The following is a 55,586-nucleotide window of genomic DNA, read 5'->3' as shown; positions in this document are numbered from 1 at the left end:
CGGCGGGCCCAGTTCGGACGGTCGTTTCGTCACCTGGACCAGCTTGTTCTTCTCCAGCCGGAGCAGGATGGTGTAAACCGTCCCCTCGATGACGTCGGGGAAGCCGAGTTCGTGCAGTCGGCGCGTGATGGCGTAGCCGTAGGTCTCCTCGCTGCCGATGATTTCGAGCACGCACCCCTCAAGCGTGCCTTTCAGCATCTCCGTCAGGTCGTCCATCGTGAGGTCCTCTTCTCCTGCCTTCCCACTACTCGGTGGTGCTGAGTACTACTATACGGTACCACCGAGTAGTGGGGCAACGGCACGGGCGATATGCCGGAAACAGCGCGTGGTGCAGGCGCTTTGCAGAGAGGGCTCCTGGAACGCCTCAGAGCCGGTCGCGCTTGCGGAAGGCGAGGTAGAGACCGCGATGGTGGAGGTCCAGAATCCGATCGGCTGGTCCGCGCCAGGTTAGGGCACGTTCTGGCCGTAGACGTCCAGGGTGGTCGCCGGCTCGGTCCTGTCTACGGAGCGGGCTTGGCCGGCCCGTCGCAGAACACCTCCTGGACGAGCTCGTTCAGCAGCTTCTGGAAATCCTTGGCCGGGCCCCTGGTGGCGGAGTCCACCCAGGTCACCGAGCCGGTGAGGGTGGTTCTGCCGTCGGGCGAGCTGTACATCAGCGCCCCGTAGCCGTGCGGCGGGCTGCCGTTGTGCTGGTAGACGGTGCCGCAGCCCGGGCCCAGGTCCTGTACGTACAGCCCGAGGCCGTAGCCCATCTTCGGATGCGGCTTGCGCATCTCGGCCAGCAGTGCGGCGGGCAGGAGCCTGCCGTCGTTCAGCGCGGAGGAGAACGTGGCCAGATCCTGGGTGGTCGCGATCAGGTCACCGGCGCCGGCCAGCAGGGAGAGGTTCTGGCGGGAGATGTCGACCACCGTGTCCTCTTTCTGGTAGTAGCCGTGGGCGTGCGGCCCGGGGAGCCGTGTCCGGGTGCCCGCCGCCATGGTGCCCGACATGCCGAGCGGCCGTAGGATCCGTCGCTGCAGTTGTTCGGCGTAGGGGCGGCCGGTGACCTTTTCGATCAGCAGCAGGGCCAGCGTGTAGTTGGTGTTGGAGTAGTTGTGGTCCGTGCCCGGCTCGAAGCGCGGCGGCTTGGACAGCGCCAGCCGTACCAGCTCTTCCGGCTGGTAGCTACGGAATCGGTTGGGGAGCCACGCGTCGCCGGTCGCGGGGATCCCCGGCACGACCGTCCCGTCGTCGTAGTACTCGCCGGTGTAGTTGAACAGGCCGCTGGTGTGCTGCAGCAGCATCCGTACGGTGATCCGCCGGTCCAGCTCGTATTCGGGCAGGTAGCCGGCCACCGGGGCGTCCAGGGCGATCTCGCCGTCGGCCACCAGTTGCAGCACCAGGGTCGCGGTGAAGGGCTTGATGACACTGCCCGCCCAGAACGAGCCGTTGGTCGGCGGCTTGGCGCTCTGGCCCAGCTTGCGCACCCCGGCGCTGCCGGCCCATTCGCCCTGCTGGTCATGCACGCGCACCTGCACTCCGGTGAAACCGGCGTCGACGAACGCCTGGATGGCCTTCCGCAGTTCCGGGCGATCCTGACCGGCGGCGGAGGCCGCGGGGGTGGACGCTCCGGCCAGCAGCGTGGCCGCCAGAGCTGTGACCACCGCTAACGAGGATGGGGTTTTCATGGATTTCTCGTCTCTCTAGGGCGTCAGTCGTCGAGCGCCTGGTAGGTGGTGGTCCAGAAGTCGTGGATCAGTCGTGCCGGGTCCGGGACGGACAGTCCGACCTGGGTGAGCAGGATGCCGGTGAGCCGGTTGTGCGGGTCGGCGTAGGCGGTGGTGCCGGTGCCGCCGTCCCAGCCGAACTGGCCGATGGGGGCGTAGTCGCCGCGGTAGGTGCGGACCGCCATGCCGATGCCCCAGCCGCCCTGCTGGCCTTGGCCGAACGAGACGTGGATGCTGTCGCGGGCCAGGGCGGTGCGGGGGGCTTCCTGTTCGGGGGTGAGGCGGTTGGTGGTCATGAGTTCGACGGCGGCCTGGGACAGGATGCGCTTGCCCTGGTGGGTGCCGCCGTTGAGCAGCATGCGGAAGTAGGCGTGGTAGTCGTCCACGGTGGAGGCGACGTCGTTGGCGGCCGACTGGAACTCCCGGGGGCGGCTGTAGGTTCCGCCGTCGGCCTCGTCCCAGACGGTGAACTCGCCGGTCTCCGGGTTGGGGACGTAGGCGGGCGGCAGCCGGTCGATCTTGTCGGCGGGCACGTGCAGGCCGGTGTCGTGCATGCAGAGGGGGTCGAGGACGCGTTCGCGCAGGAACTCCTCGTACGGCCGGCCGGTCACCCGGGAGACGAGGACGCCCAGCACGTCGATGCTGATGTGGTACTGCCACTGCTCGCCGGGCTGGTACATCAGCGGCAGCGTGCCCAGGCGGCGCATCCACTCGTCGGGTCCGGGCACCGGTGCGCCGTGGCCGGTGATCTCCAGCTCGAAGACCTTGCCCATGATCGGGTAGCTCATCGCGGTCAGGTCCATGCCGAGCCCGAATGTGGAGGTGAGCAGGTCTCGTACGGTGATCGGCCGCCGGGCCGGGACGGTGTCGTCCAGCGGGCTGTCGGGCCGCCTCAGCACCTGCCGGTCGGCGAGTTCGGGCAGCCATTCCTGGACCGGGTCGTCCAGTCGCAGCCGGCACTCGTCCAGCAGGATCATGGCCGGGGCGACCGTGAGCGGCTTGGAGGTTGAGGCCATCCGGAAGATCGTGTCGCGGCCCATCGGCGCGCCGCCGTCGTGGCGCATCGTCCCGATCGCCTCGACGTGCGTCTGGCCGCCCCGGCTGACCAGGGCGACCAGCCCGGGGATCCTCCCGGACTCGACAGGCCGGGCCAGCACCTCACGCAGCCGGCGCAGCCCCGCCGCGGTGAAGCCGTCGTTGTGTCCCATCATGAAGCTCCTTCAGAGGCTGCGGGCGGTGATGCCGCCGTAGCCGGTGGTGGCGTGGATGTCGAGCCGGGCGGGGGCGTCGAATTCCTTCTGCATGGTGCCCACCCGTTGCTTTGAACGCGGGAAACGCTACGGTGCCGTGAGGGATACCTCAAGACAGTCGTTGCGTATCAGAAACGTTCTTCCAGCTAAAGGGCGAGATATTGTTGCAATGGTTTGCAAGGCAACGCAACGAGCGCCGTGGTGATCTTTGCAATGGATCGGGTGGCGGGCGCTATGTTGGGGGCATCAAGGAGCGCCAAGGAGGTCGCGATGCCGGGAGGCAGGCTCACCCAGCAGGAACGCCAGCAGATCGCGCTCGGGCTGGCCGACGGCCTGGCCTACGCGGAGATCGCCAGACGCCTCAATCGCCCGACCTCGACGATCACGCGTGAGGTGATACGGAACGGCGGCTTCACCGCCTACCGCGCCGACCTGGCCCACCGCGCCACCGAACGCCGCACCCACCGGCGTAGGAAGATCGCGCCTCCCTCCCCGCAGGCTCGCGGACGCGACGCCGAGGCCGTGCGCGACTACGAGGAGACGTACACCACCGTCCTCATGCGAGCGGGCATGCCCAAGATGATGGCCCGGGTGCTGGCCTGCCTCACCCTCACCGACACGGGCAGCCTCACCACCTCCGAACTCGTGCAGCGCCTCCAGGTCAGCCCGGCGTCCATCTCCAAGGCGATCGCGTTCCTTGACGATCAGGGCCTCGTCCGCCGGGAACGCGACGAACGCCGCCGCGACCGCTACGTCGTGGACGACGACGTCTGGTACCAATCGATGATGGCCAGCGCTCGCGGCACCGCCCAGCTCGTCGAGATCGCTCGGCAGGGCGTCGGCATCCTCGGTCCCGGCACCCCGGCCGCCGCCCGCCTGGAGAACATCGCCCGCTTCGTCGACTTCGTCTCCGAGAGCCTTGTCCGCGCCGCGGAACAGGCCCGCGAAATCCTCCACACCGAACACGGCACCGTCGAACCACCTTCAGATCGCGAATAGACCGCCGACCCGAGATCAGCCGGCCGGGGGATGGCCGCCGGGCGCGATCCATTCGGTCGGCTCGACGACGATGCCGCTGGGGTCGGTGAGTCGCATCAGCCGCTCACCCCTCCCCAACCGTGCGCCCTCGGCCTGCGGGCGCGCGTGTTCCCTGGCCGGATCGGTGACCGCGAACGCCACCACCGGCTGGGCAATCTGCGATCCCAGGTCATGGACGGGCAGATAGGCGATGCGGGGAAAGTACCAGGTCACGTGAACCGGGAAAAGGACAACGGCAGATCATCGCGGCCTTCCCCGAAGGCGGCGCCTACGGGGTCGCCAAGACCCATCTCGGCCGGCTGGCGGTACGAGGGCCGGCTCGCCCGCGCGCCATTGCCGAGCCTCGCGCCCGTGGAGTGCGCCGGCCCTGTCACTGATGCGGATCGGCGGGAACCGTCAGGAGGGAGCGCCAGCGGTCCGCCGACTCGATCTTGGCCAGCCGCTGCCCCACGGCGTTGTCGAGCCCGTAGGTCTCGACCGCCGTCATCGTGAGCCGCACCGTATCGAGTGTCTGCCGCCTGCCGGTCACGATCGAGTGATACCAGGCGTCGTCGTCGGCCACGTAGATGTCGCGACGCCATGGGCGACGTCGTGATCGACCAGGCGCAGGCGTTTCCGAGGGAGCTGGACAAGCTCCTCAAGGCGGTGTTCCGCGGCGGGCAGACCGCGCGCTGACGGGTGGGCGGAAACGTCGGCGGCCGTTCACATCCGGTGGCGGGAAGGCCCGGCCGCGACGTGCGGCCGGGCCCGGGGCTCAGCGCCCGCTCGCCGCGGAGGTGGTCAGGGGGACCGGCAACGGCAGCGGATAGTCGCCGGTGAAGCAGCCGTCGCAGGTGCGGCTGCCGCCGATCGCCCGCTTCATCGCCTCCAGCGACAGATAGCCGATCGAATCGGCCCCGATCAACTCGCCCACCTGTGGCACGGACCGGGTCCGCGCGGCCAGGTCATGCTTCGTGCTGATGTCGACGCCGAAGAAGCAGGGCCAGCGCAGCGGGCTGGAGGCGACCCGCAGGTGCACCTCCGCCGCACCCGCGCGGCGCAGCTTCGTCACGACGGCGCGGGCGGTGTTGGCGCGCACCACCGAGTCGTCGATCAGCACGACGCGGCGGCCTTCGACGGTCTCCGGGATGGCGTTCAGCTTCAGGTCCACCGCGTGCCGGCGTTCGCCGTCGGCCGGCATGATGAACGAGCGTCCCACGTAGGTGTTGCGGATCAGCGCCTCGGCGTAGGGGATGCCGCTGGCGGCGGCGTAGCCGAGGGCCGCGGGCCGGGCGGTGTCCGGCGTGGGCACGACGACGTCCGCGGCGGCCGGGGCGTCGAGCGCCAGGGCCGCCCCCATCGCCTGCCGCACCTGCTGGACGCGCCGGCCGTTGAGCAGCGAGTCGGGACGGGCGAAGTAGACGTACTCGAAGATGCAGGTGGACGGGGACGGCGGGGCGAACCGATGGCTGCGGATGCCGTGCCGGCCAATGGAGAGCAGCTCGCCGGGCTCGACCTCGCGCAGGAAGCCGGCGCCCGCCGCGTCCAGGGCGGTGGTCTCGGAGGCGGCGATCCAGCCCCCGCCGGGCAGGCGGCCCAGGCACAGGGGGCGGAAACCGTTCGGGTCGCGCGCCGCCAGCAGGCCGTCGGGCGTGGCCACCGCCAGGCTGAACGCCCCGGACACCCGGGGCAGCACGGCCCGCATCGCCGCGGCCGTGTCGCCGCCCTGCTCCGACAGCGCCTGCACGAGCACCGGGGTGTCCGCGTCCGCCTCGCCGGTGCGGTCGACGTGCCGGCGCCCGGCCAGGTCGTCCGCGTCGTCGACGGCGAGCAGGTTGCCGTTGTGCGCCAGCGCGAAGCGGTGGCCGGCGCGGGTCGTTCCGAGCAGGGGCTGGATGTTGCTCTCACCGGTGCCGCCGGCCGTCGCGTAGCGCACGTGGCCCACCGCGGCGGTCGCGTGCGCGGCGTTGAGCGCCGACTCGTCGAAGACGTCCTGGACCAGGCCGGTGCCCCGGTGCCGGAACAGGCGGCCGTCCACGGCCACCACCATGCCGGCGGAGTCCTGGCCGCGGTGCTGAAGTGCGAGCAACCCGTAGTAGGCGAGGCGGTCGAGCCGGTCCCCGGCCATCTCCGGCTGGTAGAGGGCTACGACGCCGCAGCGCTCCCGAACTTCGTCAAAACCCACAAGAGGCCCTTCTCTGTCAGTGGATGTGATGCATCCAGCCGTCGGGATCCGGTGCGATGCCGTGGTGCAGGTCGAGAAGGGCGGTCCGCAGCGCGCGGGTCACCGGTCCCGGCGTGCCGTCGCCGATCGTCCAGTCCCCGTCGCGGTCCCGGACCTGTCCGACCGGGGTGACGACCGCCGCGGTGCCGCAGGCGAACACCTCGGTGATGCCGCCGTCGAGGCACTCCTTGCGCCATTGCCGCAGGCCGACGCTCTCCTCGCGGGCGGTCATGCCGAGCCGGGCGGCGAGGGTGAGCAGCGTGTCGCGGGTGACGCCGGGCAGCAGCGTCCCGGACAGCCGGGGGGTCACCACCTCGGCGCGGGGGCCGTGGCCGCGTACGAAGAACAGGTTCATGCCGCCCATCTCCTCGACCCACTCGCCTTCCGTGGCGTCGAGCCAGATGACCTGCTGGCAGCCGGCGGCCTGCGCCTGCTGCTGGGCGTTGAACGCCGGCGCGTAGTTGCCGGCGATCTTCACGTCGCCGGTGCCGCCGGGGAAGGCCCGCGGGTGCTCGTGCGCGACCCAGACCGACACCGCGTCCACGTTGTCGCCGAAGAAGCCGCCGGTGACGAAAGCCATCAGCAGGAACCGGTAGGTCCGCGAGGGGCGCAGCATCAGGGTCCGTTCGTCGCCGTACATCAGCGGGCGCAGGTAGAGACTGTGCGACGGGTTGTCGGACAGCCAGCCCTCGTCGTGCCGTACGAGATCGTCGATGGCCGCGACGAACAGCTCGTCGGGCAGCTCCGGCATCGCCAGCCGGGCCGCCGAACGGCGGAACCGGCAGGCGTTGTCCCAGGGCCGGAAGACGGCCATCGACCCGTCCGGCTGGCGGTGGGCCTTGAGCCCTTCGAAGGCGACCTGCCCGTAGTGCAGTCCGACCGTGCCGGGGTGCATGGCGATGTCGGCCAGCGGGAGCAGGACGGGCCGGGTCCACTGCCGCTCGGGCGTCCATTCGAGGCTCACCATGTGGTCGGTGAACGCGTCGCCGTGCCCGGGATCGGTCACCGGCTTCGTACGGGTGGCGGTGTGCAGGGTACCTGCCATGGCGGTTCCTTCCGGTGGATCGAGCTCAGACCAGGGGGACGAAGAAGAACGTGTCGCGCCGGGTGATCAGGCCGTCGTCGTCGTAGCTGAAGAAGTCCGCGAAGCGGTGGCTCGCGGGCCGGTCGTCGCGCAGGGTGCCGGTGAACGAGCCGTGGACGGCGGCGGTGGCGCCGCCGACGACGATGCCGGTCAGCGTGTGCCGCCCCGAGCGGATCGGCCGGTCGTGCTCGTAGAAGTGGCGCAGCTGCTCGCGGCCGATCAGCGGGGCGAAGCCGGGCCGGTGGTAGCACAGGTCGTCGGCGAACAGATCGACCAGTTCGGTGACCTGGTCGCCGTCGATGAGCCGGTAGAAGTGGCGGATGCCGGCGGCGGTGGACACGGGGACCTCCTCGCATGGGGTGTGACGACGGTCAGACGCGCGACTGCGCCGCGTCCTGGAGGATCGGCCCGACGAGCGCGGCCATGCGCGGGCTGATCAGCTCGCCGTGCTCGCAGTCGAGACGGTGGACGTCGACGCGGCCGGTGGCGTAGGGCGCCCACGCCTGCCCGCCCGGCCAGCCGGCGGGCCGCCCGGCGGTGGCCTCGACGAACGTGATGTCGCCGTCGAAGACGGTGCCGCGATGGACCCGGGCGGCGTTGAGGTTGCCGGCGAACACGTCGAGCAGCCCGGCGATCTCCGTCTCGCCGAGGCGGGCCAGTGGGCTGTCGGAGCCGCGCACGATGCGGACGAATGCCGCCCGGTCCAGCGACGAGGGCGGGACGTCGGCGGCGAGCAGGCCGAGGTCGGCCAGCAGTTCGGCGAGCACGGACGGATCCTCGGCGTGCACCGGACCGCGCGGCGCGGCGACCTCGGCCGGGTAGCCGTCCAGCAGGGCCAGCAGCTCGACCTGCTCGCCGTGGCGCTGCAGGTCCACCGCCACGGCGTGGGCCACGACCGCGCCGAACGACCAGCCCGTCAGCCGGTACGGGCCGTGCGCCTGGACCGACCGGATCAGCTCGGTGTATTCCTCCACCATGGCAGGGATCGACCTGGCGGCACCCGGCTGCCCGAGACCCCTGGCCTGGAGCCCGTAGAACGGCCGGCCGGCGTCGAGATGGGGGACCAGCGCCGAGTAGCCCCAGCCGATTCCGGTCGCCGGGTGGATGCCGAACAGCGGAACGCCGTCACCGGCGGTGCGCAGCGGCAGCAGCATCGGGAAGGTGTTCCCGCCCTTCCCCTCGGCGGGGTTGTCGATGTGGTGGGCGATGCCGGTGACGGTGGGGTCGGCGAAGACGTGGCGGAGGGGGAGTTCGGTGCCGAAGACGGTGCGGATGCGGCTGACGAGTCGCATGATGAGGAGGGAGTGTCCGCCGAGGTCGAGGAAGTTGTCGGTGGTGCCGATGTTGGTGACGCCGAGGATGTCGGTGAAGAGTCCGGCGATGATTTCTTGGGTGGGGGTGGTGGTGGGTGTTCCGGTGCCGGTGATGGTGGGGCGGGGGAGTTGGTGGCGGTCGACTTTGCCGGTGGTGGTGAGGGGGAGGTGGGGGATGGCGGTGATGATGCTGGGGATGAGGTGTTCGGGGAGGGTGTGGGTGAGGTTGTTGCGGATGGTGGTGGTGTCGAGTTGGTGGTGGGGGGTGTGGGGTGGGGGGACGATGTAGCCGATGAGGCGTCGGGTGGTGGTGGTGTCGTCGGCGATGACGACGGCTTGGTTGACGGCGGGGTCTTTGACGAGGGCGGCTTCGATCTCGCCGGGTTCGACGCGGAAGCCGCGGATCTTGACCTGGTCGTCGGCGCGGCCGAGAAACTCCAGCACACCGTCGGCCCGCCAGCGCACCAGGTCGCCGGTGCGATACATCCGGGCGCCGGCGGCGAACGGGTTGGCGACGAACCGGGCGGCGGTCAGGCCCGGTTGCCCCAGATAGCCGCGGGCCAGCCCCAGCCCGGCCATGTAGAGCTCCCCGGTGACGCCCACGGGCACCGGACGCAGGCACCGATCCAGCACGTACGTCTGCTTGTTGCGCAGCGGACGGCCGACCGGCACCGGGCCGCCGGCCGTGTCACGCGGGCCGATGCGGTGGGTCGTGGTGAAGATCGTGCTCTCCACCGGGGAGTAGCCGTTGACCAGCAGCAGGTCCGGGCGCGCCCGGAGCAGCCGGTCCACGTGGGCCGGTGAGGCCGGCTCGCCGCCGGTGAGCACCTGGGCGACCGTGGCGAACATGTCGGGGTGCTGGTCGATCAGCAGGTTCAGCAGACTGGCCGACAGATGCAGCGTGGTGACCGCGTGCCGGGCCACCGCGTCGCGGATCGCCGCCGGATCGGGCCGCCCGCCGGGCTGGAGCACGCAGGTGCCGCCGAACAGCAGGGCGCCGAACAGCTCCAGGGCGAACGCGTCCCAGGACACCGGGGAGCACTGCAGCCACACCTCGCCCGGTCCCATCCGGGCGAACTCCTGGCCCTGCAGGGTGCCCACGATCGCCAGATGGGGCGTGGCCACCCCCTTGGGCACACCGGTGGAGCCGGAGGTGAACATCACGCACGCCAGGTCCTGGAGCCCGGCGGCCGGCGGCGGGTCCGACGACGGCCGGTCCGCGATCGCGGGCGCGTCGCGACGGAGGTCGACCGTCCGCACCGGCCCGGCCTCGGCGCGGTCGCGGCTGACGACCAGGCGGACCCCGGCGTCACGGATCACCGCGTCGCGCCGGGCCTCGGGCAGCGCCGGATCCAGCACGGTGTACCCGGCGCCGGCCTTGAGCACCGCCAGCACCGCCGTCACCAGGTCGGCGTCGCGCTCCAGCAGGACGCCCACCACGTCGCCGCGCCGGACCCCCTGCTCGTCCAGGTGCCGGGCCAGCCGGTTGGCCCGGGCGTTGAGCTCGCCGTAGGAGACGACGCCGTCGTCGACGTCGATCACCGCCACGGCCGCGGGGTTGGCGCGCGCCTGGGCCTCGAACAACTGCGGCACCGTGCGGGTCGGCAGCGTGCCGGTGGTGTCGTTCCACTCGTGCAGCACCCGGCGCCGCTCGTCGGCGGTCAGCAGGTCGAGCTGCCCGATCGGGACCCCGGCGTCGGCGACGATCGCCTCCAGGACGGTGACCAGGCGTGCCATCAGGGCACTGACGTCATCGGCGGCGAGCATGTCGGTGCGGAAGTGCAGCCGCAGCCCCACCTGGTCGCCGGGCTCGGCCACCAGCGACAGCGGGTAGTGCGTGGTGTCGCGGAACCCGACCTTCGCCCGGACGACGCCGCCGCCGGGCAGGTTCGCGGTGAGGTCGCCGTCCGGGAAGTTGTCGAAGACGATCGTGGTGTCGAACAGCGGGCCGGAGTGGCCGTTCCGCCGCTGGATCTCGGCCAGCCCCAGGTGGTCGTGCTCGTACAGGGCGAGGCGCTGCTCCTGGACGGCGGCCAGCAGGGTGCTCAGCGAGTCGGTGTGCCGCCAGGTCACCCGCACCGGCACGGTGTTGATCAGCATGCCCACCATGGCCTCGGAGCCGGGCAGATCGGCCGGCCGGCCACCGACGGTGGCGCCGAACACCACGTCGTCGCGGCCGGTCAGCTGTCCCAGCACGACTCCCCAGGCGGCCTGGAGCACGGTGTTGAGCGTGACGCCGTGTTCCCGGGCCCGTTGCCGCAGGCCGTCCGACAGATCGAGCGCCAGGGTCTCTACCACGTCATCGCGCTCACCGTCCCCGGACGGGCGTCCGCCGGAGCCGGCGAGCACGTCCTGGATCAGGGTCGCCTCGTCCAGCCCGGACAGCGTGCGCGCCCAGGCGTCCCGGGCGGCGTCGTGATCCTGACGTTCCAGCCAGCGCAGATAGTCGCGGTACGGCCGCACCGGCGGCAGGCCGTCCTCGCGCCCGCCGGCGGCCAGCACGTCCAGCAGCTCGCGCAGCAGCAGCGCCGTTGACCAGCCGTCGAGCAGCAGGTGGTGCACGGTCATCACCAGGCGATGCCGCCGGTGGCCGAACCGGATCAGGGCGAACCGCATCAGCGGCGGGCGGTCCAGGGCGAACCCCCGCGTCCACTCCTGTTCGGCCTGTGCGGTGGCCTCCTTCTTCGCCGTGCCCGGATCGGTGCCGGACAGGTCGATCTCGCGCCACCGCAGGGGCGCCTCGCGGTGGACCACCTGGACCGGGCTGCCGGAGCGGCGGGTGTGGAAGCCCGCCCGCAGGTTGCCGTGCCGCCGCGTCACCGACTCCGCGGCCCGCTGCAGGCTGGCGGCGTCCACGTCGCCGTCGAGGTCGACGGTGAACTGCGCCACGTACAGACTCGACGCCTCGCTCTCCAGCCGGGCGTGGAACAGCAGACCTTCCTGGAGCGGCGAGAGCGGCAGGATGTCCTCGATCGGTGAGGGCGTGCTGGTCGGCATGTCAGCCTCCTTCTGCCGGCCGCTGTCACGACCGGATGGCGTTGAGTTCCGCTTCGAGTTCCTCGATCTCCGCCGCGCTGACCGTGCGCAGCGTCAGGTCGCGCGACACCGCGGCATCGTCGGCGGCGTCGGCGGCGTCGGCGGCGAGCCGGGTCAGCCGGTGGAACCAGGTCTCGGCGAGGCGGGCGACCTCGGGCCGGGTCAGCACGCCGGCGGCCCAGGACCAGGTGGCGCGGAGCACCGGCCCGCCGGGGCCGTCCACCACCGCCGCGTTGACCTCGACGGCGTGCGCCATCGGCATGCCGGCGCCGAAGCAGTCCAGGCCCACGCCGAAGTCGGCGACGATCGTCCAGTCGCCGGTGCCACCGCCGTCGAAGCGGCCCAGATAGTTGAACCCGATCTCCGGCTCGGAGCCCGCGACGTGCTCGCCCGGCGCGCGCAGGTACCGGTGCACGCCGTACTCCAGGCCCTTGTCCGGAATGTCGCGCAGTTGCTCGCGTACCAGCCGGAGGGCCGCCAGCGGGTCGTCGTGGAATGTGCCCCCGGCCTTGAGCAGCCGGACCGGGAACAGGGTGGTGAACCAGCCGACGGTCCTGGACAGGTCGGTGCCGTCGCGGTCCTGCCGTCCGTGCCCCTCCACGTCCAGGACGACCGGCTCGTCCGGCGTGCCGTCGCGGTGGGCCCGCTCGCGCACCGCCAGGGCGAGGCCGGTGAGCAGCAGGTCGTTGATCGTGGGGGAGCCGGGGCCGGTGGCCGGGCTCACGAGCCGCTCGGTGGTGGCCGGGTCCAGGTCGAGCGTGAGCAGGTGGTCCGGTGACTCGTGGTCGGTGCGGGCGTCCAACGGCCGCCGCCCGAGGCGGGCGCGGCCGGGGTCCAGCGCCGACGACCAGTACGCCGCCGCCTCCGGCCGGGCGTCGGAGCGTGCCTCGCCGTTCAGCAGCCGCGCCCAGGTGCGGAACGTGGTCACCGCCGGGGCGGGCCGCCATCCGGGGCCGGCGTGCCAGGCCTCGCGCAGGTCGTTGAGGAGGACGCGCCACGAGACGCCGTCCACACACAGATGGTTGACGACCAGGCCGAGCACGGCCTGCCGGTCCGGTCCGGCGCTGAACAGGACGGCCTGGACCAGCCGTCCCTCGTCGAGGCTCAGGCGCCGCTGCGCGGCGGCCAGCTCCGCGCGGATCAGCTCGCCGGCGGCCGGACCGGTGCGGCCGTCCAGTGGCACCTCGGTGACGCACCGCCGGGCGTCCACGTCGTCCGGCGGGGGCACGACGAGCTCCCACCGCCCGTCGGCGGTGATCCGCCGGCGCACCCGGAGCATGTCGTGGACCTCCAGCAGCCGCCGCAGCGCGCCGGTCAGCCAGGCGGCGGTGACCTGCGCCGGGATCCGCAGCACCAGCCGCTGGCCGAACGCGTCGGCCGGCCCGCCCCGCTCGCGCAGCCAGTGCATGATCGGGGTCATGGGCACGGCGCCCCATCCGGCCTCGGGCGCTTCGGCGACGGTGGGCGCCGGGCGCGTCAGCGCGCGTTCGGCGAGCGCGGCGGCCGTACGGGCGCCCATGACGTCGCGGACGGCCACCGGCAGCCCGGCGCGGGTGATCCGCCCGGCGGCGTCGATGGCCTGGATGCTGTCGCCCCCGAGACGCAGGAAGCCCTCGTCGGGGCGGACCGACGGCAGGCCCAGGACCTCGGCGAAAATGCCGCACACCAGCCGCTCCGGCTCGGTGCGGGCGGCCCGGCCGCCGCCGGTCCGCCGCGGTTCGATCGCGGCCAGGGCGGCCCGGTCGAGCTTGCCGTTGGCGGTCACCGGCAACTCGTCCAGCGTGACGTAGCGGGCGGGCACCATGTGCGCCGGCAGCCGCGCGGCCAGGTACGCCTCCAGGTCGTCGTCCGCCACCGGCTCGGCGGCGACCAGGTACCCCACCAGGTGCCGGTGGCCTCCGGTGTTCTCGCGGACCAGCACCGCGGCCTGCTCGACCGCCGGGTGACCGGTCAGCACCGACTCGATCTCGCCGAGCTCGACCCGCTGTCCGCGCAGCTTGACCTGGTTGTCGACGCGGCCGGCGTACTCGAACGCGCCGTCGGGCCGGCGCCGGCCGAGATCGCCGGTCCGGTACATGCGCTCGCCTGGAGCGCCGAACGGGTCGGCCACGAAGCGGGTGGCGGTGAGCCCCGGCCGGCCCAGGTAGCCGCGGGCCAGCTGGACGCCGGTCAGGTACAACTCGCCGGTCTCGCCGTCGGCGACCGGGCGCAGCGCGCCGTCGAGCACACGCACGCCGGTGTTCCACACCGGCAGGCCGATCGGCACCGGGTCGTCCGGCATGCCCGGCGGGCAGGGCCACGCGGTCACGTCCACGGCGGCCTCGGTGGGGCCGTAGAGGTTGTGCAGCTCGGCGTCGTGCGCCCGGTGGAAGCGGTGGACCGTCTCTGCGGGAAGAGCCTCACCGCTGCACAACACCCGTCGTACGCTCGGCAGCGGCGTCCCGGGCTCGGCCCGCAGGAAGGCCGCGAGCATCGAGGGCACGAAGTGCAGGGTGGTGATCCGCTCGCGGCGCACGACCTCGGCCAGGTAGGCGGGGTCGCGGTGGCCGTCCGGGCGGGCCATGACCAGCGTCGCGCCGTGCAGCAGAGGCCAGAAGAACTCCCACACGGACACGTCGAACCCGGCCGGTGTCTTCTGCAGGACCCGGTCGTCGGGCCGCAGGTCGTACCGCGCCTGCATCCAGGCCAGGCGGTTGACGATGGCCCGGTGGGTGATCCCGACGCCTTTGGGGCGTCCGGTCGAGCCGGAGGTGTAGATGACGTACGCCAGGTTGCCGGGCCGGGCCTCGGGCAGCGCGGCCGGCGGCTCGCCGGTCGCGGCCGCGTCGTTCACATCTACGGTGACGACGCCCTCGAAGGCGTCGCCGGGCTCGGCGTCAGGCGTGACGGCGGCGACGGCTCCGGCGTCGGTCAGCATGAGACGGCGCCGCTGCGGCGGGTCGCCTGGGTCCAGCGGCAGATACGCGGCGCCGGCTTTGAGCACCGCGACGATCGCCACCACCAGGCCGGCGCCGCGGGGCACGGCGACGGCGACGACCCGCTCCGGGCCGGCCCCGGCGCGTCGCAGCCGCCGGGCCAGCCGGTCGGCGCGGGCGTCGAGCTCGGCGTAGCTGAGGCAGGCGTCCTCGGCGACCACCGCGCGGGCGTGCGGGGTCCGGGCGGCCTGCTCGCGCAGCAGCGTCACCAGGGTGCCGGCCGGTACGACCGGGGAGTCCTGGGTCATGGTGTCACCGCTCCCGGCCGGTGACGGCGTCCGGCCCGTCCATCTCGGCGATCAGGCCGGCCGGCCGCAGGTCCGTCCAGTTCTGCTCGACGTAGCGCAGGCAGGCGTCGCGGGTGTCGCCGCCGTGCGCCACCGACCAGCCGGCCGGCACGGCGGCCGTGACCGGCCACAGCGAGTGCTGGCGCTCGGCGTTGACCAGGACGAAGTATCGGTTGTCGTCGGACTCGAACGGATTGGTCACGGCGCTACTCCTTGCAGCTCAGGTGTGTGGTCGGCGGCGGAGCCGGCCGGGTTCCAGACGTCGTGCGGGCTCAGCGCGGCGGGCGCGTACTGGCCGAGGGCGCTGATCAGCATCCGCATCTCCAGCGCCAGGCATCGCACCAGCCGGATCAGCCCGGCCCGCGGGTCCTCGTCGGCGGCGAGCATGGCCGCGCGGCCCAGCCCGACGGCGGTGGCGCCCAGCGCCAGGCACTTCACCGCGCGGGTGCCCTCCCACATGCGGCCGGACACCAGCAGACCGGGCCGTCCCCGGCCCAGCCGGCGCAGGCACTCGTGCAGCGGCAGGCCGACGTGTCCGAGGAAGGCCGAGGGCGCCCAGCCGGTGCCGCCCTCCGCGCCGTCCACCGTGACGGCGTCGGCGCCGGCGGTCCGCGCGACGGTGGCGGCCTCGGCGACGTCGCGACCGGGGTGCAGTTTCACCCAGATCCGGACCCGGGGGAAGTTGTTGCGCATGAAGCGGATCTGCTGGGCCAGGATCTCGGCGGTGAACGTGCCCGGCGTGCCGCACCGCAACACCGAGGCCGAGCCGGAGCCGGGGTCGAGCAACTCCTCCAGGTCGTAGCGGTCGGCCAGCCGCCGCGCGGACGTCCGGTCCACCAGGGTCATGCCGCCGAGACCGGGCTTGGCGCCCTGGCCGAGCTTGAGCTCGAACGCCAGCCGGCCCGAGGCGAGCAGCCGCTGCGTGGACGGGTCGCCGTAGACGAGCTGCCAGACCTCGGCGTCGGCGTCCTCGGTGCTCTGCTGAACGACGACCCCGCCGCTCGTGTCGTCGGCCTCGGCGGAGTAGGCGCGCAGCCGGGCCAGCAGGGACCGGCCGGCCGGTCCGCCGTCGCGGCCGAGGCCGTTGACGGGCACGACGTTCTCGCCGATCACCATCGGCAGTCCCAGGGCCGCCGCCTGCCTGCTGACCGCCACGCCCAGCTCGTCGCCGGCGGCCCGGGTCGAGCCGAACGCGGAGACGTAGACCGGCAGCGGCGAGCGCAGGGCGCCGATCACGGTCGACAGGTCGACGTCGCGGTAGGTGGGTTCGCGGCCGAGTTCGATGAGCTTCTCCAGCCGGTTGGGCATGAACACCGGCGGCACCAGCCGGGCGGCCTCCAGCGGGTCGCCGTCAGTGGCGTCCTGAGGGCCGGACCGGGCGCCGAACAGGGCGCTTCCGTAGCCGCGGGCGTCGGGGAACAGGGCCGCGACGCCGTGGCGGGCCCGCAGGCGTACCGGCTGCTCGGCGAACCCGTGCGCGACGAGCCCGGTCACGGCGTCGCCGTCCCGGGCAGCTTCGGGTAGGCGCTGGCCTGCCAGACCGCGTCGAGCCCGGCGACGTAGCGGGTCAGTCGTTCGACGCCGAGGCCGAAGCCGGCGCTGGCCGGTATGCCGGCGCGCAGCAGGTCGAGGTACCACTGGTATTTGGCGGGGTTCTCGCCGGACTCGCGGATGCGGGCGATGATCCGCCGGTAGCCGGACTCGCGTTCGCTGCCGCTGGCCAGCTCGCCGTAGCCCTCCGGGGCGATCAGGTCGAAGTTGCGCAGCAGGCCGGGCTCGGTCTCGCTCTCCCGGTCGTAGAACCCCCGGCTCCCCTTCGGGTAGTCGACGATGAAGAACGGCCGGGCCGCCTTGGCGGACAACTTGGCCTCGCCCGGCCAGTCGATCTCGGCGTCCGCCTGCTGGGCGTGGCCGATGGCGTGCAACGTGCGCACCGCCTCGGCGTGCGTCACCCGGTCGAAGTCGCCGTCGCCGTAACCGGCGAACGCGCCGGTGTCGCGGCCGAGGGCCTCCAGGGCGTCGGGCCGCAGGTTCGCGGTGCCGCTCACGACGTACCGGAGGAGGTTCTGCGCCAGCTCGATGGCCTCGTCGCGGGAGGCGCCGGCCATCTCGACATCGATCTGGTGGAACTCCACCAGGTGCCGATCGGTGGCCGCGGTCTCCAGCGGTTCCAGCCGTACGCACGGCGAGATGAAGAAGATCTTGTCGAACATCAGCAGCGACGCCTGTTTGTACAGGATGGCGCTGGTCATGAGCTTGTACCGGGAACCGTAGAGGTCGACGTCGGCCGGTTTCGCGCCGCGTCCGCCGGGGTCGGTCACCGGTCCCACGATCGGCGCCTGCAGCTCCATGAACCCGGCGGCGGTCAGGAACTCACGGGCGCAGGTCAGCACCTGGCGCTGGACGGTCAGGGCCGCCCGGGTGATGGGCGAGGTCAGGTGATCACGTAGCTCCGGTATCGCTACCCGCGTCATGGGGTTCACCTCGTTTGTCCGTCGAATGTTCGCTGTACGTACGACAGGGCGGCCAGCAGGTCGCCGGCGCCCATGCGGTGGCGCGTCGGTTCCACCAGATCGCCGAGGGGCAGCGAGCCGATCCGCGACCAGCGCAGTACGCCGTCGCCGTCCAGGAAGCTGCGGGTGCGGCCCTGGTTGTCCGGGTGCAGGCAGTACGGCACGTCCAGGTAGCCGTGCCGGAACGCGCGGATCAGGGCGGTGCCGACGTCGGGGGCGAGCTCCAGGACCGCCTCGACCAACGCGCGGGCCTGGGCCAGCACGCCGGTGTCGGCGACCGCGGGAAGGCTCGTGGCCCGCGCCCGCGCCGCCGCGCGCTCGGCGGTGCGCAGGGCCCGCACGTTCTCGGCGACCGTCGGGATCCGGTACGCCTCGGCGGTGGTCTTCACGATCAGCCGGGCGGCCCCGCTGTGGACGGTCAGCCGGGCCGCCTGCTTCAGCAGCCGCGAAGCGCCCTGCGCGGTACGCGGGTACAACCCCATGTAGGTGTAGATCACGATGTGCCAGTCCAGGCCGGCGAGCCGTTCGGCGGCCAGGGTGCGCAGCGCGGCGACCGCCTCGCGGTCCTGCGCCTCGTTGGTCTGCTGGGCGTAGCTGAGCGAGACGCTGCGCAGCCCGTGCTGGGTGAAGAACAACGCCTCCAGCAGGCTGAGAGCCACCAGCATGGCGGGCGGGGTCAGCTGACCGAGCATGCAGCCGCCGAACGTCTCCAGGTGCGGTTCGCGGTCCGGGCCGATGCCGGCGGCGAGCATGCCGGCACAGCGGGCCCAGTTCGACACCGACTCGGTCAGCGGCGCGCGGGAGTAGGGCAGGCAGTAGGAGATCGGGCCGCCCTCGGTGGCGTCCAGGCCGGCGTCCAGCGCCGTGGCGACGATCGGCCGGGGGTCGGCGGAGCCGTGCCGGACCTGGATCGGGAACGTCCGGTCGCGCACGCCGTCGAGCATCCGCCGGATCGCGTCGGCGCCGTGCGCGACGATCGGGAAGCCGTTGAGGTCCTCACCGGCGCTCAGCGCCCGGCGCGCCGACGCGTGGTCGCCGACCCTGGTGTAGCTGTCCACGGTGATCGTCCCCGCGGTGGTGCGGGCGGCGTCGCGGGTGGCCCGCAGCCCGGCGCGGGTACGGCTCAGCGAGGCGAAGCCCATCCGGGGCTGCACCACGACCCGTTGGTCGGCGGCCGCCGCGGCGACGAACGCGCCGAACGCGTACGGGGCGGCGGTCATCGCGCCGGGACCGACGCGGTGTACTCCAGCAGCTCGCTGACCTGTTCGCCGAAGACCCGGTCGAAGCCCGCCGCGAGCAGTTCCGGCGCGAGACGGGAGTTGGGCCGGTCGGCGATGCCGAGCTTGCCGCCGACCACCGCGGGCACCCCGGCGGTCTGCGGGCACTGCCGCAGCCGGCGCCCCGCCTGTGCGGCGTCGCGGCGGCCGTGCCCGTTGACACTGCTCATCACCAGCAGATCGGGGCGCAGGTCGCGGCAGCGGTCGACCAGCAGGTCGTCCGGTACGCAGGCGCCCAGGTTGACCACCGTGTGACCGGCCTCCTCCAGCAGCAGTTGCAGATAGACCAGGTTCCAGGTGTGCGCGTCGGAGGACGTGCCGGACAACAGGACGGTGAGGTGCCCGCGGCCGGACCGGACGGGGACCTCCGGTGCGGCGGCGGCGACTGCGGTGGCAAGCACGCGGCCATCCCTTCTGGTAGCGGGCGGGGCTCGTTCACGTCTGAGCCATCGTGGGACGCCGGCCTACCCGGGACCTGTCGCCGTCCTATCGGCGATCTCTCACCGGTCTGCCGACGGCCGCTGACAGGCCGGTGATAGCCGGCGCGTGTTCCATCCATCGACATGACCCTGCGAGAGTTGTCGGCAGTGCCGACCGATGAAGTGCCGGCCGATGAGACATTCCGCGGCCCGGCGCCGCGTCCCCTGACGATCTGCGTCTTCTGCGGTGCCCGGCCCGGCCTGCGCGCCGGCGACGCGGAGACCGCCCGGAGGCTGGGGCGGCTGATCGGCAGCCGCGGGCACCGGCTGCTCTACGGCGGCGGCGGTTCGGGACTGATGGGCGAGGTCGCCTGGTCCGCCCAGCACCACGGCGCGCCGATCACCGGCGTCATCCCCACGTTCCTGTTCGAACGCGAGCGCGGCATCGCGGCGCCGCCGCAGGACACCGTGCTGACCACGACGATGGGCGAGCGCAAGACCGCCCTCCTGACCCGGGCGGACGCCTTCGTCGCTCTGCCGGGCGGGTTCGGGACGCTCGACGAGGTGCTGGAGGTGATCAGCCTCAACCAGTTGAAGGTGCTGGCGAAGCCGATCGTGCTGGTCGACGCGGACGGCTTCTGGGAGCGGTTCGTCGCGCTGGTGCGGGACCTGGCGCACTGGGGGTTCATCAATCCCGGCTTCGGCCCGCACTGTTCGGTGACCGACAGCGCCGAGGACGCGCTGCGGTGCCTGGAGGCGTACGCGACCGAGGCGGCCGGACGGGTCGCCGTCGAGGCGGAAAGGCGTTGAGATGAGCTCTTCGGCAACCAAGTCGCGCACACGGGTCGTGACGGACGGCCCGCGCGTCGACGGCCCGCGCCTGTTGCGCGACCTCGCGGAGCTGGCCCGCTTCGGCGCCGACGACCGGGGCGGGGTGTCCCGTCCCGGCTTCGGCCGCGCCGACGCGGACGCGCGCCGGCACCTCATCGGCCGAGCCGAGGCGGCGGGGCTGGCGGCCGCCGTCGATCCGGCGGGAAACCTGGTGGTACGCCGCCGCCGGCGCACCGCGGGCCCGGCGTTGCTGATGGGCTCGCACCTCGACAGCGTGGTGCACGGCGGGCGGCTCGACGGCGCGTACGGGGTGGTCGCGGCGCTGGAGGCGCTGCGGGTCCTGGCCGGCCGGGACGAGCCGCTGAGCTGGGAGCCGGTCATGGTGGCCTTCACCAACGAGGAGGGCGCCCGCTTCCCGCAGGCGTTCTGGGGCTCGATGGCCCTGACCGGCGAGCTGCGCGACCCCCGGCGGGCGGTGGACCGCGACGACGTCCCGATCGCCGGGCCGCTGCGCGAGGCCGGCGGCGATCTGGACCGGATCGCCGACGCCGCCTGGCCCGACGGCTCGATCGGCGCCTTCCTGGAGCTGCACATCGAGCAGGGCCCGGTCCTGGAGCGCGCCGGCGTCCCGATCGGGGTGGTGACGAGCATCGTCGGGCGCACCCTGTTCGAGGCGCGGGTGCGCGGCCGGCAGGGCCACGCCGGGACGACGCCCATGGACATGCGCCGCGACGCCATGGCCACCGCCGCGCGGGTCGTGCTCGCCGTCGAGGAGCTCGCCCGCTCCGGCGCGTGCCGGGTCGCGACGGTGGGCGCGCTGAACCCCGAGCCGAACGTGCCGAACGTGATCGCCGGTCAGGTCCGGTTGACGGCCGAGCTCCGCGACACCGACCCGGCCCGCCTGGGCGCCGCCGAGGTCGCGCTGCGTGCCGCCGTGGACAGGATCGCCACCCTGACCGGCACGACGATCGAGCTGGCCCCGGTGATGCGCGCGACGCCGGTGGCCACCGACGCGGGCCTGCGGCGGGTGATCGCGCGGGCCGGCTCGGAGCTCGGCCTGCCGAACCGGACGGTGGCCAGCGGAGCCGGTCACGACGCGCAGATCATGGCCTCGGCGGCGCCGATCGGCATGATCTTCGTGCCCAGCGCCGGCGGGGTCAGTCATGCGCCCGAGGAGCACACCGGCGACCGGGAGCTGGTGGCGGGCGGTGACGTGCTGTTGCGGGCCGCGTGGGAGCTGTGCCGGCTGGGCGCGATCGCATGATTCGCAAGAACTCTTGCGTAAACGCGTCTTAGGCGGGTAGCGGCGAAAGAAGTCTTTCGTTGAGGAAGTCTTTCGCTGAGGAGCGCCCATGGAGCCGACCACGCCGGAACGGCGCGTACGCGTACAGGACCCCACCAAGCTGCGCGCACTCGCCCACCCCCTACGGCTGCGCCTGCTGCGCTACCTGCTGGCGGCCGGCCCGCGGACGGCCGCGCAGTGCGCCGAGGCGCTCGACGACACCGGCTCCAACTGCAGCTACCACCTGCACCAGCTCGCCCGCCACGGGCTGATCGAACGCGCGCCCGCACAGGGCGCCAACCGGCGCGACCGGCCGTGGCACGCCGCCGCCACCGGCCTGGAGTTCCTCTCCGAGCCCGGCGACGAGCAGGGGCGGCAGGTCACCGACGCGCTGACCTCGCTTGAACTGGACGAGGTGTTCCGCTCGCTCCAGCACTACCAGCAACAGCAGCACAAGCTGCCCGACCAGTGGCAGGAGAGTGCGACATTCCACAACTACACCCTCTCCCTGACCCCCGAGGAGCTGCGGCACCTCACGCTGACGCTGGACGCCGTCATCCGGCCGTACCTGCGCCCGGTGCGCGACGGGGCGCCGGGGGAGGCCCGGCCGGTCAGCCTGAGCCTGCAGGCTTACCCCACACCGGAATTCATCTGACATGTTGATGCTGCTGCGTCACCGAGGATTCGTCCTCGTCTGGATCGCCGGGCTCGCGTCGAGCGTGGCGAGCTGGCTGCTGATCACCGGGTTACCGATCTACGTCTTCGGCATCACGGGCTCGGCGTTCATCACCTCCGCCGTGTTCCTCGTCGAGCTGCTGTGCGGCATCACCCTGGGGACGTTCGCCGGGGCGCTCGCCGACCGCTTCGACCGGTTCCGGCTGATGAGCGTCGTCGCGCTGCTCCAGGCGGTGGTGGTGCTGCCGCTGGTGCGCGAGCCCGGCGACCACCTATGGATCATCTGCGTGGTCGCCGGCGCCCAGGCGGTGCTGACCCAGACGTTCGACTCGGCCCGCAACGCGGCCCTGCCGAACCTGGTCGAGGCCGCGCACCTGGTGCGCGCCAACAGCATGGTCGCGCTCAACACCAGCGCCGGACGCCTGATCGGCAGCTCGCTGGGCGGCTTCGCCATCACCAGGGAAGGCACCCGATACCTGGCGATCGGCGCCGCCGTGGCCTTCGTGGCGGCCGCCGCCCTGATCGTGGCCGCCCGCCGCACGGCACACCACGAAGCGCCGGAACCCGCCCCCGACGCCGAGCCCACCTCGTTCTTCGCGGACTGGCGAGCCGGCCTGGTGGCGATGTTGCGAAACCGCAGCGTCCGGGTGACGTTCCAGAGCGTGGCACTCGGTGGCGTCGCGCAGGGCCTGTTCGTGGTGCTCTTCGTCGTGTTCGTCAGCCGCGCGCTGCACGACGACGGCACGCTCACCGGCGTGCTGCGCGGTGTCCAGGCGATCGGCGGCGTGGCGGGCGGGCTCGTCGTCGGCCTGCTCGGCGCGCGCCTGAGCCCCCGGCTGCTGATGAGCCTGGGCGCCGCCTCGTTCGGCCTGCTCAGCCTGACCATCTGGAACGCCCCGGCGTTATCGCAACAGGTCGAGCTTTACATTGTGCTGTTCATTCTGGTCGGCGTGCCCGGAATCGCGTACAACAGCGGCGCGTTCGCGCAGATCCAGCAAAGTGTTCCGGCCGGCGATCTGGGCCGGGCTTTCGGCGCGTTCTACGTGGTCTACAACGCGTCGCAAGGACTGGGCATGGTGGCCGCCGGCCTGCTCGGCGACGTGCTCGACGTGGTGCTCGTCCTCAACGTGCAGGCCGTGTTGTACCTGGCCTCCGGCGCGGTGGCCTACTTCGCGCTGCGCCCGGCCGCCAGGTCGCCGTCCGAAATTCTGCGGAAGTGATGATTTGTGGACCGTAATTAATCAGTTGGCGAGATCGCCGATAATACGGATGTGTCGCGCGCCGTTCATTTTGTCATGCGCGAATTTCCCCTCCGTGTGATATCTCATCGATAGGGGATCGAGATATATCGACGGATGGGGCGGCGGCGTGCACTTCAGGATTTTCGGCCCAGTGCAGATCACCACCGACGGAACACCAGTTGAAATAACCGCCCCCCGGCACCGCGCCGTGCTCGCGATGCTGCTGCTCGACGTCAACCGCGTGGTGTCGGTCGACCGCCTCATCGAAGCGGTCTGGTCCGACGCCCCTCCCTCGACCGTCCGCAGCCAGATCTACACCTGCATATCCGGCCTGCGGCGGCTGCTGAGGCGGACGGCGCTGCCCGTGCGGATCCTCACCAAGGCGCCCGGCTACCAGCTCCTCGCGCCCGCCGACAGCGTCGACCTGCACGTCTTCGACCGGCTCGTGCGGGAAGCCGCCGCGGCCCGGGCACGCTCCGACCCCGAGGCCGCCGCCGACGTGCTGCGCCGCGCCCTGGCCCTGTGGCAGGGCGATCCCCTGGCCGGCGTCGAGGGCGAGCTGATCGAGGCCGCCGCGGCCCGGCTGGCCGAGCGCCGCCTGGACGTCCTGGAGCAGCGCTTCGAGCTCGAACTGGAACTCGGCAAACACCATCAGGTGCTGCACGAGCTGACCGCTGAGGCGGAGAGCCACCCGCTGCGCGAGCGGCTCTGGAGCCTGCTCATGATCGCGCTCTACCGTTCCGGCCGGCAGGCCGAGGCGCTGTCGCAGTTCCAGGTGGTCCGCGGCCGGCTGATCGACGAGCTCGGACTGGAACCCGGTCAGGAGCTGCGCACCGCGGAACGGATCATCCTCACCGACGGCGCCGCGGCGAGCATCCCGCCGCCGCCCGCGCCGCCGGTCTCCCCGCCCGCCCCGCCGGCCGCCTTCAGCACCGTGTCGGCGCCCTACGTCGCGCCCCGGACGCTGCCGACCGACAGCCCCCACTACGTCGGACGCCAGACGTACGTCAGCCGTCTGCACGCCAAGCTCGCCGCCGTCGTGCCGCACGGCGAACGGCCGCACACCCCGCCCGTCGCCGTGCTCACCGGGCCACCCGGCGTCGGCAAGACGGCGCTGGGCGTGCACATCGCCCACCAGCTCTACGACGCCTTCCCCGACGGCCAGCTCTACCTGTCGCTGAGCGAGAAGGGCATGCCGATCACCGCCGACCGCGCGCTGGAGCGCATGCTCGCCATGCTGGGCGTGCCCGGCTACCTGCTCCCCGAGTCGCTGGAGGAGCGCGCGGCCCTGTTCCGCAGCCGCATCGCCGACCGCCGCATCCTCATCATGCTCGACGACGCGGCCGACGACGCCCAGGTGGCCGCGCTGCTGCCCGGCTCCAGCTCCTGCGGCCTGATCATCACCAGCCGGTGGCGGCTGGCCGGCATCCCCGGCGCCGACGTCGTCGAAGTGGACCCACTGAGCCCCCAGGACGCCATCGACCTGCTGATGAACGTGGTGGGCCAGGCACGCGTCCTCGCCGAGCCGGCCGCCGCGCTGGAGCTGGTCACCCTGTGCGGGCGGCTGCCGCTGGCCCTGCGCATCGCGGCCGCCCGGCTGGCCGGACGGCCGCACTGGTCGGTGGCCCAGCTGGTCGACCTGCTCTCGGCCGGGGAGCGCTGGCTCGACGAGCTCAGCTACGGCACGCTCAGCGTGCGGGACAGCCTGGCCTCGACGTACGAACGGCTGCCCGCGCCCACCCGCCGCCTGTTCCGGCTGCTGAGCGTGCTCACCGTCCAGGACTTCCCGGTCTGGATCGCCGCACCGCTGCTCGGCGAGGCGCACCATGGCCACGATCTGGAGATCCTGGTCGACGCCCACCTGATCGACGTGGTCCGCGGGCATGGCGTCTTCGCCCGCTACGCCATGCCGGAGCTGGTGCTGCTCTACGCCCGCGAGCTGCTGGCCGCCGAACCGGAGGACGAGCAGCACGCCGCCCTCGACCGCGCCCTCGCCGCTTGGCTGACCCTGGCCGAGCAGGCGCATCGGCGCGAGCACGGCGGCGACCTCGCGCGCATTCACGGCCGGACCCCGCGCTGGACCCTGTCCGACGACCTGGTGGACCAGCTGCTGGCCGAACCGGTCGAGTGGTTCGACCAGGAACACGCCGCGATCGTCACCGCGGCCCGGCAGGCGGCCGCCCACGGATACGCGGAGACCGGCTGGGACCTGTCCCTGACCGTGGTGCCGTTCCTCGAAGCGCGGTGCGCCTGGGACGACTGGCGCTCCACCCACGAGGCGGCGCTGGTGGCCTGCCGCGCGCAGAACAACCGACGCGGCGAGGCGGCGATGCTGTACTCGCTGGGCGTCCTGGCCCTCGAACAACAACGCCTCGACGAGGCGAGCGCCCATCTCGGCCTCGCGATGCGGGTGTTCACCGAGGTCGGCGAGGCCCACGGCCGCGCCCTGGGCCTGCGCCACCTGGGCGCCCTGGACCACTTACGCGGACACACCGACCAGGCGATCAGCCGGTACGAGGAGTCGATCGACCTGCTCCGCGACCTCGGCGACCCGGTCACCGAGGCCGACGTCCTGTGCCGGCTGGCCGGGATCATGATCGACCGCGGCGACCGCAACCGCGCCGAGAAGCTGCTGGAGAACGCCCTGCGGCTGGTCTGGGAGGCCGGCTGCCGGCCCGTCGAGATCCACATCCGGCAGCGGCAGGGCGACCTGTACCTGAACGACGACGACCTGGAACGCGCGGAGATGCACTTCTCGCTGGCGCTGGAGGAGGCCAGGCTGGGCCGCAACCAGCTCGCCGAAGCCGCGGCCCTCCTCGGCATCGGAATCGTCCAGCACCGGGAGGGCCTGCTCGACCAGGCCGTCGGCACGGTCGAGCAGGCTCACGGCCTCGGCCGGCGATGCGGAGAGCGGACCCTGTCCGGGCGGTGCCGTGTCGTCCTGGCGGAGCTGTTCTGTGACACCGACCGCATCGACGAGGCGCACAACTCGGTGCAGCAGGCGCTGTCGCTGCTGTCCCAGACCGGGGACGCGGTGTGGCAGAAGCGCGCCCTCACCGTGCTGGCCCGCGTCCGCACCCACCTCTCGCCTCCCTCCGCCGAAGGCGCTTGACGGCCGCACGCTCGTAACGCCGTCACATCACCGCGGCGATCCGGAGGGGGACGCCGGAACAGATCGAGGCCGGCGGTTCGATCTCCGCGGTCAGGGTGGCCGTTTCCCGGTCCGCCGGCAGTTCGGCGTACCGGGGCTGCTTCATGACGTTGCGCGCCCGCAGCCGGGTGTAGCCGGCCGCGTCGGCGGTCAGACGTTCGACATAGGCCGACGTAACGAAAGAACGTTGCCCGTTCCACCTGGGCCCGCTCGGTGATGCCGGTGACCGTCACACGAGGTGTCGGGCGGTGAAGGCGCTGGAGGTTCGTCCCAGCGTTCCCGCACCACCCTCATCTCCTGCGGGCTGGACCTACCCCTGGCTTTGGCGGTAGCCCCAAGCGTTCCGAGAGACGTCGGCTCATCATTTGTGGCCATTGGCTGATGACCAGCCAGGTCCGGGTGTTGATCAGCGGTCAACCCCCGGCTCGGCCCGCTGCGTGGTCATCGGTGTGGACGGCGGATGGTCAACGTGGGCTGGTCAGTGGTCAGCAAGGAGGGCTGGTTGGTCATTACGAGGGGCCGTAGCAATGCGGGTGGCACGGTACCCATTCACCTTCGCCGCCACGGGATGGCGGCGAACCCCTCGATACGGAGCGACCATGAAGAATTTGCGCCGGCTGCGTCCAGCCCCCGCAGCGGCCGCGGCTGCCGTGGCGGTCGTCGCCACGCTCGCCCTGGGCGGTACGGCCGTGGCCAGCCTCACGGGCAATGGCGATGAGACGCTGTTCGGCTTCCTGATGGACGATGATCAGAGCCTGCTGGACGGCGTCGAGATGGAGGACGAGGAGGAGCTCACCGATGACTGGATCGCCGGGAAGGAGACCTCCGGACTCGCCGCGGGAACGATCGACTACGCCCGCGAACAACTGGGCAAGCCGTACGGGTGGGGCGAGGAGGGACCCATGTCCTTCGACTGCAGCGGGCTGATGCAGAAGGCCTTCGCCGCGGCCGGGGTCGACATTCCCCGCGTCACCTACGAGCAGTGGCGGGCCGGGGAACGCGTCGCGGCCGGAGAGGAACGGCCGGGCGATCTCGTGTTCATGCGGATGCAAAAGCGCGGTCCCGGCCATGTCGGGCTGGTCACCGGGCCGGGTCAGATGATTCACGCGCCGGCCAAGGGCGATGTCGTCCGCGAGGCGTCCTATGGCGGCCGTACCGACGTGGTGGGGTTCGTGCGGGTCACCCAGATGGACGGCAAGGTGTCTGAGTGAGGGCAGGGGGCGCTGGGGTCTCGGCAGCGTTCGTGCCGCTGACGGGCGCATGAACCGATCGGTCGGCCGGTGGCGCCGTGATTTCCGCCGGCGCGCCCTCATCGCTGCGCGACCCGCAGACCATGCGTGCCAGAGGATGATGAGGTCGGCGCGAGCTTGGACGAGGCGCGGCTGGCGGAAGGGCGTCTAATGGTACTTCTGGTCCTTGGGCTCGTTCTGAGGAGGTGAGGAGACCGATGCTGAGCGCCATGATCGCGTTCGCGGTCGCTTCTCTGCTGGTGTCCATGATTCCCGGGCCCACCACCGTGGTGATCCTGCGGCAGTCCATCCGCGCGGGCCGGTCGGCGGGCGTGGCGACCGTGCTGGGCAACGAGACCGGCTGGCTGGTGTGGTGCCTGGCGGCCGCCTTCGGCTTGTCGGCGCTGCTGCTGGTCTCCGAGATCGCTTTCGACATCATGCGGATCGTCGGCGCGATCGTGCTGGTCTGGTTCGGCGCAAGGATGCTGTGGCAAGCGTGGCGCAGCGCCCGGAGTGGTCCATTCGATGATCCGGCCGTGTCGTCGCCCGCCGCGCCCTCATGGTGGAAGTGCTATCGGTCGGGGCTGTTGACCAATCTGGCCAATCCGAAGGCCGGCGTGTTCGCGCTGTCCTTCCTGCCGCAGTTCGTGCCGGAGGGGGCTCCGGCGCTGCCGATGCTGCTGCTCCTGGCGGTGGCTTCGGCCCTCATCGACCTGGCCTGGTATTTGGGCATCGTTCGATTGGTGGGCAAGGCCGAGCGCTTCTTGAGGCGGCCCGCCGTACGCCGCAATGTGGAATACGTGTCGGGAACCCTGCTGATCGGTCTCGCCGTCCGCCTCGCTCTGACGAGCAAGCCCTGAATGGGCAGAGGTTTGGCGTGACCCCGTCCGTGCTGGTCTGGTCGCGTCCGTAGCCGTGTGAGCCGGATGCCGTCGGCGAGCTGCCGGGTGAACGCCTCGCCGCGCCGGTCGGGGGGTGCCTGCTCGACCTCGTCGAACAGGTCCCTGATCAGCGTGTGCTGGGCCGGTAGCAGGTCGATGGCGTCCGTCTCGTCCGTCAGGTCCTCCTTCGGATACGCGCGTCACAAGAGGCGATGACGAGCCCGGAGATTGGACCGGGAAGCCTCGGGTAGGGCTGGCGGGCGGTCGCAACGCCGGCACATATCTCCATCAACGAGGAGCGCAGGCACATGACCTTCAACCCATTGCGGGAGCGGGGCATCCCCCTGGACAAGCAGCTGCGCAACTGGCGCGAGCTGAACGTCACCCCGATCGATCCCGACCACGCGGACCCGTACACGCGGTGCCGGATCATCGCGATGAACGGGATCGAGGTGGAGGCGATCATGTTCAGCCACCAGCTCGCCCGTCACTGCCCGGACCTGGAGCTCAAACAGCAGCTCGCGCGGGTACGGTACATCGAGGCGCAGCAGCAGAAGGTGGTCAACTGGCTGCTGCCCGGCGTGTCGTCGGTGCTGGAGACGACGATCGCGTACGAGCAGGTCGCCGTGGACCTGACCGCCTGGGTGGCCCGCATGGAGCCGGACTCCTACCTCAAGCAGGCCTACCAGTTCGGCGTGCTGGAGGACTTCGACCACCTCTACCGGTACGCCAACCTGTACGAGATGATCGAGCACCGCAAGGCGGAGAAGATCGTCGACGGCCTCACCGAGGTCATGCCCGGGCGTCCGACGTACCTGCATCATCGCGACCCCGTCGACAACGTGCGCGAGCCGTACGACAAGAGCGCCGCCGCGCCCATCTCCAAGCTGCACGCCCTGACGATCATGGCGGCCGAGCAGCAGACCATGAACTTCTACATGAACGTCGGCCCCACCTCCATGGAGCCGATCGCGCGCCGGCTCTACCAGGAGATCGGCCTCATCGAGGAGGAGCACGTCACCCACTACGAATCCCTCGTCGACCCGGGGGAGAGCTGGTGGGAGATGCTGCTCAACCACGAGTACAACGAGTGCTACCTGTACCACTCGTTCATGGAGACCGAGTCGGACCCCAAGGTGAAGAACATCTGGGAGCTGCACCTCAACATGGAGCTGGAGCACCTGCGGCTGGCCGCCGAGCTGTTCAAGAAGCACGACGGCCGCGACCCCGAGCAGGTCTGCGCGCCCGAGCTGCCCGTGCCTGTCACCTTCGAGCCGAACAAGGCATACCTGCGCGAGCTGATCGCCACCCAGATCGACTACACCACCCTGGGCACCGGGTACGTGCAGGAGGCCCACGAACGCTTCGAGAAGATGCAGGAAGCGTTGATGGGCGGCGAACCGGCACCCTCCGAGCAGATCATCAACGACAACCGGGCCAAGTCCGGCCACGAATACCGGCTGCAGACCGAGGGCGAGCACCCGATCCACAGTCTGGCGGCCAAACGCTGACCCTCCGGCCTCCGCACAGGTGGGGCGGGCACAACAGCGTTGGTGCCGCAGCGTTCGGTCGTACGGACAAGATCGACGACCCGCAGGGCCACGTGTCCGGCTCCGTGCTGGGCGGCATCGACCCACCGGTCGTGCTGTCAGGCGGAGGCTCCCAGGGCGAGGGCGGCGATGACCGGTACGAGGTAGAGCATCGGGTAGGCGACGGTCGCGTAGGAGCGTGCGCGAAGCACGGTGATGACGGCCCCGGTGAAGTACAGGACCAGGCCGATTCCGGCCAGGATGCCGATCACGGGCACGAGCAGGCCGGCCAGCAGGCCCGCCGCCCCCGCGGCCTTGGCGGCGCCGAGCCAGGGCCACCAGGAGCTCGGGACACCGTACGAGGTCAGCGGCTCGACGACCCACGCGGCGCGAGTGAGGATGGCGTAGGCGGAGAAGGCCACCCAGGCGGCGGCGAGAACGGTGACGATGACGTGAAGCATGTGGGGCTCCTGTGCGGCGTGATCAGTGAGTCTGTCACTGCCTTGACCCGGCGTCGCGCGGTGATGTGACCGCCCAAGAATGTGACGTGCGTCACAGGCGAGGAACCCGGCGGTGTCGAGCAGGCGAGTCCGGTGAACCGGGCGCGTTGCGTGGCGGCCAGACAGGCTTCGACGATCTTTCGGCGGACGCGGCCAGGTGCCCAGAAGGGCTCAGCGGCTCATGTGGCCGGTCACCGGCCTCACCGAGTGATCGAGTGATCGCGGCGACCACCCGGTGAGCGTGTGAATTCGCCCTGAGGCTGAGGGGAGGAGGCAGAAAGACGGTTCTGCTCTGCGCGAAGGGAGCAGAATTTGAACGCGCCGTCTACCTATGGTGAGGCATGGCCTCCTCCATCCTGCCGCTACGTCCAGCGATCGATCGGACCGCCCCCAAGCCGTCTCCGGCTCGCGAGCCGCTGTGGCGGCACGTACTCGGTGAGTGCCTGAGAGGTCTTCGCCATGAGCGGGGCGAGAAGTTGAGCGAGACGGCAGGTCGCGCCGGCGTCTCGCCGCAATATCTCTCCGAGATGGAACGAGGCGTCAAAGAGCCGTCGAGCGAAATGATCGCCGCGGTGGCCGGCGCGCTGGATGTGACCCTGGTCGATCTGACCCTTGCCGTTGCCGAGAGCTTGCGGTCTGCCCAGCACAGCGCGTCGAGAGGCGCTACCTGCTCGGCGGCCTATGCTCTGGCCGCATAGTGCGGCTTGGCGGGGTTGTCCGCGGGCCTATGAATGCTCCTCGATGATCTGATCGAGGAGCCCATACTCCAAGGCTGCGGTAGCGGTGAACACACGATCGTGATCGGTGTCGGCGCGCAGGGTCTCGATCGTCTGGCCGGTGTGCCGTGACAGGATGCGCTCGATGTCCGCCCGGACACGTACGACCTCGTCGGCCTGCAAGATGAGATCAGGGATCGTTCCGCGCCCCGAAGCGGCCGGTTGGTGCAGGATCACTCGTGCGTGGGGGAGAGCGGCGCGTTTTCCATCGGCACCCGCGGCGAGAAGGACGGCTCCCACCGCGACGGCCTGTCCCACACAGGTTGTCGAAACCCGCGGGCGGATATGGCGCATGGTGTCGTATATCGCGAGCATGGCGCTCGGATCTCCGCCTTCGCAGTTGATATAGAACTGTATTTCGGCGTCGGGGTTGTCCGACTCCAGAAAAATCAACTGCGCGATGAGAGCGTTCGCGACGCCCGCGTCGATCGCGGTGCCCAGATAGATGATTCGCTCGGTGAGCAAGTGTGAGTAGACATCCATGATCCGCTCGCCACGAGGATTCTGGGCGATGACGTTCGGGATCGTATACGTGCTCACTGGCCGACTCCTTCGGTGACGCTGAATCCAGGCCTTGGCCGATTTTGTGGTGCGATTTCGTCGAAGTTCTGCACGATCGCATCGATGAAGCCGTAGTCCAGGGCCTCTTGCGCCGTGTACCAGCGATCGTGCAGAGAATCCTCAAAAATGCGCTCGACGGGCTGGCCCGTGTCCTCGGAGATAAGACCGAGCACTGTGTCGCGAGTGTGCCGAAGGTCGCCGGCCTGCAGTTCGATGTCGACTGCGGTGCCACCGATGCCCGCCGAGCCCTGGTGCATCAGGACGCGTGAGTGCGGCAGGGCGCGGCGCTTTCCTCGGGCCCCCGATGACAGCAGGAATTGCCCGGCGCTGTAGGCGATGCCCAGCACGAGGGTCGATACGTCACAGGGAATAAGCCGAATGATGTCGCGGATCGCCAGCATCGAGGGCACCGAGCCGCCGGGGGAGTGAATCCACAAGGCGATATCGGCCGACGCGTCCTGCGTGGCGAGCGCCATCAGTTGCGTGGCCAGCATCGTCCCATTGTCGTCATCGAGAGGGCCGTCGAGAACGAGAACGCGCCGTTCGTAGAGTTCGCGCCTCGCCCGCGGGTCGAACAGTGGAAGTTTCGATTCTTCGCTCATGCGTCCATCATGTGAGGCGCGCCGGACCGGAATCGACACGATCTGCCTGGGGCAGATCTGCTCTGAGCAGAGCGAACTCCTGAGTAGGGACAACTTGGTGCGTGCCGGTGGCGGCCGGAATCGGATGCCGTCAGGGACCTTGTGGGATGCCGCGCCGCGGAGGCTGGATTTCGCCCGATCACGAGCGCTGATCGCTTGGACTCGAATGTGATCCCCGCTGGGCGTTCTCTCCCTCAAGAGTGCTCACCCCGGCCGAGGAGCGCACCCGTACCCACTCCGGCCGTTTCAAGGGTCACTTCGTGCGCTACGGGCAGGCCAAGGCGCTGCTGGAGAGGGCTGTCGATCGGTCACTGGGACTACGAGTGCGGCGGCGACGTGGGGGCGGCCGTCAAGACGCTCGCCGGCCGGCAGGCGAGCTGGGGCATGCGGGTCGCCTCCGACCCTCAGCAGGACGACTGGGGCACGGCGGCCGGGCACGACGGCTACTGGCAGTCGTACGGGTTCGGCGAACTGAGTGAGACCGCTCGCATGCGGCGTGACGCCCTGGCCCGGCTACTGCTTCGGCTGAAGATCGCCGACCGGGTGGAGCTGACCGACCGGTTCCTGCGCGTACGGGGGCAAAGGCGTACCTATCGGATCCATCTGGGGTCGGGCAACATCCTGATGGAGCCGCATCGTCCCGGCCGCTCCACCTCATCGGTGTTCCTGCCGTTCGAGGAGGACGGTGGAATGTTGTCGGTCATCTTGTCGAAGGCGTTCCTGCCGGCGGACGACACCGAAATCAGTGATCCCAGCATCACCCGCCAGCTCGTCGCAGGATGTGCTCCTTGACGGGGGTCGTCGTGCCACATACGGCTCTGCGCTGGGAGCATTCGCCACCGTCGGATCCGTATACGGTCAGCAGCCCACTCTCTGGCTGCTCAGCGCGATGTCGTCGATCCACACGTCGTAGCCGGCGGGGGTCGGGTTCGCCTGGTAGAGCTGCCAGCCCAGCTTGATCGTGTCGAACCGCGGAAAGACGAAGTCCACCGGGTTGCCGCCGTGCTCCCGGGTCGACACGGTGAGCTCTGGCTTGGCCACCCCGTCGAACCACAACGAGATCCGGTTGTCGGCGGCATCCATGTGCCATTCCACGCATGTCCAGGTCCCGGCGACGGAGGGCGCGGTGGGCCGCCAGTTCGTCCAGTCCCCGGTGGGGCCGCCGTCCGCGCCGACGCCCCAGTACGCGGCTCCCCCGTGGGGCGGCGGGGCGTACTGGCCGCCGAGCGGGCGGACGATCTCGGGCCCGTCGCCGGTCGCCTCGACCAGCGTGTAGTGCGCCCAGTCAGGAGCGGTCGGGAACGCGCCGGCCCGTAACCGTACGCGCCCGTAGAAGCTGTTGCCCGGCGCGGCGAAGTCGTCCACCTTCAGAAACGCGCGGCCGTTGCCCTCGGTGTGCACACGCAGCACCTTCTGTCCCCGCCGCCCGCCGCGCTCGACGGTGAGCGTGCCGTGCTTGGTGTCGATTCCCCAGCGCAGACTGCCGGCGCCGCCGACGGGCATGGCCTGGAAGTCCTCGCAGAACAGCAGGTTCGCCTTCGCACACGTACGCGCGTCCGCCTGAGCCGAGGTGGAGGGGGCCGCCGTCAGCGGCACCAACAGGAAGAACACAACGGCGCGGGCCGGCCATGTACGCACGACGACTCCCTTGGACGCGGATGTGGACGAGCGGGAGTAAGGTACGCCATCCGACGTCCAGGGGAGGGTGCGCGGCGACAGCCGCCGATAACGGCGCTGGTAGAGGGGCTGCGGCCAGGGAAACTTTCAGTGAGGAGGTCTATCAGAAGGTTTCGCGGTAGGCGGTCGGGAGGGTGGGGCGCCGGACAAGGCTGTAAGCCGGAGCCGATCAGCATGGTCCATCGTGGCCGACCACGCGGTTCGATGTCCTTGGACAGCAAGGCCTCAGCCTGCGGCACGAAACCCAGTTTCCGAGTGGACAGGGCAGAAGTCCAGGTACCGTCGCCATCCGCGGCTTCGAGGAGAACCTCCCGGATGCCCAAAAGCGAAGGTCTGCCAACCAAGCTACGGGGCCTGGGTCGACGAACGCCGCTAGCACCACCAGCGGCGGCTACAGAATCGCGACTCGCCCCCGTTGCCGACGTGTACGTCGATATCCGTGCTGCCGGTGCTGTTGCTGGTGGACGGCTCGTAGTTGTAGCCGATCACGAGTTTGATTTTCTGGCCGAGCTTCAGTGGCTTCCCAGCCTTCGGAGACTGGCTTATCACCAGGTGCTTCCCGGCGGGCACATTCTTGCTCTCCCGTGAGGTGCTATCGGTGACGGCCGCCTCGATGGGTTCGAAGAAGCGTTCCGCCTTCTCCTCCGACCAGCCCACCACTTTCGGCATCTTCCGGTGCTTGTCGTACCAGGCCCGCTCTTCGCCGGTCGTCCATGCCACCGACAGCTCGCCGTGTGCGTCCATCACGGTGCCGGGCTTGGGAGACATCCGGAAGATGAGGCAATCGGTCTTGTCATCGCAGGAGTTGACGACGCCGATGCCCTGATCGTCCAGGCTGATATCCATCGACTGGGCGAGGTTCTGGGCCTCGGTGAGGGTTTTGCCCACCAGATCGGGCAGGCCGGCCTCCCGTGCGGTCTCGGCCGCAGCGGCGGCTTTCTCGGAGTCGCTTTCGTAGCCGAACAACTGCATACAACCGCCCGCGACAGCCAAGATCGCGAAGAGCGTCAGACAGCCGGCGCCTTTCGAGTTACCTGCCATGTAGGGTGCTCACGAGCTGGGGCGGAACGATCCCCTGGACGTGCCAACGTAACACTTCCATCACCCGAGTAACGGCTGACAACGGCAATCCCCCTCCTTGCGCCAGTCGAGTCGCCTTCATATTTTGCGGGCCTCACCTAAGCGGGACATCACAAAGGTCCGCTGAAGCGATATGCGTCATTCGACGCACTGAGGCGCGCATGGGTTTACACAATGCTCATTTCTCACAAGACCTCCTCGGCAAGCTGCTGAGTGATCCAGGTGAGGACGGCCGGACGCGGGACGGTCGACGGCGATCCTGTCCTCGCACCAGAAGCCCGGGCCCGTCAACTACCTGGCGGATCTGCGCAGCCAACTCCGGATGGGTGGGCACGTGGCTGATCGACGCTGCTGGACCTACCGGCGCCCCGAGGGCGGTCATTCTGACCTGCCGGATCGGGAGGTTGTCCCGCTGCTGTCGCGGATCGGACCATCGCCGATGGTGGTGGCCCCGCAGCTCCAGCTGCTGATAGGCCGAACGCGCGTCGAGCCGCGCCCGGTCGTTTGCCCTGCTGGCCAAGGTCGCCCGGAGGTGCGTACGCGGAGACGTGGCGCAGGATGACGATCCTCCTTCCGCGCTGCCGGGCTCGGGCGAGAGCCGTCGGCCGTCAACATCGAGGTGGCGATGCCCGCGGTGGATGTCGCCGCAGCGAGTGCGGTTGCAGGAGGGTACGCCTGGCTTCAGGTAATGACATGTCACTGCGGTCCGGCACCGAACGAATTCGCATATTCAGGGCGACCGTAAAAGGCCGGACGAAGACGTGTCTCATACGTCGCCAAAGCGAAATGTCCCTCCCTCTTGGCTGCGTGAAAGATACTCTCTAGCGTGCGGATCGGGCGGCCGGTGGTGAGGGAGACTGCGTGCTGGACCAGCAGAACCATCAAGGCAAGTTCGCTGAAGATTACGTGAGGGTGCTTGCTTCGGCTGCGGGCCTTCTCGTCTATCAGGACGATCTCGACTATGACGGCATCGACCTGGGCTTTCGATACCCAGGAAGAACGGGATATATTTCCTCGCCCGCCATCGAGGTACAGGTCAAGTCGTGGTCGGCGCCGCTGTGTAAGGGCCCGGACCTGCAGTTTCGCGGACTGAACGAGGTGCAGTACAACAAGCTCGTCGCCGGTCCGTTTCTCGTCCCGCGCTACTTGTTCCTCGTCGTGGTCCCCTCGGAAAGCGACCGTTATGCGCGCGTGGAGACCGAGGGGCTGACGTTGAGCCGGCTCTGCTACTACCGCGGGTTCGAGGGGGAGCAACCCATCGCCTCACCGAGTACCAAACGGCATGTCCCTATCCACGTACCGTTGGGGAACGTTCTCACGGTTCGTGCGTTACGCGAGCTCGTCGGGGCACCTACGGGGTCACTCGCGTGATGATGAGGAGTGTGTCGGTTTCGGACGTCAGCAGCTATCTGGCCGCTACCGGGTGGGTTCGCCAGCCAGAGGGCTGGAGAGGTGCGGCTGTCTGGGTGCATGACGGTGATCACGAGATCCTGGTGCCTGGGGCGGACGATCTGGCCGATGGGCCGCGGCGGCTCAGAGAGATCTTTTCGCTGCTGGCGCGGGTGGAGGGTCGCTCTGCTGAGGACATTGCGTCCGACATCAGCTCGCCCATGGCCGATGTCCAGTGGTACCGCGCACCCATCGCCCCCATGAATGGGCAGTTCGGGTTGGCCGATGCGGTCACAGCTCTCAACAGCGCGCAAGCCGCCTTGAGCGCGGCGGCGCGTGCCGCTCTGAGCGGGCCTCGGCCGGTGTTCGATGGCACAGCACCCAAGGAAGTGCGTGATCTGCTCGCGCGCGTATGGATCGGGCCAATCGTGCCGTCCGCAGACCTCCTCACCGTACGCGTCCCGTTACAAGAGGAAGATCCCGGCGTCCCTCCGTTGGCGCGTCGCACCTTAGCCCTGCTCCAACGCGCCACGCTGCTCCTGCGCGAAGCCAGCGCGGAGGTACACAGAACCGGCGACATCAGCGTCTTCGATGGCATGGTCCGGGACGGTGTGTCGGCCGACTTGTGCGTCGCACTCGCCCGATTCGCCGGCCCCGACCCCGGAACCCGTTTCGAGGTCGGTTTCCGCTGGGCCCGCGCATTGCCCTCCGAGATACCCGCGCAGACAGTGGTCTTCGAGGCTGAGAGCGGAACGTTGCTGCGTCGCGTCGCCCATAGGCTTCGGCGTCTCCACCGCGAAGGCGCTTCAGTTACCGGACTCATCGGCACGCTCTTCGACAACGGGGGCGAGGACCGGTTCCGCGTTCACGTACGTGGCCAGGTGTCGATCGGTGATGGCGAGCCGCGCGGCTCCATATGGGTGCGCCTGCCCGACGAGGCGGCTTATGACGCAGCCGTCGACGCGCATCGAAACCGATACCTCGTGCGTGCTGCCGGCACGCTCATGGACGTCAACGGCCGTCGTGAACTCATAGCGACCAGCTTCAGCAAAGTTGTGGACGATCGATCCGAGGAGAGCTGACCATGGAGAACACCGCCTTCGGAACCCGGGAGCGGGCCTTGCTCCTGGGCCTGATGACGCTCGGCGGGACGGCGTCCAACCCGGAGCTTCGAGCCCACGTAGGTGACGCACTCGACGGTGAGCCGCGCCGTCGTGTGAACAAGCGTGCTCTCGTGACGAGCGAGAAGCTGGGCAGGTCCTATCACCACACGCTCACCGAGGAGGGCTGGGCCTGGTGCGTGACAGAGTTGGAAGGCTCGGCTCCGGACCGGGGAGGATCGCTCGGCCGCACCCTGTACGGTGTCCTGCGCGTGATCAAGGGATACCTCGACGCGGCTGACCTGAGCCTGGCCGAGTTCGTCGTCAAAGCCCGCGAAGGCGAGACCGCGGTCTCGGGCGATCTGACCAAGGCGATCCGCGACGCCTACTGGCATCTGGCTCGTGAACCGCAGGACTGGGTGCTCTTGACAGATCTGAGAGCACAGCTGGAAGACGCTCCCCGCGAGGAGGTGGACGAGGCGCTGCGACAACTGGAACAGTTGCCGGACGTTCATCTTGTACCGGAAGCGGACCAGAAGATCCTGACCGATGAGGACAGGCACGCGGCCGTCCTCATAGGCGGTGTGAGGAAGCACCTGCTGGCGATCGAGGCGCGATGAATGAGAACGAGGAACAGGCACTACGCGCCATCTCCAGAGTCCTCAACTGGGCGACAACGGCCGAGCACGCCTGGAACCCGCCTCCCTTCCACGTCGACGGCATGCATCCACGGGCGGAGCAACTGATCCTCGACGGCATCGACGAGGCGTCCGTCGCATCCCGGACCAGCCCGCTCGGCGTCGTGATCCAGGGTGAAGGAGGCGCCGGCAAGACCCACCTCCTCGGCTGGGTAAGGAGCAAGATCGCGCAGGCCGGCGGCTACTTCTTTCTCGTGGATTTCAGCGCGGGAGACGACTTCTGGCATCGGACCACGAGTGCCATGGTTGAGGACCTGGGCCGTTCGGTCGCAGGCCCGGACACTCCGAGCCAGGCGATGGTGGCCCTCCTCGCCCTGGCCACCCTCGCGGGAGCCGATGACCAGATCAGGGCAGCGATCGAGAGTGAAGGGGGCATCACCCGCAGCGACCTCGATGCTCTGGTGAATGGTCTGGTTGCCAGGAACCGGCAGTTGCTGCGGTGCCGCGACACCATCCGGGCGCTCGCTCTCTATGCCGCCGCCTCGGGCCCGGCCCTCGACGTCGCCCACGATCACCTGATGTCGACCGAGGAAGCCGAGGAGGGCGATCGCAAAGCCTGGGGAATGAGCCGAGGAGCCAAGAAGCCGCACGACATCGCGGTCGAGCTGTCGATGATCCTCGCGCTGACCGGCCCAAGCGTCATCGCGGTAGATCAGATCGATGCACTCCTCGAGCACTCCCGCTTGGCCACCGCCTCCGACTCGGCCGCGCTGCCGCCCGATTCCGAACCGCGGAAAGATGTGATCGACGAGATCGCGAGCGGTCTCATGGCCTTGGTGCACTCTACTCAGAGAACGCTCTGTTTGGTGGCTTGCCTGCCCTCGTCGTGGAATCTGATCAAGAATCGGGCCATCGGAACGGCACAGGACAGGTTCCGGCCAGCCCTGATCCTCACCACGATCGCGAGCGCGGACATCGCCCGCGTCTTGGTCGAGCGAAGGTTCGCCGTGGCGTTCGCACACGCGGATTTCGCCGCGCCCAGCCCTGCATGGCCCATCGCCCCTACCGCGTTCGCCACAGCACCTGGTCACACACCCAGGACACTGCTACGGCTCATCAGCACACACGTTGCGACATGCCGAGCGGAAGGCGACGTACGTTCGCTGGAACGTTTCGATCGAGAAGAATCAGTTCCCGCCGTGATACCTCTCGTCGATATCCCTCCTACCCTGCCGGAGGCGAACCTGGCCCGGCTTGATGCGCGCTTCGCGGAATTGCGCCGGCGGGCTGACGCATCGAGTGCGTTCGATGCGGAACAGGAAGACGAACTCGCGCCTCCCTTGCTCGCTGCGGGTCTCGACGTCTGGATCAAGGAGCAGGACAAAGCGGGCGAAGCCTTCTCCGTCGATCCGCCGCCGGGCCGCCGTCCCAGTCTGCACGCGAGGCTGCGGCAGGCACTGGATCCCGATTCCGAGGAACAGCGGCACTGGACGTTCCGGATGATCGGCGCGCCGCACCACATCGCGGCACTGAAACGGCTCAATGACGGCATCACAGCGTCCGGCCTGGGCCCAGAGACGCCCGACCGCTGTTTCGTCGTGCTACGCAATCTCGCCTGGTCGGATGGGCCGGCCACGCAAGCTCGCCTGACACAGCTCAAGGAGTGGGGCGGGCAATCACTAACCGTCCGGGGTGACGACCTACGTGTCTTCGAGGCGTTGCGCCAAATGGCAGCCGATGAGGACCCGGATTTCGAGAACTGGCTGCGTGCTCGCCGCCCGGCCAGTGGCACCGAGTTGTTCACCAGCTTGCTCGGCACGCTGACGCTCAGCGATCCATCGCCGCCGCGTCAGCCATCGACCGCAGGATCCGAACGGCCGGTAAGTGACCTCCCGGAATCCGCAGGCGGCCGTACCGCGGTCATCCCGGTCGGCGGGCGCCTGGACACCGGCACCGATCTCGAACTGAAGCTGAGCACTCTCACCCGCCACACGGCCGTGTTCGCCGGCTCCGGCTCCGGGAAGACCGTGTTCCTGCGGCGGCTCATCGAGGAGTGCGCGCTGCACGGGGTGTCGTCGATTGTGCTCGACTCTAACAACGACCTCGCCCGGCTGGGCGATCCCTGGCCCAGCCCGCCTCCTGGCTGGAGCGACGAGGACGCCGACAAGGCGGCTCGCTACTTCGCCGAAACCGAGGTCGTGATCTGGACTCCGGGACGTTCTCGTGGGCGCCCGCTGTCCTTCCAGCCGCTTCCCGATTTCGCGCCTGTGCTCGATGACCGTGACGAGCTGGACTCCGCACTCGGCCTGGCCGTCGAAGCGCTCGCTCCTCGGGCTAACGTGGATGGGGCAAGTGCCAAAGCGCGCAAGGGAAAAGCCATCCTCCGCCAGGCGCTCGATTACTTCGCCCGTTCGGGCGGCGGCGACTTCGCCGCGTTTCTCGGCCTGCTTGCCGCTTTGCCGCTGGAAGTCAGTCAGATCGACCGCGCGGATCAGATCGCCGACGAGCTGGGACAGCTCCTCACCGCCGCGACGATCAACGACCCGCTTTTCGCGGGCCGTGGTGAGCCGGCGAACCCCGAGCAGTTGCTCAGTCCATCCACGGGCAAGCGGGCGCGTGTCTCCGTCATCAGCTTCATCGGTCTCAGCGATGAGGCGAGACCCGGATTCGTCAGCCAGCTTCAGATGGCCCTCTTCTCCTGGATCAAGCGGAATCCGGCCCGCGGCCGTTCCCTCAATGGCCTATACGTGATGGACGAGGCGCAGGCGCTCGTACCGGCAACACCCAAGACCGAAGCGCTGGCCAGCACGCTGACACTGGCCTCACAGGCGCGTAAGTACGGCCTCGGCCTTGTTTTCGCAACCCAGACACCGCGCGGGCTGCACAACCACATCGCGGGGAACGCCACTACGCAGTTCATCGGGAGAATCAACAGTCCCACGCAGATCGAGGTGGTCAAGGGGCTGGCGCGAGCCCGCGGAGGCCGCGCCGACCGAGTTGGACGGCTGGAGACCGGGCAGTTTTATGCGGCGAGCGAAGGCATATCCGAGGTGCTCATCCGGGCACGACAGTGCCTGAGCCATCATCCCGCCGATCCACTCACCGAACAGGAGATCATCGAGCGGGCATCCCGTTGATGTCGCACTCGATCGCGTGACGATCGGCAATCGGTTTGCCGGACGAGCGTGCTTCGTGAAGGCTGCGACTGCCGACTAGGTTCTTCGAGTAGATCATCCTGCTTGTCAGCTCTCTCGACCTGTACCTGCCTGGTGCCATGAGAGGAGTATCGCCGAGGCCGGAGGCATTTTCGGGACAGGTCGGGAAAGCCTGCTTACGAAGCCACCTGAGGGATCGTTCGGTGTCGGAGCACGCGATGGCGATCACGCAGTGTCCGCGTGCTCTGGAGCGAGGGGCACGATGCAGTGATCGAATGGGTTGTCAGTCGTGTCCCGCGCGTGTTCGCGTGCACCAACCCTGCGCGGTGTCACCATCGCCGGATCCACGGCACGGCCCCAGCCGAGGGCTCAGCCGTTGATCACCATGGCCGCGATGTCCTCGATGCGTACGATCTCCCCGCCCGCTCCCCAGTTGCCCTCCGGAATCTCGCTGATGTGCACCCACGCGGCCGTGGCCTGGGTGAAGCGTCCCGGGTCCGCGTCGGCGTCCGCGAGCACCCGCGTGACGCGCCGGACGATGTCACGGCGTTTGTCATCGTCCATCGAGCCGGCCGGAACCCCGACGCGCACCACGTATTTCGGCTTCTCCCCGGCGGGCAGTCGCCGGCCGCCCACGAACCAGGCGTCGATCTCGTTCACCACCAGCCACGAGATGGACCTGGCCGCCTCGTTGTCCGGGGCGCCCTCGGCGATCATCACCTCCGACACCAGCCGGCCACCGATCTTCTCGCGGTGTTCCTGGTCGAGCGAGCCCTTGGGGACGAACAACTCCACGAACGGCATCAGTCAGTCCTTTCATTGAACTCTTCCTGTTCCGAACGTACGGCAGTGAGTTCAATGAAGCAACCCTCTACACTGGAGCCATGCAACGGACCAGCTTCGCGGAGATGCACTGCTCGATCGGGCAGTCCCTGGAACGCGTCGGAGAGTGGTGGACGCCGCTGATCGTGCGGGACATCCACCTCGGCCTGCACCGGTTCGACGACATCGCGGAGAACCTCGGCATCTCTCGCAACCTGCTCGTCCGCCGGCTTGAGTCGCTGGTCGCCGACGGCATCGTGGAGCGCCGGGCGTACCAGGAGCGGCCGCCGCGGCACGAGTACCACCTCACCGAGGCCGGCCGCGATCTCGTGCCGGTGCTGATGGCGCTGATGGCCTGGGGCGACAAATGGGTGACACCGGTGGGTGGTCCGCCGGTGCGCCTGGTGCACCACGAGTGTGGCGCGGAGTTCACGCCGCAGGTCTGCTGCTCGGCGTGCGCGAAGCCGGTGACCGCCGCCAATGTGACGGCGCTGCCCGGTCCGGGCGCCGCCTCCGGGCCGGGGACCCGGGTGCTGGCCCGGCGCGGCGGCATCGCGCCCGAGGAGTCGTAGCCGGCCATGAGCTCTTCGAGGAGATGGCGACGAGGCGCCGCTCGGCCCTCCGCCCCTGGCGGGGACGACCGACCGGCGCCGGCCTCCAGGAGCCCCGCCGCCCTACGTCGGTCCCACCGGAAGGACCAAGCACCGCCTCGGTGGCGCCGATCGGGGTGGCGGCCAGTTCGCCGTCGTGTCACGGTCGCCGAGCGTGTCCAGTAGCAGGGGTGGAGGCCGGTCTTCAAGCGCACCCAAGACGGTAGCGGCGTGCTCTGACGTTGTGGAGCGGGTCAGGGCGATGATCCGGTCAGTGCCCGGAGGGCGTCCGGGTCGTGGACGACGAGCCGCCGATACCTGGTGCCGATGATCTTCCGTACGCGGAGTGCGGTCAGTTCCCGGTGCAGGCTCGGCTCAGAGGCCCCGATCAGCGAGGCCAGTTCCGGCTGGCTGAGGGGTACGTCGATGCGCATGCCCTCAGCGCACCGCCGGCCGTAGTGGTCGAGGAGGTGACCCAGCATCAGCGCCAGGCGTACCCCGATCGGGGCGCCGTTGACGAGCAACCGGTAGCGGGTCACCCGCCGAAACTCTTCCAGCGTCGCGGTCTGCAGCATCCCCGCCGCCGCCGGATGGTCGCGGAGGTAGCCGAGGAACGCCTCCCGCGTGATGACCTGGGCGGCCACCGTGGTCAGGGCCAGGACGGTGGCCGATCTCCGCTTGCGGTCCAGCGCGGCCAGTTCGCCGACCACCTCGCCCTGGCCGCGGATGGACAGCAGCACCGCCCGGCCGTCCAGGGTGTTGCCGAGCACCTTGACGTAGCCGCTGAGCAGGACGTACGCCTCCGTCGACGTGGATCCCTCGTCGATCAGGGTCGTACCGGGCGCGAACCCGCGCCGGGTGCCGAGACGCAGCAGATGGCGGCGATCGTCCTCGGCGAGTGCGTGCAGGAAGGTGCCCGCAGGCCACCGCCGGTCATCGGGTGTCATCGGGTGTCACCGTGCTCATAGAGAGGCCGTGGCCAAGCCGGCGCTCCGTCATCAGGGCGGCGCCCACCAGCGCGGCGGCGGCGATCGCCACCGTGACGACACCCACGGCGCCGGGGACCGCCACGCCCAGCACCGCGGCCACCAGCATCGCGCCGACGTGCAGGGACTGGTCGATCAGATAGGGCCCCTCCCGCCAGTCATGGCATCCCTTGAGCCGGATCAGCCGCCGTACGATCCAGCGGCGATCGATCACGGCGTGCGTACTGGCCGAAACGATGAGCGCGATCACCATGCCGGTCAACTCCAGCGGCGCCACCAGCCCGACCAGCACCAGAGCGGCCGCCTGCGTGGCAGTGTATCCGGCCACGTGACGCAGGCAGGCGCCCCAGCCGGTCCATGGCGACACGCCCGCGGCCAGCCGCTCCCGGTCCGGCACCCCTTTCGCGATCGCGGCGCGGTCACTCTGCACGACATGGTCGCCGACCTGGTGTCCCGCGTAGAGCGCCGCGAACGTGACAGCGGCGATCGCGGCCGTGGCGGCACTGGGCATGGTGGCAGGCATGGTGGCTCCTTCCGAACGCCATCCGCCGCAGTCAAACACACCCCGGAGCGGGAAACCTCATCATGTGATGAGAAGCACCGCTAGCCGCCCGCGAGCGACGGGTCCTCCGGCTGCGGGCGGTCGAACGTGGGCCGCGGGTCCTTCCATCGGCCGCGGGTGAAGTCGGGCACCTTGACCGGGCGCAGCCCATCGGCCTTCAGCGACTCGTGGCTGAGCGGGATCACCGAGCACCACGCCGCCGAGTCGTAGACGTCGATGTCGGGGGTCATCCCGAGCCGCATCAACTGGACGAGGCGGAAGATGGAGACGAAGTCGCCGCCGCCGTGCCCGCCGTACTGGTCGGCCAGCCTTTCCAGCAAGGGCCACAGCCAGTGGTCGTACCGCTTCAGGATCTCGGTGTACGCCCCGCCGGTCCGCCACGCGTGGTCGTTGTGGCCGAGCGACTCGAGGTAGACCCGGGCGTTGTCGAGCTCGACCGACCCCCTGGTCCCGGTGAGCGTGGTCTCCCTGGTGTACGGGTGCGGGGAGTTCACATCGTGCTCGACCCGGATGAACCGGCCATTGACGGTGGTGACGAAGCAGGTGTGCCGGTCGCCCGAGATGTACGGCTTGTCCTGCCACGACGAGTGGTCCGCCCCCACCCGCGGATCCTCCTCCCGGAACAGGGCCAGCGCCTTGGGCACGGACGCCACGGCGACCAGCTCGTCGAAACGGTCGCCGCGGTTGATGCCCATGGACGCCGACACCGGCCCCAAGCCGTGCATGGGATAGTGCAGGGCGTTCATCCGGGTCTGCCAGCGCCGCCGCCAGTGCTCGGGGTAGTAGGCGCCGCCGAACAGGTACGGCCAGCGCAGATCGTGCACGTAGCCGCCGGAGCCGTGCTGCACGTCGCCGAAGAGCCCGGCCTGGACCATGTTGAACATCTGCATCTCGGGCCGGAAGTAGTTGACGTTCTCCAGGAGCAGGCAGTGCTTGCGGGTCCGCTCGGAGGTGCGGACCAGGTTCCAGATCTCGTTCAGGTACGGGGAGATCGGCAGCTCGACGGCGACGTGCTTGCCGTGCTCCATGGCCGTCTTGGCCTGGGGATAGTGCCACTCCCATGGGGTGGCGACGTAGATCAGGTCGATGTCGTCGCGGCGTACGAGATTGAGGTAGTCCTCCTCGCCCGCGGAATATCCGACCGGTTCGACGTCCTGGAAGCCCTGCTGCATGATGCGGGTGATGGTGCGGCTGACCCGTTCCGGCCGGATGTCGCACACGGCGGTGATCGTGGCGACGGCGCCGAACCGCACGTCCTGGCTGCCGCCGCGGTTGCCGAGGCCGATGAGCCCGACCCTGACCTTCTCGAAGCCTTCGAACGGTACGTCGACCATGCTCCTCTCGCGCCGATCGGGAGGGGGTTCCCAGGCGGCGGCGGGGGTGCCACCGATGCCTGTGGCGGCACCCAGGACGATGCCGGACTTGAGGAGATTGCGACGTGAGGGAATGCCATGATTCGGAGGGGCCACAACGATCACTCCCTGGGACGTGGACAGTGATTGAGCATGGCGCTTTTCCCCCGACAGTGGGCAGTATCGATCGTCCTACGCCAGAGGGCAAGCTCTGAGCTCCCACCACCGGCGCCGCGGTGTTGGGCGCCTGCCAGGATGGGCTCATGGGCGCGGGGGAGCTGTACGGAAGAAAGGCCGAAGCGGACGCGATCGCCGAGTTGCTGGCGCGCGCCCGGGCGGGCGCCAGTTCGTCGCTGGTGCTGCGCGGCGAGCCGGGCATCGGCAAGACGGCGCTGCTCGACCACGCCGCCGCGCTGGCCGGCGACATGCGGCTGGTTCGCGGCACGGGGGTCGAGTTCGAGGCGGAGCTGCCGTTCTCGGGGCTGCAGTTGCTGCTGCGTCCGGCGCTCGGATCCCTCGCCGCGCTGCCGGGCCCGCAGCGTGCGGCGTTGGAGGCGGCGTTCGGGCTCGGGCCGGCGGCCGGCTCCGAGCCGATGCTGGTGGGGCTGGCGGTGCTCTCCCTGCTGGCGGAGTTCGCGGATGAGGCGGGGCTGCTGTGCGTCGTCGATGACGCGCAGTGGCTGGATCGGGCGTCGCGGGAGGCGCTGCTGTTCGCCGCCCGGCGCCTGCACGCCGAGGGGGTGGTGATGATCTTCGCCGCCCGGGACGGTGAGGGGTCCTTCCCCGCTCCCGGCCTGCCCGAGTCGCGTCTGTCCGGGCTGGCCCCGGAGGCGGCCGCGGCCCTGCTCGACCGGCATCCGCTCGCGCCCGCCGTACGCTATCGCGTGCTCGCCGAGGCCGGCGGCAACCCGCTGGCTCTGCTGGAGCTGCCGGTCGCCGTGGCCGCCGAAGGCGCCGGCGCGTTCGCGCCGGGGGCGCTGCCTCTCACCGGCCGGTTGCAACTGGCCTTCCACGGCCAGGTCAGCAGGATGCCCGAAACCTGCCAGAGTCTGCTGCTCGTGGCGGCGGCCGACGAGACCGGCGAGCTCGACGTGATCCTGCGGGCCGCCGCCGCGCTGGGGGCGTCCGTCGAGGACCTGTCGCCCGCCGAGCGGGCCGGCCTGGTGCTGCGCGGCGACGCCGACGGCACCTCGATCCGGTTCCGCCATCCGCTGATCCGCGCCGCCGTCTACCAGCGGGCGCCGCTCGGGCAACGCCTCGCCGCTCACTGTGCGCTCGCCGCCGCCCTGGGCTCTCCCGGGCATGCCGACCGCCGGGCCTGGCATCTGGCGGCCGCCGCCACCGGTCCCGATGAGGAGGCCGCCGCCGCGCTGGAGCGCACCGCCGTTCGCGCCCGCGAACGCAGTGGCCACGAGGCCGCCGCGGCGGCGTACGAACGGGCCGCCCGGCTGAGCGTCGAGCCCGCCGCCAGGGCACGCCGCGAGGCCCTGGCGGCGGAGGCGGCGCTGGAGGCGGGCGATCTGGACCGGGCCCGATCCTTCGGCAGCCGCGCGGCCCGGCAGCCGGACGAGGACCCGGCGACGAACGCGCGCGTCGCGCAGGTGCGGGCGCTCGCGGATTTCTGGCAGGGCGCCTACCCGGCCGCCCACCGGTTGCTGCTCGACGGCGCCGGGCTCGTCCGCGACACCGATCCCGGCCAGGCCGCCGTGCTGCTGATCCAGGCCGTGCACACCTCCTGGTATCTGGGGGAACGACAGCTCGCGGCGACCCTCGGCCTGCTGGCCGAGCTACCGCTGGACGACGCGCATCCGCTGGCGCCGGTGGGACCGTACCTCGTACATCTCGATCGAAGCCGTTCCGAGCGGCCGCCGCCGCTGGGCGACACCCTCGCGGCGGTACGGCGTCGGGGCCGGGCCCCCGATCAGGCGCTGATGATCCTCTGCGGCGCGGCACTCGCGCTGGGGCAGGACGCCGACGCCTACGAGCTGGCAGCCGAGCTCGCCGCCGAACACCGCGCCAGGGGCGGCGCCGGGCGGCTGCCGACGGTGCTGTTCTTCATGGCCGAGGGCGAGGTGTTCACCGGGCGGCACCTCGACGCGCTCGCCACGGCGACCGAGGCGTCAAAGCTCGCCCGCGACACCGGGCAGCGGCAGTGGGTCAGCCAGTTCAGCAGCGTGCTCGCCCACCTCGACGCGGCCAAGGGCGAGGAGGCGGCCTGCCGGCGCCACGCCGAGGAGGGGCTGGCCGGGGCCACCGCTCCCGGCGCGCCGTGGGCGCACTGGTCGCTCGGGCTGCTCGACCTCGGTCTCGGCCGCGCCGAGGCGGCGCTCGCCCGGTTCGAGCGGCTGACCCGCGAGCCGATGCGCCATCACATCTGCGCCACTCGGTCCACTCCCGACCTGGTGGAGTCGGCCGTACGGGTGGGGGCGCCGGAACGCGCGGCCGAACCGCTGGCGCGCTTCGAACGGTGGGCCGGGTCGGTGCGACAGCCGTGGGCCGAGGCGCTCGTGCTGCGCTGCCGCGGGCTGCTCGCCGCCGACGACCAGGCCGAGGCGCTCTACCGGGCGGCCCTCGACCTGCACGACCAGGACGGCCGCCCGCTGGAGTACGCCAGGACCGCGCTGCTCTACGGCGAGTGGCTGCGCAGGGCCAGGCGCAAGGCCGAGGCGCGCGGGCCGTTGCACGCCGCCCTTGAGGTCTTCGACCGGCTCGGCATGCGACCCTGGGCCGAACGCACCCGCGGCGAGCTCACCGCGACCGGCGCCCAAGACCAGGCCCCCAAGCCCGCCGAAGGCGTGGCCGCCGACCTCACGCCGCAGGAGCTGCAGATCGCCCGGCTCGCCGCGCAGGGCCTGTCCAACCGCGACATCGCCGCGCAGCTCTTCCTCAGCCACCGTACGGTCGGCTACCACCTCTACAAGGCCTATCCCAAACTCGGCGTCGCCTCACGGAGCGAGCTCAAGGAACTGGAGTTGTGATGGTCCTACCTGGGCAAATACTGCCCGTTGACGTCGACGAGGTCCCGCCGATGGAGCTGGCTCCCGGCATCCACGTGCGCATGCTGCCGGGCATGCCGGGGATCAGGACGTGGGTGATCGACCTCGCCCCGGGCGCCGAATGGCCGGGCCTCGACGTCCACGAGACCTACGGCGAGGCGTACTTCGTCGTGAGCGGCGAACTCATTGAGGGCGACCGAACCCACGGCCCGGGCACCTACGTCGCCTTCGGCCCGGGGACGAGTCACCGGCCCCGTACGGAGACCGGTGTCCGCGCCTTCGGCTTCAACTACGACGTCAGCCCTTGAGCGCTTCGCGGTATGCGGCGCCCATCGCGGCCGAATCGTGGTCGGGGCCGACGCCTTCCACGATGATCACCTCGCCCTCCAGGTGGTCCGCTCGCAGCGGCAGGATCGCCTGGTAGGCGGCGGAGTCGTACCAGTCTCGTGCGTTCTGCCCCGACGGGAACGCGAGCATGACCACGCTCCCCGGCCACTGGCCCTCCCGGACGTCCACCGGACCTCCGTGGACGATGAACCGGCCGGCGAACGGATCAAGCGTCGACTGAATTCTCTCCATGTACTCCGCCACGTCCGGGTGCGGCTGGTCGGAGTCAAGAAGGTGGGCGATCGCATAGGCGGTCATTGGTCTTCTCCTTCGGTTGCTGGATGGTCAGACGCCGGCCGGCACCTTGTCGAGGAAACCGAGCACCTGGCTGATGCGCCCGTCGGCGCCGATCACCGCGACGTCGAAGCCGACGACGATCGGCTCGCCGTCCTTGGGCCCCAGGTGCCAGGTGAACCGCGCGATGTCGTGGTGGGCGTCCACGGCGCCGGCGAGGCTGAAGACCAGCCCGCCGAACTGTCCCTGGACCGCCGCGATGGTGGCGTCGAGCCCGTCCCTGCTCCGGACGGAGACCAGCGGGTCGGTGTACACGGCGTCCTCGGCGAAGACCTCCGCCAGAATGGCCTGCCGGGCGGCGGCGTCGGTCTCGTTCCAGGCGGCGAGGTAGCGCTGGACCAGCTCGTTCATGTCTGTCTCCTCAGTGGTCGTGCTCTCTTACGACCACCACGTTAGGGAGATCGGAACGCCGCGGAATCTGTCGTGCTTAGGTAGGCCGGTTCAGGTTTCTCGCCGGTGAGGCGAATCCTTTGACGGCGTCGCCGCCTCATATACGTGTCCCGGCGATCCCGCCGGTGACACGGACATGGAGGTCATGGAGGTCATCGTGGTCGTAGGTATCGCCGTCGGTGCCGTGCTCATCTGCACGTGTAGTGTCGTCGTGCTCCGCCGGAGGAGGCGTGGACGTGGTTGAGACGACCTGGTCGGACGAGCGATTGGTCGCCGCCGCACGCGGTGGCGACGTTCAGTCGATCGCGGCGCTGGTGTCGGGTGCCCACCCGCACGTGCAGCGGTTCGCGCGGTCGTTGTGCGCCACACCTGAGGACGCTGAGGACGCCGCGCAGGAAGCGCTCATCGTCCTCTATCGCAAGATCGGAACCTTGCGGGCCACGGGTGCGCTCGTTTCGTGGATGTTCCGGATCATTCGCCATGAGTGCATCCGGCGGGCGCATGCCATGAAGCGGTCCCTGCCGCCGTTCGCCGAGGCCACCGAGGCCACCGTGGCGCCTTCGGCCGAGGACGAGGTGTTCGATCGTCTGGAGGCCGCGCGCGTGGCGGACGCGATCGCCGCGCTGCCCGCCGACCAGCGGCAGGTGCTGATCATGCGGGACGTACAGGGACTCAGCGGGCGGATGGTCGCCGACCGGCTGGGGCTCGGCACCGCGGCGATGAAGTCGCGGTTGCATCGCGCCCGCGCGGCCGTACAGCGCACGTTGTCCGACCTGGAAGGTCTCGATGGCTGACGAACGGAGCTTCGCGAGCACGTCGCTGCCCCGGCACCTGGCGCGCGGCGCGGTCGGTTTCGGGGCGCTGATCTGCTCGGTCGCGCTCATCCCGGTGGTCGGGCCGGTCAGCCTGCTGCTCGCCGCCGTCGGGGTGCTCGCTTTCCGTGGATGTCCGACCTGCTGGGCGATCGGGCTGGTCCAGACGATCTCCAGGGGGCGGCTACGGCGTTCGTGCTCGGACGGCGTCTGCGAGCTGAAGGTCGCCGGCCGCCCCCGTCCGGCGGAGGGATGGCTGCGGCAGAACCCGCGATGATCAACAGGAGCCGAGGACCGCGGCGACGCGATCCAGGACAGAGCACGGCGGGGTGAACGGGACCCGCAGGTAGTGCGTCAGGGTGGCGTCGGCCGCGAAGTGCGGGCCCGCGACGAGCGCGATCCCGTGCTCCCCGGCGTGGCGTACGACAGTGTCCGCCGGTGTGGCGCTCAGCCGGAGCCAGAGGGCCAGTCCGCCGGGCGGCCGGGTGAAGCGCCAGCGGTCGTCACCGTCGAGCAGGGCGCAGAGGTGGTCGCGCTGGGCCCGCAGCTCGTCCCGGCGCCGGCTGAGCACGGGATACAGGTCGCTCAGGAGCTCGGTGGCGACGAGCTGCTCCATGGGAGGCGCCGACAGAGGCCCGGCCAGGGGATGTCTCCACAGGTCGCGAACGAGTGAGGCGCGGGCACGGATCCAGCCGACGCGCAGCCCGCCCCACACCGACTTGCCGGCCGACCCGATGAGCAGCGCACCGGCGATCCGCGGGATGCCGGTCGGCTCGTCGCGCAGGTCCAGGTCGCGCAAGGTCTCGTCGGCGACCACGGTCACCTGGTGGCGGGCGGCCAGTTCGGCGACGGTACGGCGGACATTCGGGGACATCAGCGTCCCGGTCGGGTTGTGGAAGTCTGGTACCAGGTAGGCGAGCCCGCCGCGCGCGGCGGCGAAGGCGGACGCCAGTTGTTCGAGATCCCATCCGTCGCCGGTGACCTGGAAGCCGGCCAGCCGCGTACCCGCGGCGCGCAGCACGTGGAGCGCGTCGACGTACGTCGGAATCTCCACGGCGGTGACGCGCGGCTGGAAATGGGCCGTCAGCAGGGTCAGCGCGGCCCGCGTTCCGTTGGTGACCAGGATCTGCTCCGGCCGGGTGGCCGTCCCCTCGCGGGTGTAGCGCGCGGCGATCACCGCGCGCAGTTCCGGCAGCCCCGGTCCCGGCTCCCCGTGGTCGGCCAGGACGTGCCCGGCCCGCTCGGCCGCCCGCAGTGTGGCCTCCAGGTACTGCTCCCGCGGCGCGGCCGGGACGGCCCGGCGAAGGTCGATCATCGCCCCGGCGTCCCCGGTCGCCGAGAGGGGGGCGACGCGCCCGGACACCGCGGCGGGCAGCCGTACCAGGCTGCCGCTTCCGTGCCGCGTGTGCACCCATCCCGTCTCACGCAGCCGAGCCAGGGCGGCCGTGACCGTGCCGCGGCTGACCCCCAGCGCCGCGGCCAGGCGGCGCTCGGCGGGCAGCTCACTGCCGGCGCGGATGCGGCCGTCCAGCAACGCCTCCCGTACGGCGCGGGCCAGCCCCGTGCTGAGCGGTTCCCCCGTGCCTCGCCAAGACCCCAGAGCCCTGGTCAGCTGCTGCTCTCCCATCCGCACTGGTCCAGTTTTTCATGATTGGACCAGGTGGCGGGGCAGGTGGCTCACCTACCGTCGTAACCGTGCCGGACGACAGGAGAAACACCATGGATCCCATCCTCGCCGCCGACCGCGACGAACTGCCCAAGCTGTTGCGGGCGGTCCAGGAGCACAGCGCCGACCTCCTGGGACGCGTGGCCGAACGCCCGGTCGTCTCCACGGCCGCGATCCCCGAGCCGGCCGAGCTACCCGTCGCGGGCGAAGGGCTGCGAGCGGCGCTGGCGGAGTTCGCCGCGCGCTGGGAGCCGACGCTGTCGGCCGGCGCCGGGCCACGCTACTGGGGGTTCGTCACCGGGGGAGTCACCCCCGCCGCGCTGGCCGGTGACTGGCTGACCGCGACCTGGGACCAGAACTCCTTCACCTCCCTCGACGCGGCGGGCCAGCACCTGGAACGCCAGACGATCGCCTGGCTGCGTACCCTGTTCGGCCTCTCCGGCGACCACCACGGGACGTTCGTCAGCGGCGCGACCATGTCCAACACCGTCGGGCTGGCCATCGCCCGCGAGTGGATCGGCGAACGGAGAGGCGTCTCCCCGGCGGAGAGCGGGGCCGCCGCGCTCGGCCCGGTGACCGTGCTGTCGGGCACCGCGCACTCCAGCGTGCCCAAAGGCCTGTCCATGCTCGGGCTCGGGCGCCGCGCCCTGGTCACCGTGCCCACTGTCCCGGGACGGGAGTGCGTCGACCCGGCGGCCCTGGAGGCGGCGCTGCGCGAGGTCGGCGGCCCGTGCGTCGTGGTGGCCAACGCCGGCACCGTCAACACCGCCGACTTCGACGACCTGCGCGCCGTCGCGGCGCTGCGCGAGCGTTACGACTTCTGGCTGCACGTGGACGCCGCTTTCGGCGCCTTCGCCGCCCTCTCCCCGGTCCATGCCCACCTGTGCGACGGCCTCGACCTGGCCGACTCGATATGCGTCGACCTGCACAAATGGCTGAACGTGCCGTACGACAGCGCTCTTCAGTTCACGCGCCGCCCCGACCTGCAGACGGCCGTGTTCCAGAATGCCGCCGCCTACCTCGGCCCGCTCGGCGACACCCCCGACAGCGGCCACCTCACCCCGGAGAACTCCCGGCGCCTGCGGGCGCTGGCCGCCTGGTTCACCCTGCGCGCCTACGGACGGGACGGCCACCGCGAGATCACCGAACGGTGCGTCGCCTGCGCCCGGCTGCTGGGCGAGGCCATCGAGACCATCCCCGGCCTGCGGTTGCTCGCGCCCGTCCGGCTCAACGTCGTGTGCTTCACCCTGGACGCCGACCCCACCGCCGAGCGACTGGCCGCGCTCAGCGAACGCCTCGCCGCCGAGGCGTTCCTCACCCCCACCGTCCTGAACGGCGTGCCCGCGCTGCGCGCCGCCTTCAGCAACTGGCGAACCACGGAAGCCGACGTCCACCGCATCGCCGAATCCCTGCGCGCCGCCCATGGTCTATGAACGCGCCCCCTGTCGATCCGCTGCTTTCACGTCGAAAACAATCCGAAGAAAGGCCGCGTCGAACGTCCCGGTCACTCGATCGCGAACCGTACGGCGGTCAGCCGTTCCGACAGCTCCCACAGCCGACGTCCGGTCTCGGCGTCGGCGGCCGCCGGGGAGAGGCGCACCCGCTTCGGCGAGCCGCGCAGCTCGCCCATGCCGTCCGGTCCGAAGAACTGCCCACTTTCCACCTCGGGGGCGGTCGCCGCGTACAACTGGGGCAGCGCGCCCTGGTCCGGGGTCTGGGCGAGCGGGATGAGGATGCGGCCGAACACCATCTTCACCATGCCGACCGGCGCGCTCGTCTGGAGGCCGGTGGCGGTGTAGCCGGGGTGGGCGAGCAGGCTGCGCACCGGGCTGCCGGCCGCCGTCAGCCGCCGGTGGAGCTCCCAGCCGAAGACGGCGTTGGCGAACTTCGACTGGTTGTAGAACCTCATGGGCGAGTACGTGCGCTCGCCGGAGAGGTCGTCGAAGTACAGGCGCCCCTGCCGGTGGTTGGCCGAGCTCACCGTGACCACACGAGGGTCGTTCCCATCGGCCAGCAGGCCGAGCAGCATGCCCCGCCCTGATCGACCGGGCCTTCGCGGTCATCGCGCCGGCATTGGACGCCGTCACATAGGAACCCGCCGAGGCCTGGTCGGATACGGAGAGTTGTTTTACAGTTACTTTCTGTATCGATCGGACTCCGGAGGGATCATCGTGAAGCGATTCGTCACCACCGCCGCGTTCACCGCCGCCATCGTCGTCGGAGCCGCGGGCGCCGCCTACGCCTCGCAGTACGTCGCCTACGAAGGCCCCGGTTTCACCGGCAGGAGCGTCGTCATCGACCGGTGCGGCCTGTCCAACATCCCCTTCAACGGCTCCTACAAGTGGTACGGCGACGGCCAGAGCGGGCGCATGTACAACCAGCCCAACGCCGAGGGCGTGGCGCACTTCACGTTGTCCTCTAACAAGAACGCCGAGCAGCGTACGCCGGTGGGCTGGAAGAGCATCTTCATCGTGTGCTGAACCCCGCCGGCCGATATTCGGAAGGCGCCATGCACACGAGCATCGAGATCGGCCTCAGCATGAAGTAGCACACGTGCACCGTCGTCCGGTCGATGGCCTGCGAAGCCGCCAGCTCGAAAGCGATGCCCGCAGTGCCGTACGGCCGGGCGACACCCTTCAACGCCACCACCGCGTCGCCGCTGTAGCCGCGGAAGGTGATCGTGTGGAATCCATTGGAGTCCGGTACGCACGACGGGAACGGGGTGTGCTCGCCCACGTACCCTTCGACCTTGACCGTCCGCTCGTCCATCCACTCCAGCGTGCCCTCCGTGATCGCGCCCGGACAGCCGCTCATGGCGACACGGAACGGCACCGGAGCGTACGCGGCGGACGCGGGCAGGACGGATAGCGCCGCGGCGACGATGGCGAGGAATCGTTTGACGACCACGCCCTGACCGTAGAAGCAGGCACAGGCGCGGCACAGATGCGGTCTGTCACAGCCACCCGTGGATTCCTCACACGTCGCTCTCCCTGGCGAAAACATGACACAAGACGTCGGGATTCAGAGCCACCATGGGTACACCGACGTGGGAATGAACCGGGCCCACGGATATGGACAAGGATCTCAATGCGCGAAACGTCCGAGGAGCTCAAGGAGCTTCAGGCCCTCCTCGAAGCCTCCCTTTCCCGCTCCACCTCGCACCTCCGCTCGATCGTCACCGAGAACACCCTGACCGCGGAGCAGGTCACCCGGATCCTGACCGGCATGTGCACCCTCGCCCTGTCCACCGTGACGGCGAAGGGCGAGCCGCGGATCAGCGGTGTGGACGGGC

Annotated in this window: 53 protein-coding genes (2 of these 53 cut by a window edge); 23 read left to right on the top strand and 30 right to left on the bottom strand. The window is 70.3% G+C overall.

The annotated features are described in order from the left end of the window. From C4V41_RS24905 to C4V41_RS24895, 3 genes are all read right to left on the bottom strand, one after another. Positions 1–216, bottom strand: the 5' portion of a protein-coding gene (locus C4V41_RS24905) for a PadR family transcriptional regulator (protein WP_103958318.1). 111 nt of this gene lie to the left of the window's left edge; the window shows 216 of its 327 coding nt (coding positions 1–216); its start codon is at positions 214–216; its stop codon lies beyond the left edge, outside the window. A gap of 284 nt (positions 217–500) precedes the next feature. Beyond that, the gene (locus C4V41_RS24900) at positions 501–1,643 is read right to left on the bottom strand and encodes a serine hydrolase domain-containing protein (RefSeq protein WP_200824201.1); all 1,143 of its coding nucleotides are present in this window, start codon (positions 1,641–1,643) and stop codon (positions 501–503) included. Between the two features lie 47 nt (positions 1,644–1,690). Then, positions 1,691–2,917, bottom strand: coding sequence for a serine hydrolase domain-containing protein (locus C4V41_RS24895; protein WP_200824200.1), 1,227 nt, complete (start codon positions 2,915–2,917; stop codon positions 1,691–1,693). A 309-nt stretch (positions 2,918–3,226) separates the two neighbouring features. Between C4V41_RS24895 and C4V41_RS24890 the strand changes: the two genes are divergently transcribed. Continuing rightward, positions 3,227–3,955, top strand: coding sequence for a helix-turn-helix domain-containing protein (locus C4V41_RS24890; RefSeq protein WP_103958315.1), 729 nt, complete (start codon positions 3,227–3,229; stop codon positions 3,953–3,955). 15 nt (positions 3,956–3,970) lie between these two features. On the opposite strand, the gene C4V41_RS24885 is transcribed toward C4V41_RS24890, so the two are convergent. The 12 genes from C4V41_RS24885 to C4V41_RS24830 form a co-directional block, all read right to left on the bottom strand. After that, on the bottom strand, positions 3,971–4,207 hold the full coding sequence (locus C4V41_RS24885; RefSeq protein WP_200824199.1) for a hypothetical protein: 237 nt from the start codon (positions 4,205–4,207) through the stop codon (positions 3,971–3,973). A 157-nt stretch (positions 4,208–4,364) separates the two neighbouring features. Further along, positions 4,365–4,556: a hypothetical protein gene (locus C4V41_RS24880; protein WP_103958314.1), complete on the bottom strand. Its 192-nt coding sequence runs from the start codon at positions 4,554–4,556 to the stop codon at positions 4,365–4,367. A 192-nt stretch (positions 4,557–4,748) separates the two neighbouring features. After that, positions 4,749–6,158: an amidophosphoribosyltransferase gene (purF, locus tag C4V41_RS24875; protein WP_235030360.1), complete on the bottom strand. Its 1,410-nt coding sequence runs from the start codon at positions 6,156–6,158 to the stop codon at positions 4,749–4,751. Positions 6,159–6,174: 16 nt separating this feature from the next. Beyond that, positions 6,175–7,242, bottom strand: a complete 1,068-nt coding sequence (locus C4V41_RS24870) for a branched-chain amino acid aminotransferase (protein WP_103958312.1) — start codon at positions 7,240–7,242, stop codon at positions 6,175–6,177. 25 nt (positions 7,243–7,267) lie between these two features. Beyond that, complete coding sequence (locus C4V41_RS24865; protein ID WP_200824198.1) at positions 7,268–7,621, bottom strand: nuclear transport factor 2 family protein; 354 nt, start codon at positions 7,619–7,621, stop codon at positions 7,268–7,270. Between the two features lie 31 nt (positions 7,622–7,652). Further along, positions 7,653–11,591, bottom strand: coding sequence for a non-ribosomal peptide synthetase (locus tag C4V41_RS24860; protein WP_103958311.1), 3,939 nt, complete (start codon positions 11,589–11,591; stop codon positions 7,653–7,655). Between the two features lie 25 nt (positions 11,592–11,616). After that, on the bottom strand, positions 11,617–14,853 hold the full coding sequence (locus C4V41_RS24855) for a non-ribosomal peptide synthetase (protein WP_103958310.1): 3,237 nt from the start codon (positions 14,851–14,853) through the stop codon (positions 11,617–11,619). Positions 14,854–14,857: 4 nt separating this feature from the next. Continuing rightward, on the bottom strand, positions 14,858–15,094 hold the full coding sequence (locus C4V41_RS24850) for an MbtH family protein (RefSeq protein ID WP_103958309.1): 237 nt from the start codon (positions 15,092–15,094) through the stop codon (positions 14,858–14,860). Further along, positions 15,091–16,386, bottom strand: a complete 1,296-nt coding sequence (locus tag C4V41_RS24845; protein WP_103958308.1) for a glutamate synthase-related protein — start codon at positions 16,384–16,386, stop codon at positions 15,091–15,093. The genes C4V41_RS24850 and C4V41_RS24845 overlap by 4 nt, the downstream gene beginning before the upstream one ends. After that, positions 16,383–17,366, bottom strand: a complete 984-nt coding sequence (locus tag C4V41_RS24840) for an asparagine synthetase A (RefSeq protein WP_103958307.1) — start codon at positions 17,364–17,366, stop codon at positions 16,383–16,385. The genes C4V41_RS24845 and C4V41_RS24840 overlap by 4 nt, the downstream gene beginning before the upstream one ends. A gap of 5 nt (positions 17,367–17,371) precedes the next feature. Next, on the bottom strand, positions 17,372–18,625 hold the full coding sequence (locus tag C4V41_RS24835) for a methylaspartate mutase (protein WP_103958306.1): 1,254 nt from the start codon (positions 18,623–18,625) through the stop codon (positions 17,372–17,374). Next, entirely contained in the window at positions 18,622–19,083 is a 462-nt protein-coding gene (locus tag C4V41_RS24830) for a cobalamin B12-binding domain-containing protein (RefSeq protein WP_103958305.1), read from the bottom strand. Before C4V41_RS24830 ends, C4V41_RS24835 begins: the two co-directional genes overlap by 4 nt. A gap of 186 nt (positions 19,084–19,269) precedes the next feature. On the opposite strand from C4V41_RS24830, the gene C4V41_RS24825 reads away from it, so the two are divergent. The 5 genes from C4V41_RS24825 to C4V41_RS24805 all read left to right on the top strand — a co-directional run bounded on the left by C4V41_RS24825 (position 19,270) and on the right by C4V41_RS24805 (position 26,242). Then, positions 19,270–19,911, top strand: coding sequence for an LOG family protein (locus C4V41_RS24825; protein ID WP_160150381.1), 642 nt, complete (start codon positions 19,270–19,272; stop codon positions 19,909–19,911). A gap of 1 nt (position 19,912) precedes the next feature. Further along, entirely contained in the window at positions 19,913–21,196 is a 1,284-nt protein-coding gene (locus tag C4V41_RS24820; protein ID WP_103958303.1) for a Zn-dependent hydrolase, read from the top strand. 88 nt (positions 21,197–21,284) lie between these two features. Continuing rightward, entirely contained in the window at positions 21,285–21,869 is a 585-nt protein-coding gene (locus C4V41_RS24815; RefSeq protein WP_103958302.1) for a winged helix-turn-helix domain-containing protein, read from the top strand. 1 nt (position 21,870) lies between these two features. Beyond that, positions 21,871–23,109: an MFS transporter gene (locus tag C4V41_RS24810; protein WP_103958301.1), complete on the top strand. Its 1,239-nt coding sequence runs from the start codon at positions 21,871–21,873 to the stop codon at positions 23,107–23,109. Positions 23,110–23,281: 172 nt separating this feature from the next. After that, the gene (locus C4V41_RS24805) at positions 23,282–26,242 is read left to right on the top strand and encodes an AfsR/SARP family transcriptional regulator (protein WP_146103771.1); all 2,961 of its coding nucleotides are present in this window, start codon (positions 23,282–23,284) and stop codon (positions 26,240–26,242) included. Between the two features lie 22 nt (positions 26,243–26,264). Here C4V41_RS24805 and C4V41_RS65380 read toward each other — a convergent pair whose 3' ends face one another. Next, positions 26,265–26,387: a hypothetical protein gene (locus C4V41_RS65380; protein ID WP_268808645.1), complete on the bottom strand. Its 123-nt coding sequence runs from the start codon at positions 26,385–26,387 to the stop codon at positions 26,265–26,267. A 493-nt stretch (positions 26,388–26,880) separates the two neighbouring features. Between C4V41_RS65380 and C4V41_RS24800 the strand changes: the two genes are divergently transcribed. From C4V41_RS24800 to C4V41_RS24785, 3 genes are all read left to right on the top strand, one after another. Then, the gene (locus C4V41_RS24800) at positions 26,881–27,492 is read left to right on the top strand and encodes a C40 family peptidase (RefSeq protein ID WP_235030359.1); all 612 of its coding nucleotides are present in this window, start codon (positions 26,881–26,883) and stop codon (positions 27,490–27,492) included. Positions 27,493–27,728: 236 nt separating this feature from the next. Next, a complete protein-coding gene (locus tag C4V41_RS24795) occupies positions 27,729–28,370 on the top strand; it encodes a LysE family translocator (RefSeq protein WP_103958298.1) in 642 nt (213 codons plus the stop codon). 329 nt (positions 28,371–28,699) lie between these two features. Then, positions 28,700–29,902: a hypothetical protein gene (locus C4V41_RS24785; protein WP_103958297.1), complete on the top strand. Its 1,203-nt coding sequence runs from the start codon at positions 28,700–28,702 to the stop codon at positions 29,900–29,902. 137 nt (positions 29,903–30,039) lie between these two features. On the opposite strand, the gene C4V41_RS24780 is transcribed toward C4V41_RS24785, so the two are convergent. Beyond that, the gene (locus C4V41_RS24780) at positions 30,040–30,381 is read right to left on the bottom strand and encodes a DoxX family protein (RefSeq protein WP_103958296.1); all 342 of its coding nucleotides are present in this window, start codon (positions 30,379–30,381) and stop codon (positions 30,040–30,042) included. 380 nt (positions 30,382–30,761) lie between these two features. Between C4V41_RS24780 and C4V41_RS24775 the strand changes: the two genes are divergently transcribed. After that, entirely contained in the window at positions 30,762–31,118 is a 357-nt protein-coding gene (locus tag C4V41_RS24775; protein ID WP_103958295.1) for a helix-turn-helix domain-containing protein, read from the top strand. A gap of 27 nt (positions 31,119–31,145) precedes the next feature. Here C4V41_RS24775 and C4V41_RS24770 read toward each other — a convergent pair whose 3' ends face one another. Continuing rightward, the gene (locus C4V41_RS24770) at positions 31,146–31,736 is read right to left on the bottom strand and encodes a ClpP family protease (protein ID WP_103958294.1); all 591 of its coding nucleotides are present in this window, start codon (positions 31,734–31,736) and stop codon (positions 31,146–31,148) included. Further along, a complete protein-coding gene (locus tag C4V41_RS24765) occupies positions 31,733–32,359 on the bottom strand; it encodes a ClpP family protease (RefSeq protein WP_103958293.1) in 627 nt (208 codons plus the stop codon). The genes C4V41_RS24770 and C4V41_RS24765 overlap by 4 nt, the downstream gene beginning before the upstream one ends. Before the next feature lie 375 nt (positions 32,360–32,734). Between C4V41_RS24765 and C4V41_RS24760 the strand changes: the two genes are divergently transcribed. Then, positions 32,735–33,190 (top strand): DUF7737 domain-containing protein, encoded by a 456-nt coding sequence (locus tag C4V41_RS24760; protein WP_103958292.1) that lies wholly within the window; start codon positions 32,735–32,737, stop codon positions 33,188–33,190. Between the two features lie 66 nt (positions 33,191–33,256). On the opposite strand, the gene C4V41_RS24755 is transcribed toward C4V41_RS24760, so the two are convergent. Next, positions 33,257–34,036 (bottom strand): hypothetical protein, encoded by a 780-nt coding sequence (locus C4V41_RS24755; RefSeq protein ID WP_103958291.1) that lies wholly within the window; start codon positions 34,034–34,036, stop codon positions 33,257–33,259. Between the two features lie 411 nt (positions 34,037–34,447). Next, positions 34,448–35,116: a PASTA domain-containing protein gene (locus C4V41_RS24750; protein ID WP_103958290.1), complete on the bottom strand. Its 669-nt coding sequence runs from the start codon at positions 35,114–35,116 to the stop codon at positions 34,448–34,450. Between the two features lie 900 nt (positions 35,117–36,016). On the opposite strand from C4V41_RS24750, the gene C4V41_RS24745 reads away from it, so the two are divergent. Genes C4V41_RS24745 through C4V41_RS24730 form a run of 4 tightly spaced genes read left to right on the top strand, consistent with a single transcriptional unit; the run spans position 36,017 to position 41,419 of the window. Beyond that, positions 36,017–36,526: a DUF4365 domain-containing protein gene (locus tag C4V41_RS24745; RefSeq protein WP_103958289.1), complete on the top strand. Its 510-nt coding sequence runs from the start codon at positions 36,017–36,019 to the stop codon at positions 36,524–36,526. Between the two features lie 2 nt (positions 36,527–36,528). After that, positions 36,529–37,626: a hypothetical protein gene (locus C4V41_RS24740; RefSeq protein WP_103958288.1), complete on the top strand. Its 1,098-nt coding sequence runs from the start codon at positions 36,529–36,531 to the stop codon at positions 37,624–37,626. Between the two features lie 2 nt (positions 37,627–37,628). After that, a complete protein-coding gene (locus C4V41_RS24735; RefSeq protein WP_103958287.1) occupies positions 37,629–38,264 on the top strand; it encodes a hypothetical protein in 636 nt (211 codons plus the stop codon). After that, entirely contained in the window at positions 38,261–41,419 is a 3,159-nt protein-coding gene (locus C4V41_RS24730) for an ATP-binding protein (RefSeq protein WP_103958286.1), read from the top strand. Before C4V41_RS24735 ends, C4V41_RS24730 begins: the two co-directional genes overlap by 4 nt. 387 nt (positions 41,420–41,806) lie before the next feature. Here C4V41_RS24730 and C4V41_RS24725 read toward each other — a convergent pair whose 3' ends face one another. Further along, positions 41,807–42,241, bottom strand: coding sequence for a tautomerase family protein (locus tag C4V41_RS24725; RefSeq protein ID WP_103958285.1), 435 nt, complete (start codon positions 42,239–42,241; stop codon positions 41,807–41,809). Between the two features lie 80 nt (positions 42,242–42,321). On the opposite strand from C4V41_RS24725, the gene C4V41_RS24720 reads away from it, so the two are divergent. Then, positions 42,322–42,831, top strand: a complete 510-nt coding sequence (locus C4V41_RS24720) for a winged helix-turn-helix transcriptional regulator (RefSeq protein ID WP_200824197.1) — start codon at positions 42,322–42,324, stop codon at positions 42,829–42,831. Positions 42,832–43,103: 272 nt separating this feature from the next. Here C4V41_RS24720 and C4V41_RS24715 read toward each other — a convergent pair whose 3' ends face one another. The 3 genes from C4V41_RS24715 to C4V41_RS24705 form a co-directional block, all read right to left on the bottom strand. Continuing rightward, positions 43,104–43,796, bottom strand: a complete 693-nt coding sequence (locus C4V41_RS24715; protein ID WP_103958284.1) for a Crp/Fnr family transcriptional regulator — start codon at positions 43,794–43,796, stop codon at positions 43,104–43,106. Beyond that, positions 43,783–44,358 carry a DUF3307 domain-containing protein gene (locus C4V41_RS24710; protein ID WP_103958283.1) on the bottom strand — a complete coding sequence of 192 codons (576 nt, stop codon included), beginning with the start codon at positions 44,356–44,358 and terminating at the stop codon, positions 43,783–43,785. Before C4V41_RS24710 ends, C4V41_RS24715 begins: the two co-directional genes overlap by 14 nt. An 80-nt stretch (positions 44,359–44,438) precedes the next feature. After that, positions 44,439–45,731: a Gfo/Idh/MocA family protein gene (locus C4V41_RS24705; RefSeq protein ID WP_200824196.1), complete on the bottom strand. Its 1,293-nt coding sequence runs from the start codon at positions 45,729–45,731 to the stop codon at positions 44,439–44,441. Positions 45,732–46,012: 281 nt separating this feature from the next. Here C4V41_RS24705 and C4V41_RS24700 point away from each other — a divergent pair, with 281 nt between their 5' ends. Together C4V41_RS24700 and C4V41_RS24695 are read left to right on the top strand one after the other, a co-directional pair. Then, the gene (locus C4V41_RS24700; protein ID WP_103958282.1) at positions 46,013–48,727 is read left to right on the top strand and encodes a helix-turn-helix transcriptional regulator; all 2,715 of its coding nucleotides are present in this window, start codon (positions 46,013–46,015) and stop codon (positions 48,725–48,727) included. Beyond that, complete coding sequence (locus C4V41_RS24695; RefSeq protein ID WP_103958403.1) at positions 48,727–49,053, top strand: cupin domain-containing protein; 327 nt, start codon at positions 48,727–48,729, stop codon at positions 49,051–49,053. The genes C4V41_RS24700 and C4V41_RS24695 overlap by 1 nt, the downstream gene beginning before the upstream one ends. Here C4V41_RS24695 and C4V41_RS24690 read toward each other — a convergent pair. Both C4V41_RS24690 and C4V41_RS24685 read right to left on the bottom strand, forming a co-directional pair. Next, positions 49,043–49,390, bottom strand: coding sequence for a DUF1330 domain-containing protein (locus C4V41_RS24690; RefSeq protein WP_103958281.1), 348 nt, complete (start codon positions 49,388–49,390; stop codon positions 49,043–49,045). The two genes, C4V41_RS24695 and C4V41_RS24690, sit on opposite strands and share 11 nt — an antisense overlap. A gap of 27 nt (positions 49,391–49,417) precedes the next feature. Next, positions 49,418–49,777 carry a nuclear transport factor 2 family protein gene (locus C4V41_RS24685; RefSeq protein WP_103958280.1) on the bottom strand — a complete coding sequence of 120 codons (360 nt, stop codon included), beginning with the start codon at positions 49,775–49,777 and terminating at the stop codon, positions 49,418–49,420. Positions 49,778–50,046: 269 nt separating this feature from the next. Between C4V41_RS24685 and C4V41_RS24680 the strand changes: the two genes are divergently transcribed. Together C4V41_RS24680 and C4V41_RS24675 are read left to right on the top strand one after the other, a co-directional pair. Further along, entirely contained in the window at positions 50,047–50,610 is a 564-nt protein-coding gene (locus tag C4V41_RS24680) for an RNA polymerase sigma factor (RefSeq protein WP_235030358.1), read from the top strand. Next, the gene (locus C4V41_RS24675) at positions 50,603–50,905 is read left to right on the top strand and encodes a hypothetical protein (protein WP_103958279.1); all 303 of its coding nucleotides are present in this window, start codon (positions 50,603–50,605) and stop codon (positions 50,903–50,905) included. Before C4V41_RS24680 ends, C4V41_RS24675 begins: the two co-directional genes overlap by 8 nt. On the opposite strand, the gene C4V41_RS24670 is transcribed toward C4V41_RS24675, so the two are convergent. Then, complete coding sequence (locus C4V41_RS24670) at positions 50,906–52,255, bottom strand: aminotransferase-like domain-containing protein (protein WP_103958278.1); 1,350 nt, start codon at positions 52,253–52,255, stop codon at positions 50,906–50,908. 92 nt (positions 52,256–52,347) lie between these two features. Between C4V41_RS24670 and C4V41_RS24665 the strand changes: the two genes are divergently transcribed. Further along, positions 52,348–53,727, top strand: coding sequence for a pyridoxal phosphate-dependent decarboxylase family protein (locus tag C4V41_RS24665; protein ID WP_103958277.1), 1,380 nt, complete (start codon positions 52,348–52,350; stop codon positions 53,725–53,727). 71 nt (positions 53,728–53,798) lie between these two features. Here the strand turns inward: C4V41_RS24665 and C4V41_RS24660 are convergent, their stop codons facing one another. Further along, a complete protein-coding gene (locus C4V41_RS24660) occupies positions 53,799–54,323 on the bottom strand; it encodes an SDR family NAD(P)-dependent oxidoreductase (RefSeq protein WP_200824195.1) in 525 nt (174 codons plus the stop codon). 142 nt (positions 54,324–54,465) lie between these two features. On the opposite strand from C4V41_RS24660, the gene C4V41_RS24655 reads away from it, so the two are divergent. After that, positions 54,466–54,774: a MiAMP1 family antimicrobial peptide gene (locus C4V41_RS24655; RefSeq protein WP_160150380.1), complete on the top strand. Its 309-nt coding sequence runs from the start codon at positions 54,466–54,468 to the stop codon at positions 54,772–54,774. Here the strand turns inward: C4V41_RS24655 and C4V41_RS24650 are convergent. After that, positions 54,761–55,201 carry a hypothetical protein gene (locus C4V41_RS24650; protein WP_103958275.1) on the bottom strand — a complete coding sequence of 147 codons (441 nt, stop codon included), beginning with the start codon at positions 55,199–55,201 and terminating at the stop codon, positions 54,761–54,763. The genes C4V41_RS24655 and C4V41_RS24650 overlap by 14 nt on opposite strands. Before the next feature lie 180 nt (positions 55,202–55,381). Here C4V41_RS24650 and C4V41_RS24645 point away from each other — a divergent pair, with 180 nt between their 5' ends. Further along, positions 55,382–55,586 carry the 5' portion of a pyridoxamine 5'-phosphate oxidase family protein gene (locus C4V41_RS24645; protein WP_103958274.1) on the top strand. 356 nt of this gene lie beyond the right edge of the window, so only the first 205 of its 561 coding nucleotides appear in the window; it begins with the start codon at positions 55,382–55,384; the stop codon falls past the right edge of the window.

It is taken from the genome of Nonomuraea solani (genome assembly GCF_900108335.1).
GTDB lineage: Bacteria > Actinomycetota > Actinomycetes > Streptosporangiales > Streptosporangiaceae > Nonomuraea > Nonomuraea solani.
Note: the sequence above shows the minus strand (reverse complement) of the source record. Positions and strands in the feature narration are given on the sequence as shown.

What these genes read in the sequence shown, in the direction of transcription:
- C4V41_RS24660 (WP_200824195.1), bottom strand. Translation starts at nt 54,323, where the DNA reads ATGCTGCTCGGCCTGCTGGCCGATGGGAACGACCCTCGTGTGGTCACG.
- C4V41_RS24690 (WP_103958281.1), bottom strand. Translation starts at nt 49,390, where the DNA reads ATGACCGCCTATGCGATCGCCCACCTTCTTGACTCCGACCAGCCGCAC.
- C4V41_RS65380 (WP_268808645.1), bottom strand. Translation starts at nt 26,387, where the DNA reads ATGAAGCAGCCCCGGTACGCCGAACTGCCGGCGGACCGGGAAACGGCC.
- C4V41_RS24720 (WP_200824197.1), top strand. Translation starts at nt 42,322, where the DNA reads ATGCAACGGACCAGCTTCGCGGAGATGCACTGCTCGATCGGGCAGTCC.
- C4V41_RS24860 (WP_103958311.1), bottom strand. Translation starts at nt 11,591, where the DNA reads ATGCCGACCAGCACGCCCTCACCGATCGAGGACATCCTGCCGCTCTCG.
- C4V41_RS24705 (WP_200824196.1), bottom strand. Translation starts at nt 45,731, where the DNA reads ATGGTCGACGTACCGTTCGAAGGCTTCGAGAAGGTCAGGGTCGGGCTC.
- C4V41_RS24895 (WP_200824200.1), bottom strand. Translation starts at nt 2,917, where the DNA reads ATGATGGGACACAACGACGGCTTCACCGCGGCGGGGCTGCGCCGGCTG.
- C4V41_RS24810 (WP_103958301.1), top strand. Translation starts at nt 21,871, where the DNA reads ATGTTGATGCTGCTGCGTCACCGAGGATTCGTCCTCGTCTGGATCGCC.
- C4V41_RS24700 (WP_103958282.1), top strand. Translation starts at nt 46,013, where the DNA reads ATGGGCGCGGGGGAGCTGTACGGAAGAAAGGCCGAAGCGGACGCGATC.
- C4V41_RS24740 (WP_103958288.1), top strand. Translation starts at nt 36,529, where the DNA reads ATGAGGAGTGTGTCGGTTTCGGACGTCAGCAGCTATCTGGCCGCTACC.
- C4V41_RS24800 (WP_235030359.1), top strand. Translation starts at nt 26,881, where the DNA reads ATGAAGAATTTGCGCCGGCTGCGTCCAGCCCCCGCAGCGGCCGCGGCT.
- C4V41_RS24795 (WP_103958298.1), top strand. Translation starts at nt 27,729, where the DNA reads ATGCTGAGCGCCATGATCGCGTTCGCGGTCGCTTCTCTGCTGGTGTCC.
- C4V41_RS24710 (WP_103958283.1), bottom strand. Translation starts at nt 44,358, where the DNA reads ATGCCTGCCACCATGCCCAGTGCCGCCACGGCCGCGATCGCCGCTGTC.
- C4V41_RS24735 (WP_103958287.1), top strand. Translation starts at nt 37,629, where the DNA reads ATGGAGAACACCGCCTTCGGAACCCGGGAGCGGGCCTTGCTCCTGGGC.
- C4V41_RS24890 (WP_103958315.1), top strand. Translation starts at nt 3,227, where the DNA reads ATGCCGGGAGGCAGGCTCACCCAGCAGGAACGCCAGCAGATCGCGCTC.
- C4V41_RS24675 (WP_103958279.1), top strand. Translation starts at nt 50,603, where the DNA reads ATGGCTGACGAACGGAGCTTCGCGAGCACGTCGCTGCCCCGGCACCTG.
- C4V41_RS24715 (WP_103958284.1), bottom strand. Translation starts at nt 43,796, where the DNA reads ATGACACCCGATGACCGGCGGTGGCCTGCGGGCACCTTCCTGCACGCA.
- C4V41_RS24775 (WP_103958295.1), top strand. Translation starts at nt 30,762, where the DNA reads ATGGCCTCCTCCATCCTGCCGCTACGTCCAGCGATCGATCGGACCGCC.
- C4V41_RS24695 (WP_103958403.1), top strand. Translation starts at nt 48,727, where the DNA reads ATGGTCCTACCTGGGCAAATACTGCCCGTTGACGTCGACGAGGTCCCG.
- C4V41_RS24685 (WP_103958280.1), bottom strand. Translation starts at nt 49,777, where the DNA reads ATGAACGAGCTGGTCCAGCGCTACCTCGCCGCCTGGAACGAGACCGAC.
- C4V41_RS24855 (WP_103958310.1), bottom strand. Translation starts at nt 14,853, where the DNA reads ATGACCCAGGACTCCCCGGTCGTACCGGCCGGCACCCTGGTGACGCTG.
- C4V41_RS24780 (WP_103958296.1), bottom strand. Translation starts at nt 30,381, where the DNA reads ATGCTTCACGTCATCGTCACCGTTCTCGCCGCCGCCTGGGTGGCCTTC.
- C4V41_RS24670 (WP_103958278.1), bottom strand. Translation starts at nt 52,255, where the DNA reads ATGGGAGAGCAGCAGCTGACCAGGGCTCTGGGGTCTTGGCGAGGCACG.
- C4V41_RS24820 (WP_103958303.1), top strand. Translation starts at nt 19,913, where the DNA reads ATGAGCTCTTCGGCAACCAAGTCGCGCACACGGGTCGTGACGGACGGC.
- C4V41_RS24815 (WP_103958302.1), top strand. Translation starts at nt 21,285, where the DNA reads ATGGAGCCGACCACGCCGGAACGGCGCGTACGCGTACAGGACCCCACC.
- C4V41_RS24840 (WP_103958307.1), bottom strand. Translation starts at nt 17,366, where the DNA reads ATGACGCGGGTAGCGATACCGGAGCTACGTGATCACCTGACCTCGCCC.
- C4V41_RS24765 (WP_103958293.1), bottom strand. Translation starts at nt 32,359, where the DNA reads ATGAGCGAAGAATCGAAACTTCCACTGTTCGACCCGCGGGCGAGGCGC.
- C4V41_RS24730 (WP_103958286.1), top strand. Translation starts at nt 38,261, where the DNA reads ATGAATGAGAACGAGGAACAGGCACTACGCGCCATCTCCAGAGTCCTC.
- C4V41_RS24870 (WP_103958312.1), bottom strand. Translation starts at nt 7,242, where the DNA reads ATGGCAGGTACCCTGCACACCGCCACCCGTACGAAGCCGGTGACCGAT.
- C4V41_RS24835 (WP_103958306.1), bottom strand. Translation starts at nt 18,625, where the DNA reads ATGACCGCCGCCCCGTACGCGTTCGGCGCGTTCGTCGCCGCGGCGGCC.
- C4V41_RS24725 (WP_103958285.1), bottom strand. Translation starts at nt 42,241, where the DNA reads ATGCCGTTCGTGGAGTTGTTCGTCCCCAAGGGCTCGCTCGACCAGGAA.
- C4V41_RS24750 (WP_103958290.1), bottom strand. Translation starts at nt 35,116, where the DNA reads ATGGCAGGTAACTCGAAAGGCGCCGGCTGTCTGACGCTCTTCGCGATC.
- C4V41_RS24665 (WP_103958277.1), top strand. Translation starts at nt 52,348, where the DNA reads ATGGATCCCATCCTCGCCGCCGACCGCGACGAACTGCCCAAGCTGTTG.
- C4V41_RS24785 (WP_103958297.1), top strand. Translation starts at nt 28,700, where the DNA reads ATGACCTTCAACCCATTGCGGGAGCGGGGCATCCCCCTGGACAAGCAG.